The sequence below is a fragment of the Novosphingobium sp. genome, from assembly GCF_965229225.1.
In the GTDB taxonomy this organism is placed as follows: Bacteria; Pseudomonadota; Alphaproteobacteria; order Sphingomonadales; family Sphingomonadaceae; genus Novosphingobium.
In genome coordinates, this window is record NZ_OZ245867.1 from 1,919,480 (window position 1) to 1,975,966 (window position 56,487).

The 56,487-nt window shown below is 64.8% G+C and carries 51 protein-coding genes (1 of these 51 running past the window's edge); 22 read left to right on the forward strand and 29 right to left on the reverse strand.

The features are described from left to right. The 3 genes in view from ACO06X_RS08770 to ACO06X_RS08780 are tightly spaced (at most 11 nt apart) and all read right to left on the reverse strand, a layout consistent with a single transcriptional unit that may run on beyond the window. Positions 1–137 carry the start of a limonene-1,2-epoxide hydrolase family protein gene (locus tag ACO06X_RS08770; RefSeq protein WP_421839540.1) on the reverse strand. The gene continues 229 nt to the left of window position 1, outside the view, so 137 of the gene's 366 nt are visible here — the first part of the coding sequence; it begins with the start codon at positions 135–137; the stop codon falls past the left edge of the window. A gap of 11 nt (positions 138–148) precedes the next feature. Beyond that, a complete protein-coding gene (locus tag ACO06X_RS08775; protein WP_421839541.1) occupies positions 149–919 on the reverse strand; it encodes a ThuA domain-containing protein in 771 nt (256 codons plus the stop codon). A gap of 3 nt (positions 920–922) precedes the next feature. After that, positions 923–1,960, reverse strand: coding sequence for an NADP-dependent oxidoreductase (locus ACO06X_RS08780; RefSeq protein ID WP_421839542.1), 1,038 nt, complete (start codon positions 1,958–1,960; stop codon positions 923–925). A 194-nt stretch (positions 1,961–2,154) separates the two neighbouring features. Between ACO06X_RS08780 and ACO06X_RS08785 the strand changes: the two genes are divergently transcribed. Together ACO06X_RS08785 and ACO06X_RS08790 are read left to right on the forward strand one after the other, a co-directional pair. Further along, positions 2,155–3,603, forward strand: a complete 1,449-nt coding sequence (locus tag ACO06X_RS08785) for a carotenoid oxygenase family protein (protein WP_421839543.1) — start codon at positions 2,155–2,157, stop codon at positions 3,601–3,603. Between the two features lie 12 nt (positions 3,604–3,615). Further along, on the forward strand, positions 3,616–5,229 hold the full coding sequence (locus ACO06X_RS08790; RefSeq protein ID WP_421839544.1) for an AMP-binding protein: 1,614 nt from the start codon (positions 3,616–3,618) through the stop codon (positions 5,227–5,229). A 206-nt stretch (positions 5,230–5,435) separates the two neighbouring features. Here ACO06X_RS08790 and ACO06X_RS08795 read toward each other — a convergent pair whose 3' ends face one another. Genes ACO06X_RS08795 through ACO06X_RS08805 form a run of 3 tightly spaced genes read right to left on the reverse strand, consistent with a single transcriptional unit; the run spans position 5,436 to position 6,999 of the window. Beyond that, the gene (locus ACO06X_RS08795) at positions 5,436–6,239 is read right to left on the reverse strand and encodes an SDR family NAD(P)-dependent oxidoreductase (protein WP_298167296.1); all 804 of its coding nucleotides are present in this window, start codon (positions 6,237–6,239) and stop codon (positions 5,436–5,438) included. A 5-nt stretch (positions 6,240–6,244) separates the two neighbouring features. Beyond that, positions 6,245–6,595: a putative quinol monooxygenase gene (locus ACO06X_RS08800; protein ID WP_421839545.1), complete on the reverse strand. Its 351-nt coding sequence runs from the start codon at positions 6,593–6,595 to the stop codon at positions 6,245–6,247. Beyond that, positions 6,595–6,999, reverse strand: a complete 405-nt coding sequence (locus ACO06X_RS08805; protein ID WP_421839546.1) for a YybH family protein — start codon at positions 6,997–6,999, stop codon at positions 6,595–6,597. The genes ACO06X_RS08800 and ACO06X_RS08805 overlap by 1 nt, the downstream gene beginning before the upstream one ends. A 146-nt stretch (positions 7,000–7,145) precedes the next feature. Here ACO06X_RS08805 and ACO06X_RS08810 point away from each other — a divergent pair, with 146 nt between their 5' ends. The 8 genes from ACO06X_RS08810 to ACO06X_RS08845 all read left to right on the forward strand — a co-directional run bounded on the left by ACO06X_RS08810 (position 7,146) and on the right by ACO06X_RS08845 (position 14,297). Continuing rightward, on the forward strand, positions 7,146–7,907 hold the full coding sequence (locus tag ACO06X_RS08810; protein ID WP_298167287.1) for an SDR family NAD(P)-dependent oxidoreductase: 762 nt from the start codon (positions 7,146–7,148) through the stop codon (positions 7,905–7,907). 4 nt (positions 7,908–7,911) lie between these two features. After that, positions 7,912–8,337, forward strand: coding sequence for a nuclear transport factor 2 family protein (locus ACO06X_RS08815; protein WP_421839547.1), 426 nt, complete (start codon positions 7,912–7,914; stop codon positions 8,335–8,337). Positions 8,338–8,341: 4 nt separating this feature from the next. Then, positions 8,342–9,133, forward strand: coding sequence for an SDR family oxidoreductase (locus ACO06X_RS08820; RefSeq protein WP_421839548.1), 792 nt, complete (start codon positions 8,342–8,344; stop codon positions 9,131–9,133). 128 nt (positions 9,134–9,261) lie between these two features. After that, on the forward strand, positions 9,262–10,236 hold the full coding sequence (locus ACO06X_RS08825; protein WP_421839549.1) for a thiamine pyrophosphate-dependent dehydrogenase E1 component subunit alpha: 975 nt from the start codon (positions 9,262–9,264) through the stop codon (positions 10,234–10,236). 21 nt (positions 10,237–10,257) lie between these two features. Next, on the forward strand, positions 10,258–11,271 hold the full coding sequence (locus ACO06X_RS08830) for an alpha-ketoacid dehydrogenase subunit beta (protein WP_298167275.1): 1,014 nt from the start codon (positions 10,258–10,260) through the stop codon (positions 11,269–11,271). 11 nt (positions 11,272–11,282) lie between these two features. Beyond that, positions 11,283–12,728 (forward strand): 2-oxo acid dehydrogenase subunit E2, encoded by a 1,446-nt coding sequence (locus ACO06X_RS08835; RefSeq protein ID WP_421839550.1) that lies wholly within the window; start codon positions 11,283–11,285, stop codon positions 12,726–12,728. Positions 12,729–12,744: 16 nt separating this feature from the next. Then, on the forward strand, positions 12,745–13,275 hold the full coding sequence (locus tag ACO06X_RS08840) for a VOC family protein (protein WP_421839551.1): 531 nt from the start codon (positions 12,745–12,747) through the stop codon (positions 13,273–13,275). An 11-nt stretch (positions 13,276–13,286) separates the two neighbouring features. Further along, positions 13,287–14,297, forward strand: coding sequence for an NADP-dependent oxidoreductase (locus ACO06X_RS08845; RefSeq protein ID WP_421839552.1), 1,011 nt, complete (start codon positions 13,287–13,289; stop codon positions 14,295–14,297). 42 nt (positions 14,298–14,339) lie between these two features. Here ACO06X_RS08845 and ACO06X_RS08850 read toward each other — a convergent pair whose 3' ends face one another. From ACO06X_RS08850 to ACO06X_RS08910, 13 genes are all read right to left on the reverse strand, one after another. Beyond that, positions 14,340–15,695: an aromatic ring-hydroxylating oxygenase subunit alpha gene (locus ACO06X_RS08850; RefSeq protein WP_421839553.1), complete on the reverse strand. Its 1,356-nt coding sequence runs from the start codon at positions 15,693–15,695 to the stop codon at positions 14,340–14,342. A gap of 16 nt (positions 15,696–15,711) precedes the next feature. Then, entirely contained in the window at positions 15,712–16,236 is a 525-nt protein-coding gene (locus ACO06X_RS08855) for a nuclear transport factor 2 family protein (RefSeq protein WP_421839554.1), read from the reverse strand. Positions 16,237–16,240: 4 nt separating this feature from the next. Next, positions 16,241–16,750 carry a nuclear transport factor 2 family protein gene (locus tag ACO06X_RS08860; protein ID WP_421839555.1) on the reverse strand — a complete coding sequence of 170 codons (510 nt, stop codon included), beginning with the start codon at positions 16,748–16,750 and terminating at the stop codon, positions 16,241–16,243. After that, positions 16,747–17,262, reverse strand: coding sequence for a nuclear transport factor 2 family protein (locus ACO06X_RS08865; protein ID WP_421839556.1), 516 nt, complete (start codon positions 17,260–17,262; stop codon positions 16,747–16,749). The genes ACO06X_RS08860 and ACO06X_RS08865 overlap by 4 nt, the downstream gene beginning before the upstream one ends. A gap of 2 nt (positions 17,263–17,264) precedes the next feature. After that, positions 17,265–18,644 (reverse strand): aromatic ring-hydroxylating oxygenase subunit alpha, encoded by a 1,380-nt coding sequence (locus tag ACO06X_RS08870; RefSeq protein ID WP_421839557.1) that lies wholly within the window; start codon positions 18,642–18,644, stop codon positions 17,265–17,267. A 36-nt stretch (positions 18,645–18,680) separates the two neighbouring features. Further along, positions 18,681–21,179: a TonB-dependent receptor gene (locus ACO06X_RS08875; protein WP_421839558.1), complete on the reverse strand. Its 2,499-nt coding sequence runs from the start codon at positions 21,177–21,179 to the stop codon at positions 18,681–18,683. Between the two features lie 261 nt (positions 21,180–21,440). Beyond that, on the reverse strand, positions 21,441–22,121 hold the full coding sequence (locus ACO06X_RS08880; protein ID WP_421839559.1) for an SDR family NAD(P)-dependent oxidoreductase: 681 nt from the start codon (positions 22,119–22,121) through the stop codon (positions 21,441–21,443). A 20-nt stretch (positions 22,122–22,141) separates the two neighbouring features. Next, on the reverse strand, positions 22,142–23,140 hold the full coding sequence (locus ACO06X_RS08885) for an NADP-dependent oxidoreductase (RefSeq protein ID WP_421839560.1): 999 nt from the start codon (positions 23,138–23,140) through the stop codon (positions 22,142–22,144). A gap of 95 nt (positions 23,141–23,235) precedes the next feature. Next, the gene (locus ACO06X_RS08890) at positions 23,236–24,183 is read right to left on the reverse strand and encodes an SDR family oxidoreductase (RefSeq protein ID WP_421839561.1); all 948 of its coding nucleotides are present in this window, start codon (positions 24,181–24,183) and stop codon (positions 23,236–23,238) included. Between the two features lie 16 nt (positions 24,184–24,199). Next, a complete protein-coding gene (locus ACO06X_RS08895) occupies positions 24,200–25,816 on the reverse strand; it encodes an FAD-dependent oxidoreductase (RefSeq protein ID WP_421839562.1) in 1,617 nt (538 codons plus the stop codon). A gap of 1 nt (position 25,817) precedes the next feature. Further along, positions 25,818–26,591 (reverse strand): SDR family NAD(P)-dependent oxidoreductase, encoded by a 774-nt coding sequence (locus ACO06X_RS08900; protein WP_421839563.1) that lies wholly within the window; start codon positions 26,589–26,591, stop codon positions 25,818–25,820. Further along, the gene (locus tag ACO06X_RS08905; protein ID WP_421839564.1) at positions 26,588–27,877 is read right to left on the reverse strand and encodes an aromatic ring-hydroxylating oxygenase subunit alpha; all 1,290 of its coding nucleotides are present in this window, start codon (positions 27,875–27,877) and stop codon (positions 26,588–26,590) included. Before ACO06X_RS08905 ends, ACO06X_RS08900 begins: the two co-directional genes overlap by 4 nt. A 27-nt stretch (positions 27,878–27,904) precedes the next feature. After that, positions 27,905–28,675 carry an SDR family oxidoreductase gene (locus ACO06X_RS08910; protein ID WP_421839565.1) on the reverse strand — a complete coding sequence of 257 codons (771 nt, stop codon included), beginning with the start codon at positions 28,673–28,675 and terminating at the stop codon, positions 27,905–27,907. Positions 28,676–28,764: 89 nt separating this feature from the next. On the opposite strand from ACO06X_RS08910, the gene ACO06X_RS08915 reads away from it, so the two are divergent. The 3 genes from ACO06X_RS08915 (at position 28,765) to ACO06X_RS08925 (ending at position 30,901) form a co-directional block, all read left to right on the forward strand. Then, positions 28,765–29,229: a nuclear transport factor 2 family protein gene (locus ACO06X_RS08915; protein ID WP_421839566.1), complete on the forward strand. Its 465-nt coding sequence runs from the start codon at positions 28,765–28,767 to the stop codon at positions 29,227–29,229. Between the two features lie 137 nt (positions 29,230–29,366). Further along, positions 29,367–30,107, forward strand: coding sequence for a glucose 1-dehydrogenase (locus tag ACO06X_RS08920; RefSeq protein ID WP_421839567.1), 741 nt, complete (start codon positions 29,367–29,369; stop codon positions 30,105–30,107). Continuing rightward, positions 30,107–30,901: a sugar phosphate isomerase/epimerase family protein gene (locus ACO06X_RS08925; RefSeq protein WP_421839568.1), complete on the forward strand. Its 795-nt coding sequence runs from the start codon at positions 30,107–30,109 to the stop codon at positions 30,899–30,901. The genes ACO06X_RS08920 and ACO06X_RS08925 overlap by 1 nt, the downstream gene beginning before the upstream one ends. On the opposite strand, the gene ACO06X_RS08930 is transcribed toward ACO06X_RS08925, so the two are convergent. The 5 genes from ACO06X_RS08930 to ACO06X_RS08950 all read right to left on the reverse strand — a co-directional run bounded on the left by ACO06X_RS08930 (position 30,898) and on the right by ACO06X_RS08950 (position 36,001). Next, positions 30,898–32,502 carry a S10 family peptidase gene (locus ACO06X_RS08930; protein ID WP_421839569.1) on the reverse strand — a complete coding sequence of 535 codons (1,605 nt, stop codon included), beginning with the start codon at positions 32,500–32,502 and terminating at the stop codon, positions 30,898–30,900. The genes ACO06X_RS08925 and ACO06X_RS08930 overlap by 4 nt on opposite strands. 189 nt (positions 32,503–32,691) lie before the next feature. Next, positions 32,692–33,624, reverse strand: a complete 933-nt coding sequence (locus tag ACO06X_RS08935; RefSeq protein WP_421839570.1) for an SDR family oxidoreductase — start codon at positions 33,622–33,624, stop codon at positions 32,692–32,694. Positions 33,625–33,692: 68 nt separating this feature from the next. Continuing rightward, on the reverse strand, positions 33,693–34,463 hold the full coding sequence (locus tag ACO06X_RS08940) for an SDR family NAD(P)-dependent oxidoreductase (protein ID WP_421839571.1): 771 nt from the start codon (positions 34,461–34,463) through the stop codon (positions 33,693–33,695). Between the two features lie 3 nt (positions 34,464–34,466). Continuing rightward, a complete protein-coding gene (locus ACO06X_RS08945; protein WP_421839572.1) occupies positions 34,467–35,615 on the reverse strand; it encodes a thiolase family protein in 1,149 nt (382 codons plus the stop codon). Then, a complete protein-coding gene (locus tag ACO06X_RS08950) occupies positions 35,612–36,001 on the reverse strand; it encodes a Zn-ribbon domain-containing OB-fold protein (RefSeq protein ID WP_421839573.1) in 390 nt (129 codons plus the stop codon). The genes ACO06X_RS08945 and ACO06X_RS08950 overlap by 4 nt, the downstream gene beginning before the upstream one ends. Before the next feature lie 184 nt (positions 36,002–36,185). Between ACO06X_RS08950 and ACO06X_RS08955 the strand changes: the two genes are divergently transcribed. The 3 genes from ACO06X_RS08955 to ACO06X_RS08965 all read left to right on the forward strand — a co-directional run bounded on the left by ACO06X_RS08955 (position 36,186) and on the right by ACO06X_RS08965 (position 41,904). Beyond that, positions 36,186–37,475 (forward strand): spinster family MFS transporter, encoded by a 1,290-nt coding sequence (locus ACO06X_RS08955; RefSeq protein WP_421839574.1) that lies wholly within the window; start codon positions 36,186–36,188, stop codon positions 37,473–37,475. Positions 37,476–37,507: 32 nt separating this feature from the next. Beyond that, entirely contained in the window at positions 37,508–39,082 is a 1,575-nt protein-coding gene (locus ACO06X_RS08960) for an aromatic ring-hydroxylating oxygenase subunit alpha (protein WP_421839575.1), read from the forward strand. A gap of 281 nt (positions 39,083–39,363) precedes the next feature. Continuing rightward, the gene (locus ACO06X_RS08965) at positions 39,364–41,904 is read left to right on the forward strand and encodes a TonB-dependent receptor (RefSeq protein ID WP_421839576.1); all 2,541 of its coding nucleotides are present in this window, start codon (positions 39,364–39,366) and stop codon (positions 41,902–41,904) included. Between the two features lie 199 nt (positions 41,905–42,103). On the opposite strand, the gene ACO06X_RS08970 is transcribed toward ACO06X_RS08965, so the two are convergent. Further along, positions 42,104–44,257, reverse strand: a complete 2,154-nt coding sequence (locus tag ACO06X_RS08970; protein ID WP_421839577.1) for a molybdopterin-containing oxidoreductase family protein — start codon at positions 44,255–44,257, stop codon at positions 42,104–42,106. Between the two features lie 166 nt (positions 44,258–44,423). On the opposite strand from ACO06X_RS08970, the gene ACO06X_RS08975 reads away from it, so the two are divergent. Continuing rightward, a complete protein-coding gene (locus ACO06X_RS08975) occupies positions 44,424–45,434 on the forward strand; it encodes an NADP-dependent oxidoreductase (RefSeq protein ID WP_421839578.1) in 1,011 nt (336 codons plus the stop codon). A gap of 3 nt (positions 45,435–45,437) precedes the next feature. On the opposite strand, the gene ACO06X_RS08980 is transcribed toward ACO06X_RS08975, so the two are convergent. From ACO06X_RS08980 to ACO06X_RS08995, 4 genes are all read right to left on the reverse strand, one after another. Beyond that, on the reverse strand, positions 45,438–46,241 hold the full coding sequence (locus ACO06X_RS08980) for an SDR family NAD(P)-dependent oxidoreductase (RefSeq protein WP_421839579.1): 804 nt from the start codon (positions 46,239–46,241) through the stop codon (positions 45,438–45,440). After that, positions 46,241–47,668, reverse strand: a complete 1,428-nt coding sequence (locus tag ACO06X_RS08985; RefSeq protein ID WP_421839580.1) for an aromatic ring-hydroxylating oxygenase subunit alpha — start codon at positions 47,666–47,668, stop codon at positions 46,241–46,243. The genes ACO06X_RS08980 and ACO06X_RS08985 overlap by 1 nt, the downstream gene beginning before the upstream one ends. Positions 47,669–47,854: 186 nt before the next feature. Then, the gene (locus ACO06X_RS08990; RefSeq protein ID WP_421839581.1) at positions 47,855–48,283 is read right to left on the reverse strand and encodes a GFA family protein; all 429 of its coding nucleotides are present in this window, start codon (positions 48,281–48,283) and stop codon (positions 47,855–47,857) included. A 57-nt stretch (positions 48,284–48,340) separates the two neighbouring features. After that, the gene (locus ACO06X_RS08995) at positions 48,341–50,098 is read right to left on the reverse strand and encodes a class I adenylate-forming enzyme family protein (protein ID WP_421839582.1); all 1,758 of its coding nucleotides are present in this window, start codon (positions 50,096–50,098) and stop codon (positions 48,341–48,343) included. 230 nt (positions 50,099–50,328) lie between these two features. Between ACO06X_RS08995 and ACO06X_RS09000 the strand changes: the two genes are divergently transcribed. From ACO06X_RS09000 to ACO06X_RS09020, 5 genes are read left to right on the forward strand one after another with little or no spacing between them, the layout of a single operon-like run. Continuing rightward, entirely contained in the window at positions 50,329–51,162 is an 834-nt protein-coding gene (locus tag ACO06X_RS09000; protein WP_421839583.1) for a thioesterase family protein, read from the forward strand. Next, positions 51,162–52,385 carry a serine hydrolase domain-containing protein gene (locus tag ACO06X_RS09005; RefSeq protein ID WP_421839584.1) on the forward strand — a complete coding sequence of 408 codons (1,224 nt, stop codon included), beginning with the start codon at positions 51,162–51,164 and terminating at the stop codon, positions 52,383–52,385. The genes ACO06X_RS09000 and ACO06X_RS09005 overlap by 1 nt, the downstream gene beginning before the upstream one ends. 22 nt (positions 52,386–52,407) lie before the next feature. Next, positions 52,408–53,664: a 3-hydroxyacyl-CoA dehydrogenase NAD-binding domain-containing protein gene (locus ACO06X_RS09010; RefSeq protein WP_421839585.1), complete on the forward strand. Its 1,257-nt coding sequence runs from the start codon at positions 52,408–52,410 to the stop codon at positions 53,662–53,664. Between the two features lie 14 nt (positions 53,665–53,678). Next, positions 53,679–55,277, forward strand: coding sequence for a class I adenylate-forming enzyme family protein (locus ACO06X_RS09015; protein ID WP_421839586.1), 1,599 nt, complete (start codon positions 53,679–53,681; stop codon positions 55,275–55,277). Next, a complete protein-coding gene (locus ACO06X_RS09020) occupies positions 55,270–56,445 on the forward strand; it encodes an acetyl-CoA C-acyltransferase (RefSeq protein ID WP_421839587.1) in 1,176 nt (391 codons plus the stop codon). The genes ACO06X_RS09015 and ACO06X_RS09020 overlap by 8 nt, the downstream gene beginning before the upstream one ends. Positions 56,446–56,487 lie beyond the last annotated feature (42 nt).

The window sequence follows — 56,487 nt, forward strand, 5'->3', positions numbered from 1 at the left end:
ACCCCGGCGAGGCCGACGGCCGGCTCCATCGGGATGTTATGCCAGACGATATCCTCCGCCATCATGGCGAAGGCCGCGGGGGCATCGCCCCGGTTCCACGCGGCGATGAAGGCCTCGACGATCTCCTGCGGGCTCATGCGCTTCTCCCTTAGCTCTGCGCTGTCCATTCCAGCGCATTGGCAACCACGCGGCGGACGACGGGGTTCGCATAGGTGTGCGGCCCATCGCCGAACTGGCAGTAGACCATCTGCGCCGTGCCGATCGGCTTCGTCCACGCCACCAGATTGCTGCCCGGCGGGTGCGGCCAATCGCTGTTGTCGAACATCCGCCCGGCCACGGCATGCGCCGCCGAATAGAAGTTTGCCGCCACGTAATCATGCTGCGCGCGGATCAGCGGTGTCACTTCGCCCTCGAACACCTCGCCTAGATAGAGCTCGTCATTCACCGGGAATGTTGCCGGGACGCCGACCAGCACCGGATGTTCCGCCACCAGTTCGGCCGTGTAGTCCACGTCATGACGATAGCCCGAATCGAGCTTCATTTCCCCGCGCACCGGGCCGGGCTGATAGAGGAACCGTCCGCCCAGCCACTCGCTCCATTGCGGCCACTCGGCCCAGCCGGCAATCGCATGGTGCAGCATGACCGCGCCGCGCCCACTGGCGAACCGCCGCTCCAGCGCCGCCTTGAAGCCTGACGACGGCGCCGCCGTCTTCACCGTGCCATCGGCAAAGGTATAGCCCGGCATATCGTAGAACAGCATGGCGTCTGCGTTATCTGCGGCCCCGGCGGCCACCCGCTCCTCGGCTTCGGGATGGACGTAGTGGGTCACCTCCCAATCGCCGAGACTTTCCAGAAACGCCGCAAACGGACCTTCCTCGTAAGGATGGCCACCGGAAAGGACGAGGAGCGTCTTCGCCATGCCTTAGCTCAGCTTCAGGATCATCTTGCCGTCGTTCGAGCCGCTGAACAGCCGCAGGAACGCAGGCAAGGCATTGTCGATGCCTTCATCGACATGCTCGTCAAACACCAGCTTGCCCTCGGTCATCCAGCCCGCCATCGCGGCGATGCCTTCGCCGAAGCGCGGCACATAATCGGCCACGAGCAGGCCCGTCAGCGAAGCGCGCTTCACGATCAGCTGCCACACATTGCGTGCGCCAGTCTTTTCGCCCGCGTTGTTGTACTCGCTGATCAGGCCGCAGAGGCCGATGCGGGCATACATCGCGAGGTTGTTGAGCCCCGCATCAAGGATATCGCCGCCCACGTTCTCGAAGATCACGTTGACGCCCTGCGGCGCAGCCGCTGCGATCTCGGCCGAGAGCTGGTCCACGCTCTTGCCGCGATAGTCGATGGCGACATCGAAGCCGTAGCGCTCCACCAGCCGCTTGCACTTCTCCGACCCGCCCGCGATGCCAATGACTTTGCTTGCGCCCTTGAGCTTGGCGATCTGGCCAACCAGCGAGCCAACTGCGCCCGCCGCGCCGGTCACCATCACCACATCGCCCGGCTGCGGCTTGCACACTTCCAGGTAGCCGAAATAGGCAGTCATCCCCACCGCGCCGAGCACCGAGAGGAAGTTCGTCGGCGAAGGCACGATGGTCGGATCGATGGCCGCGCTGAAGCCGCCGGACTGCGAGACCGAGTATTCCTCGATCGCATTGAGCCCCGAAACCCACTGCCCCACCGGGAAATCGGCGGTCTTGCTCGCCACCACTTCGCCCACGGTCGAGGCGCGCACCGAGGTCCCCAGCGGGATCGGCGGCATGTAGCTCGGCGCATCGTCCATCCAGCCGCGCATGGCGGGATCGAGCGAGGCGTAGTGATTGCGGATCAGAAACTGGCCTTCCGCCAGCTCAGGCAGCGGTTCGGAAACCAGGCTGAAGTCTTCGGCCACCGGCGCGCCATTGGGGCGGCGGACCAGAAGGAAACGGCGATTTACATCGAGCAATTCTGGCACGGACAAGCTCCTGAACGGGGGACTCCCCGAAACGCTAGAGCCTAGACCCCGCCACAGCCAAGACGACTCTCATTTTTGCCCATTGGAGCGTGGCTCACTCCCCATTTTGTCAGGTGAACGTGCCCCCCATCCCACCCACAGTGCGGGCAGGCCGCCAGCCAGCGCGGCGATATGGGAACTTCACAAGGATTCTGGGGACCATGGCAGAACCGTTCTTCGATCACCCCTACCTTTCCGGCCACCACGCGCCGATCCGGTTCGAGGCCGATGCGCCCGATCTGATCGTTGTGGGCAAGCTGCCTGACGATCTCGCCGGCATGTTCTATCGCAACGGCCCCGATCCGCTCTATGCCCCGCGCGAGGGCGACTACCACTGGTTCGATGGCGACGGCATGGTCTTCGCGTTCGAGTTCGCGGATGGCCGCGTCTCGCTGCGCAACCGCTGGGTCAAGACCGAGAAGCTCGAACTCGAGAAAGCCGCCGGGCGCCGTCTGTTCGGCATTTTCGGCAATCCGATGACCTCGGACCCCAGCGTGCAGGGCAAGCGCTACAACACCGGCAACACCAACATCATCCTCCACGGCGGCCAGCTTCTCGCGCTGATGGAAGGCGCGCCCCCGGTGGCGCTTGATCCGCGAAAGCTGGATACGCTGCACGAGGAAACCTACGGCGGCCTCGTCACCTCCAGCTTCTCCGCCCATCCCAAGATCGACTACAAGACGCGCGAGATGATCAACACCGGCGCTGCCATCCACGGCATGATGGGCCCGGCGGAAATGCGCTATGACGTGGTTGCGGCGGACGGAACGATCCGCAAGACCGAGATCATCCCGATGCCGCACTTCAGCCTGATGCACACCTTCCTGCTGACGGAAAACTGGGCAATCTTCCCGTTCATCCCGATCGACACCGACCTCAAGCGCTTTGCCGCAGGCGGGCCGATGACGGCATGGGTCAACGACCGCCCGACCAAGTTCGCGGTCATGCCGCGCGAAGGCACGGCGGATCAGATCAAGTGGTTCGAGTTCGAGCCGCGGCACATGTTCCACGAACTCAACGTGTGGGAAGAGGACGGCAAGATCATTGCCGACGTCGCCGCCGCCAATGGCACGGCCTTGTTCCCGGACGAGACCGGCGCGCGCCGCACCCATCTCGATACCCAGCAGAGCCTGCGCCGCTGGACCATCGACCCCACCGGCAACACCGGCTGGATCAAGGAAGAGGTCCTCAACGGGCGCGACATCCAGTTCCCCCGCCCCGACGACCGCCTGATGACTCGCAAGAGCCGCCACAGCTTTGCCAACATCAACCTGAAATCGCGCGATGGGCGGGTCGAAGGCATGGACGCGGTGCTGCGCTATGACACTGAGACCGGCGAGGAGGACATCTGGCACTTCGGCGCGGGCGCCGCTGCGGGCGAGCTGGTCTTCGCGCCGCGCCTCGGCAGCACGGACGAGGCAGACGGCTATGCCATGACGCTCGTCCACCCCGCGAACAGCGGCACCAGCGAATTGGCGATCTTTGCCGCCAAGGACATTGCTGCCGGCCCCATCGCCCGCGTCCTCATTCCCTTCCGCGTGCCGAGCGGCTTCCACTGCAACTTCTACGCCGAGGACAACCCGCTCTACCAGCAAACTCTGGCGAACTGACAAAGGCCCCACATGACCAAGATCCCCGCGCACCTCGCGCAGTTTGCCGCCGACGGCAGCTGGACCAACATGACTATCGGCGATTACGCGCGCCGCTGGGCCGAGACCGATCCGGACAAGGTCGTATACCTCAATAATCCCGCCGCGCCGACTTACGCCAGCCTGCTGGCGGACGGCGAAGCGCTCGCCCGCGCGCTCCACGATCTGGGCCTGCGCACGGGCGACGTGATCGGCTTCCAGGTGCCCAACTGGGTCGAAGCCTCGGTGATCAACCTGGCGGCCAATCTCGGCGGCTTCGTTATCGCTCCGATCGTGCCGATCTACCGCGATGCCGAAGTGATCCAGATGCTGGGCGACAGCAAAGCCCGCGCGTTCTTCGTAGCTGAGAGCTTCCGGAACTACGACTTCGCCGGGATGGTGGACCGCGTGCGCCCGCACCTGCCGGACCTCAAGCACGTTATCTATGTGCGCCCCGCCGAACGGAGCCCTGATTTTGCCGCGCTGGTCGAGCATGGGCGGGGACTCAATACCCCGCTCGACAAGGTCGATCCCAACGCGCTGAAGCTCATCCTCTACACCTCGGGTACCACCGGCCGGCCCAAGGGTGTGCTCCATTCGCACAACACGCTGGATCGGGTCGCGCAGTTCGGCAGGCACTATAGCGGCGTACCGAACGACATCACGCTGATGCCTTCGCCCGTTACCCACATCAGCGGCTTCTCCGGCGGGCTCGAAAAGCCCTTCGCCTCGGGCAGCCAGGTCGTCCTCATGGAAGTGTGGAAGGCCAAGGACGCGGTCGAACTGATTGACCGCTACGGGATCACCTCCACCGTCGCTGCCACGCCCTTCCTGCAGGAACTATGCGACGCGGCGGAGGCAGTCGGCTCCAAGCTGCCCACCTTCCGCCGCTTCGCCTGCGGCGGCGCGGCCATCCCCTCGGAACTGGTCTACACCGCCAACAAGCGCCTCGCGCACCCCTGCGCCTACCGTGTCTACGGCAGCAGCGAAGTGCCGCTGGCGACCCCCGGCATCCTGCCGGAAAACAGCCTCGTGGAAGCGGCTGAAACCGATGGCGCCGCGCTCGATTACGAACTGCGGCTGGTGGACGACGACGGCAACGAAGTGCCCCATGGCACCGATGGCGAAATTCTCGTGCGCGGCCCCGCGATGTTCCTCGGCTATGCCGACCCGGAGCAGACCCGCGAATCGCTGACGGATGACGGCTTCTTCCGCACCGGCGATATCGGCAGGATCACCCCCTCGGGCGCACTCGTCATCACCGGGCGCAAGAAAGACCTCATCATCCGGGGCGGCGAGAACATCAGCGCCAAGGAAATCGAGGATGTGCTCCACCTGAACCCCGCGATCAAGGAAGCTGCCGTCGTCTCGATGCCGCACCCGCGCCTTGGTGAAGGCATCTGCGCCTATCTCATCCCGATGGGCGAAGATCGGCCGGACATGGCCGCGCTTTCAGCCTTCGTCAGCGAGGCTGGCCTCGCCAGGCAGAAGTGCCCCGAACGCATCGAATGGGTGGACACATTCCCCCGCACTGCCTCGGGCAAGATCCGCAAGGACCAGCTGCGCGCGATGATCAAGGCGCAGATGGAGGCAGAGAAGGCGGGGTAAGCGCTAGCCGCCTTCCGCGCCTTCCAAACCGCATAATCTCCACACCCGCCGTCACCCCGGGCTTGACCCGGGGCTGGGCTTTTCTTGGGGCGCAGCGCGTGACCCAAGAAGCCAAACCCCGGATCAAGTCCGGGGTGACGAAACAAGAAAAGCCCCCTCTCCAGCCGGAGAGAGGGCTTTCGGGAATGAATGGATCAGCGTTTGGCTCAGCTCTGCGCCTGCAACGCCGCCATCGCAGCACCGATCGCTGCGCTGATCTCGCCCGGCCGCGGATTGCGGCGCAAGGTCAGGCCGCCGTTGATCTGCAGGTTCTGGCCCGACATGAAGCAATCGTCGCTCACCACCCACAGCGCCGCCTTGGCGATATCCTCCGAAGTGCCAACGCGGCCCAGCGGATATTCCTTGGTGAAGGCATCGACGAGACCGGGCACCGCAAAGGACTGCTCGGTCATCGGGCTTTCGGTGAAGCCGGGCGAGAGCACATTGGCGCGGATGCCCTGCGGGCCATACTGGTTGGCGACGCAGCGGATCAGCGCCTCAGAACCTGCCTTGGTCGCGATATAGGCGGCATGATCGTCGATCACGCACTGCGTGGTGGCCGAGGAGATCTGGATCAGCGAACCGCCATGCGGCATTGCCCTGACGAACGCGCTCAAGAAATAGTGCACGCCCTTAAGCTGCAGCGCGATGATCTGGTCGAGCTCTTCCTCGGTGATCTCATGGAGGCCCTTGAGCAGGCCCCAACCGGTCGCGTTGATCGCGATGTCCACCTTGCCGTGGCGGTCCAGCACCGTGGTCGCCAGTGCCTCGACATCGGCCTTTTTCGACAAGTCGCACAGCGCCCAATCGCCTGCGATCACGCCGGCAAACTTCTTGAGCTCCTCCGCCTTGCGCCCCGCGACGACGACTTTGGCCCCCGCATCGGCAAGCGTTTGGGCGATGTGCTGGCCCATGTTGCCCGCACCCGCCGCGCCGATCACGACAGCCACCTTGCCCGAGAGATTGGTCATCGCAGTCAGTCCTTTGCGGTGAGGAAGTTCGCCGTCGCGACCCCGTCCGGGCCATAGACCGGTTCCGAAATGTCGCAGCGATACTTGCGTGTATTGGCACCCAGGATGGTGAACCCGGCGAGATGCGCGCCCATCTTGAAGTAGGATTCGGCGAGCAGGTGCACGGCAAGGTCCTCGGCGGTCTCCCACTCCTCGAACACGTGGATGCGGCCCGGATGGTGCGGATCGAGGCTCCACGCGTAATGGCGGCAGCCCTTCTCCGCGAGAGCCATGTCGATCAGCGGCTGGGCGTCCTTCAGAACCTCGTCACGGACTTCCGGCGCAAAATCGATCTCACCTGCGACAACCACGATCATCACGAATACCCCTTCAGAACTGAAAAACTGCGGCTCTGATAGAGCCAGGTTCCGCCGCGCTTGACGTACGTGTCCTCGTAGCGGCCGATGCTGCGGCGCAGGTTGCCTTCGAGGTCTTCGAGCGTCTCGTTGGTGTAGACGCGGCCCGTGGCGGTATCGCCCTCGATGACGATGGCGCCGGTCTGATAGAAGAAGCCGACGAAGGCGAAGGTGCCCATCGCGCCCTGCCACAGGCCGACGATGGATTCCTTGCCGTTCACGATGTGACCCGCCAGATCCCAGACGGCATCGTCCGCCCAGAGCGCGCCCCAATCGGTGGCGTCGCGCCGAAACACGGCGTCGGCATAGTTGTCGTGCAGCGCGCGGATGGCGAGCTGGTCCTCGATCGGTCCGGTGATAGCCATATTCTCTCCCAATTGGAGGGGAGCCTAAGGCGATTCAGATGGCTCAGAAACTATCAATTCCGCGCGCTGTCAGCGCCCTCGTTTTGGCTATTCTGGCGTCGCAAAGGCCCGGGTTCACCGGGCGAAAGCCATGGATGGAGAGCGCGATGGATCTGGGTCTCAAGGGCAAGAAAGTCATCATGAACGGCGGGGCCCGCGGCATCGGCCTCGAAATCCTCAAGATCCTCACCACCGAAGGCGCCGACGTCGCGTTCTTCTCGCGCGATCAGGCCAAGATCGACACGGCCCTCGCCGCACTCGCCGGCAACGAGGGCAAGGCGCATGGCGACGCCTTCGACATGACGAACAACATCGAGGGCTACGTCGCTTGGCTCAATGGCGCGGTGGAGAAGCTCGGCGGCTGCGACATCTTCATCAACATGGCCAGCGTTTCCGGCGCCGGTGCCACGCAGGATTGGCAAAAGTGCCTCGACGTGGACATCATGGCTGCCGTCAAGGGCATCGAAACGCTCACCCCGGCGCTGGAGGCCTCGGGCGCAGGCTCGATCATCGTGATGTCGTCCACCGCCGCGATCGAGACCTTCATCATGCCGCAGGCCTACAACGCGATCAAAGCCGCGCTGATCACTTATGCCTCGCAGCTTTCGCAGGCTCTCGCGCCCAAGGGCATCCGCGTCAACACAGTCTCGCCCGGTCCGATCGAGTTCCCCGGTGGCAGCTGGGAGATGATCCAGGGCGCGATGCCGGACTTCTACAAGAGCATCAAGGCGCAGATGCCGATGGGCCGCCTCGGCGCGCCGGACGAGGTTGCGCGCTCGGTCGTGTTCCTTGCCAGCCCCGCCTCGTCATACTCCACCGGAGTCAATCTCGTGATCGACGGCGGCTTCACCAAGCGCGTGCAGTTCTGATCTCATGAGCAAAACTCCGCTCGAGCTCGCCCACACCATGCTCGGCTGCATCGACAAGGGTGATTGGGCCGGCGTGATGGCGATCACCTCGCCCGATTATGTCGTCCACGAACCGCCGGAGCTTCCCTTCGGCGGCGACTGGAAGGGGCAGGACGCGCTGATCCGCCTGTTCCCCCACGTCTGGAGCTACTGGGACGACGTGGTGGTCGACCGCCTCGGCATCCTGACGGACGAGAACTTCTTCTGCCTGCAGCTGCGCATGACGATGACCTCGAAGCTCACCGGAAACCGCATCAGCACCTCGCTTGCGGAAACCACCCGCTGCGTCGATGGCCTGATGGTCGAATACACCATCCACTACCACGATTGTGCGCTGGTAGCCCGCGAAGCCGGCCCGCCGCGCCCCGGCGCGGTGAAGCTGGAGGGGTGAGGCGATGGACCGTCTGAAAGGCAAGGTCGCCATCATCACCGGCGCCGCCAAGGGCCTCGGCGCGGCAGACGCCCGCCTCTTCGTGGCCGAGGGCGCGCGCGTGATCCTGACCGACGTGGATGACGCCGCCGGGAGCGCGCTCGCCGCCGAACTGGGCGAGAGCGCGGAATACAAGCGCCTCGACGTGACGAGCGAGGCAGAGTGGGAAACGCTGATTGCGGACATCGTCGCCCGCCACGGCCGGCTCGACGTCCTCGTCAACAACGCTGGCATTGTCGAATTCGGCGATCCCGAAACGCTGACCGAAGTGAACTACCGCAAGATCATGGCCGTCAGCCTCGACGGCGTCGTCTTCGGCACCAAGCATGCCATCCCGGCGATGGCCGTGAACGGTGGCGGCTCGATCGTCAACATGGCCTCCATCGCCGCGATTCAGGGCGAGCCGACGTTTGCCGCCTATAGCGCCGCCAAGGGCGCGATCGATGCCTATACCCGCGCTACCGCCGCTTACTCGATCAAGAACGGACGCGGCGTGCGCTGCAATTCGGTGCTCCCCGCCGGGATCGACACGCCGATGGTGCAAAGCCTCGGCGGCAAGCTCGCCGCGCTTGGCGCTGCCGCGCCGGTGCACGACAACGCCACCGCGATGAACCGCCTCGGTGCCCCCGTCGATGTCGCCAATCTCGTGCTCTTCCTGGCCTCGGACGAAAGCCGCTTCATCACAGGTCAGAGCCACGTGATCGACGATGGCGCCTCGGTCATCGCCGGGAGCACGGTGCCCCGCACGGATCGCTGATTGCGCGGAACTCTGCGCTTACCTATCACTTTTATGGCTTCTCAAGCGGTGCGCCGGGTGGCCAAGTGAATCCATGATCCGAGCGCGGCCACCGCCGCCGTGCTGGCCAGCAAACCGGGAGATTGAAGGTGCAACTCAGCCGCGACGAATTGCTGCGAGCCTATCGCCAGATGAAGGTCATCCGCGAGTTCGAGGAACGTCTCCACGTCGATATCCAGACCGGCGAGATCGCGGGCTTCACCCACCTCTACTGCGGGCAGGAAGCCGTCGCGGTCGGCGTGTGCGAGCATCTTTCGCCGGACGACAAGATCGTCTCCACCCATCGCGGCCACGGCCACTGCCTTGCCAAGGGCTGCGACGTGAACGGCATGATGGCCGAGATCTGGGGCAGCCGCGACGGCCTGTGCAAGGGCAAGGGCGGCTCGATGCACATCGCAGATATCGACAAGGGCATGCTCGGCGCCAACGGCATCGTCGGCGCGGGCGCGCCGATTGCGGTGGGTGCGGGGATCGCCGCCAAGATCGATGGCAAGGGACATGTCTCCATCGCCTTCTCGGGCGACGGCGCGTGCAACCAGGGCACCACGTTCGAGGCGATGAACATGGCGGTGGTCACCAAGGCGGCCTGCATCTTCGTGTTCGAGAACAACCACTATTCCGAGCACACCGGCTTCGAATACGCGGTCGGCACGAACAAGGACATCGCCAGCCGCGCCGAAGCCTTTGGCATGAAGGTCTGGCGCGGTGACGGGACGGACTTCTTCTCGGTCTACGAAACCATGCGCGAAGTGCTCGATTACGTCCGCATCCCCGGCAATGGCCCGGCGGCGGTCGAGTTTGATACCGAGCGCTTCTTCGGCCACTTCGAAGGCGATCCGCAACGCTATCGCGGCCCGGGCGAGCTCGACCGCATCCGCGAGACGCGCGATTGCATCAAGAAGTTCCGTGCCAGTGTGACGGGCGCAGGCCTGCTCACCGACGCCGATATCGATGCCGTCGATGCCGATGTGATGGAGGCGATCGAAACCGCCGTCGCCAAGGCCAAGGCCGCCCCGCGGCCCACCCCCGAAGACGTCCTCGAAGACGTCTACATCTCGTACTGATCTCCCCGAGGAGCGCGACCAATGGCAAGAATGATGTATCGCGAGGCGGTCCTCTCCACGATCGCCGAGGAAATGGAGCGCGACGAAAACGTCGTCGTGCTGGGCGAAGACGTGGTGGGCGGCAACGGCACCGCCGGTGGCCCCGAAGCGATCGGCGGCATCTGGTCGACCTCGGCCGGGCTCTATGGCAAGTTTGGCGGCGACCGCGTGATCGACACCCCGATCTCGGAAAGCGCGATCATGGGCGCAGCTGCGGGCCTCGCGCTCGCGGGCAAGCGCCCGGTGGCCGAACTGATGTTCGCAGACTTCATCGGCGTCTCGCTTGATCAGATCTGGAACCAGCTCGCCAAGTTCCGCTACATGTTCGGCGGCAAGACCAAGTGCCCCGCCGTGATCCGCATGGCCTGGGGCGCGGGTTATAACGCCGCCGCGCAGCACAGCCAGGCGGTCCATCAGATCCTCACTGGCATGCCCGGCCTCAAGGTCGTGATGCCCAGCACCCCGGCCGACGTGAAGGGCCTTCTGCGCACCGCGATCCGCGATGATGATCCGGTGATCTTCCTTGAACACAAGGCGCTCTACGGCGTGAAGGGCGATGTGCCGGACGACAAGGATTTCATGATCCCGTTCGGCCACGCGCGCCTCACCCGCGCGGGCAATGATGTGACGATCGTCTCGACCGGCCTGCTGCTCGGCTTCTGCGAAGCTGTCGCCGACAAGCTGGCCGCCGAAGGCATCGGCTGCGACGTGATCGATCCGCGCACGACCAGCCCGCTCGACGAGGAAGCGATCCTCGATTCGGTCGAAGTCACGGGCCGCCTCGTGGTGGTGGACGAAACCAATCCGCGCTGCAGCTTTGCGGGCGATATCTGCGCGATGGTCGCTGAAAAGGCCTTCGCCAGCCTCAAGGCCCCACCGCTCAGCGTCACTCCGCCGCACACCCCCGTCCCGTTCGCGCGCGAGCTGGAATCCGCGTACCTGCCCTCGATCCCCAAGATCGAAGCGGCGGTGCGCAAGGTCCTCTCCTACCGCTAAGGATTGCCGTCATGGCTGATATTCGCCCCTTCTGCATGCCCAAGTGGGGCATCGAAATGACCGAGGGCACCATTGCCGAATGGATGGTCAAGGAAGGCCAGGCCTTCACGCGCGGCCAGGTCATCTGCCTCATCGAAACCGACAAGATCACCAACGAAGTCGAAGCGGAATACGACGCCGTGCTGAAGCGCGTGCTCGTCCCCGCGAGCGACCAGCCGCACCCAGTCGGCGCGCTGCTCGGCGTGTTCACCGATGCCGCCACCACCGATGCCGAAGTCGATGCCTTCATCGCTGCGTTCAAGCCGGCAGAAACCGGTGTCGCCGCCAAGGCCACGAGCGCCGAGCCGGCGCCGGCTGCGGCCGCCCCCGAACCTGCGCCGACCGCTGCGTCGGAACCCAAGAAGATCGTTACCAACCGCGCGATCAGCCCCGAAGCGCTCAAGCTTGCCGAAGCCCACGGCGTCGATATCGAACCCATCGCCGGTTCGGGCCGCGGTGGCCGCATCACCTATCAGGATGTCGTCCAGGCGATGCGCCCTGAGCGGGTCTACACGCCGCAGGGCCCCGCCGAACTCCCGGCAGAAACCCGCACGGCCTTCGCCTCGCCCCTCGCCGCGCGCCTTGCCGCGCAATATGGCATCGATCTCAGTACCCTCAAGGGCACCGGCCCGCGCGGCCGTATCTCGAAGGCCGACGTGCTCGGCGCGGTCAAGCCTGCCGTGCCCGAAGCCGCCCCCGCACCCGTGTTCGGCGCACCCTTCGTGGCGGTCGCCAACACGCCGGTTGTCCAGCCCTTCGACAAGGTGCGCAAGGTCGTCGCCCGCCGCCTGACCGAGGCGAAGCAGACCATCCCGCACTTCTACCTGCGCGTCTCGGCGCGGGTCGATGAACTCGTCGCGCTGCGCAAGACAGCCAATGTCGTGATGGGGACGAAAGCCTCGATCAACGACTACCTTGTCAAGGCCGTCGCCATGGCGCTGGTTCGCCACCCGGACGTCAACGTGCAGGTCGCTGCCGATGCGGTGCACAGCTTCCCGCATGCCGACGTCGCCATCGCAGTCGCGAGCCCCAAGGGCCTCGTCACGCCGATCGTGCGCCAGGCCGATCGCATGCACATCGCGCAGATCGCCACCACCACCCGCGCCCTCATCGACAAGGCGCAGGCTGGGCGCCTCAGCTTCGAGGACATGGATGGCGGCACTTTCAGCATCTCGAACCTCGGAATGTTCGGGATCGAGGAATTCGACGCGATCATCAACCCGCCGCAGGGGGCGATCCTTGCGGTCGGCGGCATCAACCGCGTGGCGACTGAAACGGCTGAGGGTGACATCGCCTTCGAAGGCCAGATCAAGCTCTCGCTCTCGGTCGATCACCGCGCGATCGATGGCGCGGCGGGTGCGGCCTTCCTGCAGACGCTGAAGGCACTGATCGAAACGCCGGAATCGCTGTTCGCCTGATGGCCAAAGTCAGCTAATGGGCCTGCCCATCCGGCAGGTCGCCTATTTCTGCGCAGATGTGCGTGCGGCGGCGGCTGCGCACCATGCAGCCTATGGCTCCGGCCCATTCTTCGTCGCGGACAATATCCCGGTGGCGCGGGCGGTTCACCGGGGCGTGGAGCGTCTGCACGATCACAGCTCCGCCTACGGGCAATGGGGCGAGGTAATGGTGGAGTTCGTGCAGCAGAACAATCCCGGTCCCTCACCGTTCCATGACATGTATCCGGAAGGTTCGGGCCGCTATGGGCTCCACCACGTTGCCGTGTTCGTCGATGATGTCGATGCAGCGCTGGCAGAGTTTGCCGCCCAAGGCGCCCCTTGCGCGATGCGCGCGGAAATGGCCGATGGCTTCGTCTATGCCTTTGCAGATACCAGCGCGAGCCTCGGCCACATGACCGAGCTCTATGCCCCGCGCGCCAGCCTGCTCGGCTTCTACGCGATGGTGGCGGACGCTGCCCGCGAAGGCGCGCCGGAGCGCGATCTCATCACCACCATCCGTTTGCGCTGAAAGCTGCTTCCATGACCACCAACCGCTTCTGGCAGCTCGATGCCCATCCCAAGGGCGACGACTTCGCCAGCGCCCTCTCGTTGCGCGAGGAACGGCTTCAGCCGCTCGCTGAAGGCGAAGTCCGCATTGCCGCTGAGTGGCTCTCGATGGACGCCGGCACGCGCATGTGGATGAGCCCGCGCACCGATGGTTATCAGCCGCCGCTGCCGCTCGGCTCGAAAATGTCCGGCCTCGTCATCGGCCGCATTGTCGAAAGCCGCGATCCCGCCTTTGCGCAAGGCACGCTTGTGCGGGGCTTCGGCCAGTGGGCGGATTATTCCGTTGTCACCCCAGCCATGGCCGGCCTCATGGTGCTCGACGAAAGCCTGCCCGACCTGCGCGAGCATTTCGGCGCGCTCGGCATGAACGGCTGGACGGCGCTGCTCGGCGTGCGTGATACCGCGCGCATCCAACCCGGCCAGTGGATCGCCGTCTCGGCCGCAGCTGGCTCCACCGGCAGCCTTGCTGTGCAAGTCGCGCGCAATCTCGGCGCGCATGTCGTCGGCATTGCGGGCGGACCGGCCAAGTGCGCCTATCTCACCGAGGAGCTGGGTGCCGATATCGCAATCGACTACAAGGCGGACGACATCGAAGCCCGCCTCGCCGCCGAAGTACCGGGCGGGCTGAACGCCTATTTCGACAATGTCGGCGGGCCGATCCTTGATGCCATCCTGCCCAGCATGGCGCTGTTCGGCTCTGTCGCGGTCTGCGGCCTCGTAGCCGCCTACGATGCCGACAAGCCGCTCCCCGGCCCCGCGCGTTACGATCAGGTGCTGATGAAGCGCCTGCGCATCGAAGGCTTCTTCGTCCCCGATCACTTCGGCCGTGCGGAGGAGTTCATCCCCCCCTTGCGCCAGTGGCACGACGAAGGCCGCCTCATCTCGCGCTTCGACGAAACGCATGGCCTCGAAAACACGCTCGCAGCCTATGCAAAGATGCTGGGCGGCGGAGCGATCGGTAAAGTGCTGGTGAAGGTGGCCTGACCATGTGACGCTCTCTCCCCTTCAGGGGAGAGAGCTATCGCATCAATCCGCCATCCACTTTTCCAGATTCTCATGGAAATACCGCACCCGGCGCTCCTGCCAGGCGAGATAATCGCGCTTGTACCCGCGCGAATGCAGGCCGCGCTGCTGGGCTTCCCATACCGAAACGTCCTGATCGATGCCGGGCCCGGCGGAAACATCGCCCCACTTGCCCTGCACGTGCGGCGCAGGCACCGAAACGTCGACCCATTCGGACATCGACTGTGAGTAGTAGCGCGTCGTCCCGGCGGGGAAGAGCGTCATGTACCACATGTCGAAGTAGCACTTCTCGGGATCAGTCTCGTGCGGCCGCGCGCGCAGCCAGATGTTGCCATCGGGCTTGAGGCTGAACGAGAGGTTCGGGAAGATCGTGTAGTGCCAGTGGTCGGTCAGCTGGTCATCGTGATAGGTCGAAAAGTCGAAGCCCTTCGATGCGCCCTTTTCGCGCTTGGCCTGCTGGAGCGCCTTGCGGATCTCGCCCGTCTTGCCGCCGCGGAACTGTTCGGGATCGAGATCCCAGAACACCAGCTCCTCGCGCAGCATTTCGAGCGTCTCGGCCTCGCCGCCGCGCAGCTGTTTCGTCGGCCCCGCGCCCGGCATGAACATGCGCGCATGGCCTTCGGGATAGAGATCGAACTGGCAGTGGTTGTAGCCATATTCCATCACGAACTTCGTCTGCGGGTGGACGAAGGGCACGTGATAGCTCTCGTTGAAGTTGTCCTGCACCAGCTTCCAGTTGAAGTTGCCCTCGATCGTCACCCAGTGCGTGCGCACCATCGCGTCCATCGGATAGGTATCGATCTGATCGGCGATCGGCCCCATGAACTGGCGCAGCGGGGCGGCGTCCTTGTCCATGTTGATCCACACGAAGCCGGCCCAGGTCTCGCACTTCACCTCGACGAGATTGAGCTTGCCGCAGGGCGAGCCCTGCACGAAATCAGCCTCGTCGGGCACGACCTTGAGCTTGCCGGTGAGGTCATAGGTCCAGCCGTGATAGGGGCACACGAGCCGCTTGGAATGGCCCTGCTCGCCCGTGACCACCGGCATCGCGCGGTGCTGGCACACGTTGTAGAACGCGCGCACCGCGCCATCATCACCGCGCACGCAGACGATGGTTTCTGGGCCGAAATCGGCGGTCAGCCAGTCGCCCGCATTGGGGATCTGTGCCTGCGTACCGGCGATCTGCCAGGTCTTGGTCCAGACCTTCTCCCATTCGCGGTCGGCCCATTCCTTGGAGAAGTAGCGGTCCGGCGTGATCGGCGCATTGCCGAGCGGCGGATCGGCAAGCGGCGAGATATCGGCCAGCGAAGTGGCGCGGGCACGGGCGAGTTCGGCCGAAGTCGTTGTCTCAGTCGTCATGACATGGTCTCCTTTATCAGGCACCGGCAAAGTGATTGTAGGATGGATCGGCGTGGCTGCGTGCGCCAAAGGCGTAGTCCGGCATGGCCCCGCGGTCCCACATGTCGGTCGATGGGGCGACTGTACTCCAGTCATAGACCGCATGGCGATGCGAAATGCGCCATTCGCCCTCGCGGCGCTCGAACCGGTCGAGATAGCGCCCGGCGGCAACCATGAAATTGTCCCCCTCTGCGCCCGGAACATGATGGTGCGCGATGAAATAGGCCTCGCCCTGCGCCCTGTCGCCTTCCACCTCGATCAGCACATTGCCGATCACATGCTGCGTGCGGCGCATGCCGGCGAGCACGTCCATCACCCACGGCACGAAAGCTTCGGCCGTGCCCTTGTACATCCCGTGGTCATCAGTTGCATCGGGGTGGAACACCGCGCGCACCAGATCGGCATCGCAGCGGTCGATCCCGCGTGCGAGGCGGTGGACGAGCTCGGTGCAGGCCATCTTGTCGAGCAGCAGCGCAACGCGCGGATCAAGGTCAGCGGCCATATGTTCAGTCTCCGGTATAGAGGGGATCGTCTGGCAGGCGCTTCCCGTGCCGCGTGAGCGCGCCATAGAGCGGCCCATCCCACTGCGCGGTCGATGGCCCATTGCGGCTCCAGTCGAGCACATAGCGCCGGTGCAGCAGCCGCCAGTCGTCGCCGCGCCGCTCGAGCCGGTCGAGGTAGCGGCCGCCGACTTCCATCTCGTAAGGGCCATCGGGGGAATCGACCTCATGCCACGCGCGGCAATAGGTCTCTGCTGTGGCATGCGCGCCGTCGATATCGATCAGCATGTTGCCCAGAAAATGCTGCGTCCGGCGCATTGCAGCAAGCGCGGGCACCACGCCGTCCGACCACGCCAGTGCATTGACCTCTCCGGTCCCGTAATCGGCCACGGCTTCCGGCCACCAGACCTCGCGCAGCACCGCCAGATCGCAGCGGTCGATCCCGCGCGCATAGCGGCTGAGCACATCCATGATCGCCACCTTGTCGGCCAGCTCTTCGGGGCAAACCTTGCTCATCGCAGGCTCATCTCCTCGCGGCGGCAACTGAGATCGTTCGGCGCTCTCGCACCCCACGGAAACATCGTCTCACCCCCCGGCAGATCAGCCGCCGGCTCATCGCGCACCCAGTCGACGAGTTCGCTGCGGTGCGCGATCTTCCACACACCTTCGCGCCGCTCGTAGCGATCGACATAGCGCCCTGCGACGAACATGTCCCGCTCGCCGCCTTCCGCAGCAATCCGGTGGTGCGCCTGAAAATAGACCTCGCCGAAGGCCATGTCAGCGCTCTCGAAATCGATGCGCACTTGCCCGATCATGTGGTGATTGGCCTTTTGCGGCGTCAGCACCCGCTGCGCAAATTCGACAAACCCGGGCGCATCGCCCTGCCAGCCGGCGCCGTAGTCGGTCGTCGCATCTTCGTGAAACACCGCGATATGCAGCGCCGGATCAAGCCGGTCCTGCGCGCGCATGTAGTCGCAGCTCAGGTCATAAATGGCCTGCCAGGATATCAATCGATCGATCGGGTCCATCATCAGTCCCTTGTTAGATAGTGATCGATCGTCTGGTGGAACTGTCGAATTCGCGCCTCCTGATAGTTCCCCAGCGTCTGCCCGCGCTTGGCCGAACCCAGAAAGCCTTGGTATTGCAGCGCCAGATTGTCGGTATCCTGATCATAGACCCCGCCCAGCCCCGGGTTCATCCCCGGCGCCTCGGCATAGGATTGCTCGACCGTCAGCCGCACCGGCTCGGGCGGATGCTCCACCGGCGTGCCCGGCGGCACCAGCTTCAGGAACATCAGATCGAACAGCGAGCGCGAGGGGTCGTTCCCGATCGGCCGGAACCGGTAGATCATCGGCAGCGAGACGCCGGGAAACAGGCACATATTCGGGAACAGGTGATATTCGATGGAATCGAGCATCTCGCTGTCCGAATACTGATCGAGCGGCACGCCCAGAGCCTCGGACATCTGTTCGCGCAGCAATTGTGCAGCATAAGAGCGCGCCGTTCGGCCTTCCGGAAGCGGGCCTCCGCCTACTCGCAGCTTGTCGAACAGTTCGGCCTCGGTCTGCGTGCCGGTATAATGCGGGCTCGCCACGCCGATGGTGTGCACAAACCGTGTCACGTGATCGCTGAACAGGTCATATTGCGCATTGGCATCCGCCGCCGTCGGCAGTGCTTGCGCGTGCGTTTCATAGACGTGGTAGGCCTCGAGAAACGCCTCCTGCGCGGCCTTCCAGTTGGTCGGCAATTCCTTCTGCAAGTGCAGCGAAATTCGCCGGTCGGAGAGGTCCCAGCGGCCCGAAAAGTGCTCGGCAAGCGGCCCCAGTTGCTCCTTGAGCGGACGCGCATTGTCATCGAGGTTGATGAAAATGAACCCGCCCCAGGTCTCCATCCGCACTTGCGGCAGCTGGAATTCCTCGTCCTTCACATGCGGGAAATCCCACCGGCACGGCAGGTGCGAAAGTTCCCCCTCCAAGGACCAGCGCCAGCCGTGGAACGGACAGCGGATCTCCACCGCATTGCCGCTGGTGTCGGACCGCTTGAGCTGTGTGCCGCGGTGCAGGCACACGTTGCGATAGGCGCGGATTTCCCCGTCATCACCGCGCACGATCAGGATCGACCACGGCCCGATATCGTAGGTGATGTAATCGCCCGCCTCGGGAACATGCTCCTCGCGCGCGGCCCATTGCCAGGTGCGCGCCCACAGATGGGTGAACTCGCGCGCCATGAAATCGGGCGAGGTATAGCGGTCGTAATCGATGTCGGCATCGCCGGCGAAGGCATAGGCCTCGGCTATCAACGCGGGCGGCACATCCTGCCCATCGGCGAGGATGATGTCGCGCGTGCTCGGCCCGGGGCAGCGTGCCGCGCCGGGCTCCGCAGGGAGAGGCAGACTGGTTTCAAGGTTCATGCCCGAAAAACTCCTTCATGCCCCTCCCTGTTCCGGTCAGTACCGGAAGGTGGCCTGCAGCCGCACCGTGCGCGGCATCGAACCATAGCCGATGATATCGCCCAGCGTGGCATTGTTGGTGCCGGTTCCCGCGCCCGTCAGCGGTGCGGTGCCGCCGCCGATGAAGTAGAACTTGTTGGTCAGGTTCTTGCCGATCACGGCAAACTGCCAGCGATCATTCTGCGCGCCGATCCTGATACCCGCATCGAGCACGGCATAGCCGTCCTGCCGGGTATAGGGATCGCCAAAGCTCGATCCGAGGTACGAGCTCGAGCTGCGCGTATCGATATTGCCGCCGATCTTCAGGCTCGATCCGATGTCGGTTTCATAGTAAACGCCCGCCGTCGCGGTCCATTCCGGTGCGGCCGAAGTCGGCGTGCCGCTCAGATCCTGCCGCTCGATGCCGGCCACGCGCAGCGAGCAGCCCGCCGCAATGCTCTGCCCAGACCAGCAAGGTGCGATGAAATCGATGTAGCGCGCCCGGTTGTAGTTCAGCGTGCCGTGGAGCGAGAGACCGGGAACCCCGCGCGGCGCATATTCCAGCTCCAGCTCGACACCCTTCGAACGCGCCGCACCCGCGTTGTAGGTCACATAGGCGAAGACCTGCGAGTTGAAGAAGTCGATCTGCAGGTTGGTGTACTTGTAGTTGTACAGCGTCAGGTTCGCACGCAGCTGGCGGTCGAACAGCGTGGTCTTGATGCCTGCCTCGAAGCCGCGGCCGCGTTCGGGGTTGAACGCAAGGTCAGCAGAAGGATTGTTCGTCACCAGCGCGGAGTTGATCGCGCTGTTCGAGAAACCGCCCGATTTGTAGGCAGTCTTGTACGCACCATAGACCATCACGTCCGAACTGGGCTTCCAGCTAATCGTCACGTCCGGCGACCAGTCCTCGAACGTCTGGTCCCCGGTCAAGGTGCCGTTGGTCGCCGCGCTCTGCGGCCGGAAAATGCCGGTCAGCGCGGGATTGACGTAAGGCTGGGTGAAGACGCTGTTTTTGGTCTCGTGCGTGTAGCGCACACCCGCCGTCGCCTCGAGCGTGGGCAGGATCTTCCAGATCGCCTGGCCATAGGCCGAAAGGGTCTCGCCGTCGGTTGCCGAATCCTTGGAATAAGCGACATAGCGCATGCCGGTCGGCGCCTTCGAGTTTTCGATATTGGCGAAGAGCACCGCCTGGAAGAACGTGCGCTTGGTCTTCTGGTAGAGCCCGCCGATCATCAGGTTGACCGGCGAATCGAACTTCGTCAGCGCCCGCAGTTCCTGGCTGAAGGCGTGATAACTGGCGTTCTCCGTCGCCCACACGCCGCCGCCGAGGAAGTCGCAGTCGCAGCCGAACTTGTTGTTGTTCCAGTTGTAGTTGGTGACCGAGTTCAGCGTGACGTTGTTCATGTCGTAGTTGACCGTGCCGGTCATCTGCCACGACTTGTAGGTGTTGTAGAGATCGCCGTTGCTGCGGCCATAAGGCGTCGCCTGCGCGATATCGACGGGGAAGTTGTTCTGGTAGAGCTTGAAGCCACCATCGCACTTGTAAGCCGGGTTCAGCGCCGTCGCACCGGTCGGGCAGCGCACCGCCGAATAGTTCCAGCCGTTGCCGATCGTGTCGTTCCACGAACCCGATGCCTTGAGCGTCGCGGTAAGGCCGCTGCCGCCGTCATACTTCAGGGTGGCACGGCCGATCAGTTCGCGCTCCTGCGGCTGGTCCGCCGCTGCCGCCGCAGCGGTATGCGGATTGACCGTGCCAGTCGCCACGTCGAACGTGTTGTAGGCCTGCGAGCCTGCAGCATTGCGGTAGTACCCGCCGAACATCTTCGAACCGCGCACGGCAAGGCGCAGGCCAAGCGCTTCGCTCAGCGGCGTCGAGTAGATCAGCTCGCCATAAAGCTGGCGGGCATTCACTTCATAGCCGACGCGCGCCAGGATCTCGCGGTCCTTGCCCGGATCGGCGGTGGTCAGGCTGATCACGCCGGCGGTCGCGTTCTTGCCATAGAACAGCGCCTGGGGTCCTTTCAGAATCTCGACACGGGCGAGATCGAAGAAGCCCTCGTTGATGACGCGGCCCTGGCCGTAATAGACACTGTCGACCACGATCGCGACCGACTGCTCGATGCCGATCGAGGTGGCGTTCGAACCGATGCCGCGCATGGTCAGCTGCGCGCCGGCGCCGTTCGAGGCGCGCGCAACGGTGAACTGCGGCGTGGCCGCAGCAATCTTCTCAAGGCTGGTGAGATCGCGCGCCTGCACGGTTGCGGCGCTGATCGCCTGCACCGAAACCGGAATGCTCTGCACGCTTTCCGAACGGCGACGGGCGGTGACGATGATGTCCTCGACACCGCTCGCGGCGGGTGTTTCAGCCGTGGCACCGGACTGCGGCGGTGCGGCCGCTTCAGCGGCGGCCAGCGCGGGGCTTGCCGCCAGCAGCGCGCCGGGCACGAGCATCGCAAGAACGGCGACGCGCGCCGTGCCCGCAAGAAATTCCTGTCGCACCGAATCAGTCTGGCGCATTTCACCTCTCCCGCTTGCTTATGCCGCCGCCCGGATTCTTGCGCGGGTCGGCGAACTGTAGCGAGGGTACCAATCCCGCCCGGCGGCTCAACTGTTTATGCGGCTTTTCAGTACTTTTGATAGGGAAACCGGCAGCTGTGCCGGATCGCAAAACCCCCCTGCCGCCCCGGTGCCGCGCGGGGCTTCCCCAGCAGAAAAGCCGGCCCTTTGGCGGGGCCGGCTTTTCGTGTTCAACTGCCTGTCAGTGGTCTCTGGCCGCGCTTACCACTCGTGCGGCTCGCCGTTCCATTTGCGGAACGCGCCGGTATCGGCGAGCGTCCATTCCGCGCCCAGCTTGCGCAGCCCTGCCGCGCTTTCGGTGGGTGTGATCTGCGCATGCGGACCGCCCATGTCGGTCTGCACCCAGCCGGGGTGGACCAGCCCGATCACGATTCCCTTGCCCTTGAGATCGATGGCCACCGAAGCCATGAGCCTGTTGAGCGCCGCCTTGGCAGAAGCATAGGCATACATGCCACCCATCGCCCACGACGAAGCGCCCAGCTGGCTGGTCACGTTGATCACCCGGCTGCCTTCGCCAAGCCGCGGCAGGAACGCCTGCAATACGCGCAGCGGCCCCTGCACCATGATTGCGAATGCCTCGTTCCACGCATCCCAGTCCGCGCCTTCCAGCTCATTGGCCATGGGCCCGGTCACGCCCGCAACGTTATAGAGAACGTCGATCGCGCCGTCCCCGCTCGATGCCGCTGCCGCGCGCACCGAAGCATCGCTCGCCACGTCGCAAGGATGGATCGTGAGCTTCCCGCCCGAGGACGCCGCAAGCGCCTCCAGCGCCGCACTGGCCTTGCGCGGCAGCGCGATCACGGTGTCGCCTGCTGCAACATGCTGCGCAGCAAGCTCAAGTCCGATGCCGCGCGCGGCCCCGGTAATCGCGACGGTTGCCATGGCGTTCTCTCCTTACAGTTTTACAGCTTGAGCAGCTGCTTGCCCTTGTTCGAACCAGAGAACAACCGCTGCAAGGTGGCAGGTGCATTCTCGAAGCCGTTCTGCACGTCCTCGCGGTAGGCCAGACGGCCTTCATTCACCCACTTCACCAGGCGGCGGCGGATGTCCGGGAATTCGCTGGCCCAATCGAGCACGATGAAGCCCTGCATCCGCGCCCGGCGGAACACGAGGTTGAAATAGTTCTCCGGCCCGGCCGGCAGGTTGCCCGTTTCATAGCGGCTGATGCCGCCGCAGATCACCACGCGTGCATTGGTCGCGATGCAGGCCAGCATGTCGTTGAGGATCTTGCCGCCGACATTGTCGAAGATCACGTTGATCCCGTTCGGCGCCAGTTCCTTCAGTTGCGCCCGGATCGGCCCGGCCTTGTAGTCGATGGCGTGGTCATAGCCCGCTTCCTTGACGAGCCATTCGCACTTCTCCGGCCCGCCCGCGATGCCGATCACGGTGCAGCCCGCGATCTTTGCCAGCTGGCCGACAATCGAACCGGTAGCACCCGCCGCGCCCGAGACGACCACCACGTCGCCAGCGACCGGCTCGCCCACCTTGAACAGGCCGCAATAGGCCGTCACGCCCGTGGTGCCGAGGATCGAGAGCATCGCCGTCGGCGGCAGATCGGGCATGCACGGGATGAGGCCCTCGCCATCATGAATAAGGTACTCGCTCCAGTTGATCGAGCCCGCGAGCGTGGTGCCCACCGGGAACTTGCCGCCGTTGCTTGCGACGACCTCGACGATGCCCGAGCCGCGCATCACATCGCCAATCGCCATTGGCGCGACGTAGTCCGCAATGTTCTCCATCCAGCCCTTCTGCGCCGGATCGAAGCCGAGGTAGTGCGTCTTCAGCAGCATCTGGCCCGGCCCCGGTTCGGGCAGCGAGGTCGTCACCAGCTTGAGGTCGTCATCGTTGATGGGGCGGCCGCGCGGGTGTCCATTTAGCAGCCATTGGCGGGTTTCAGTCACGCGGAATCTCCCAGAAGCGTTGTTTCGGAAATGAGACTAGCGGCACCGCCGCGCATCCGGACCTACCGAATTGGATGAGCCCCAAAGGGCAGGATCTAGCGCGACATCCCGGCCATACGCGTGGCGAGCGCCGGATCACGCGGATCGTTCCAGTCCTGCCGCGCCGCCCACCGCGCCAGACTCGCCGGCTTGTGCTGGAAATGCTTCGCCATCTCCTCAGGCGTCACCACCAGCGGCGACTGCGGCTGCGCGTTATACCACCGGTAAAACTGCGCCATCCCGTCATAGATCGAGGCCGGCTTCACGTCCGGCGAACCTGTCACCAGCAGGCTCATGGCCGAAGCGAAGTCATCCGGCGTCAGGCTCTTGAACACGATGTGCTTGCCAGAAACCTCGCTCAGGATCGCTGCCACTTGATCGCCCACCAGCGCCTCCGGCCCGCCGACGCGGTAGCGCCCGCTCGGCAGATCGGGATTGGCCAGCGCCTCGACCATGAAGGCCGCCACATCATCAAGGCAGATCCACGAGATCTTGAGATCGGGCTTGGCCGGATAGGCGAACACGCCCTTGCCCACGATGCCGGGCTTGTTCCAGCTGCGGATCATGTTGTCCATGAACACGCGCGATTCGATGATCGCCCATTCACAGCCGCTGCCCGCAATTGCCGCGATGATATCGCGCCGTCCGTCCATCGCCGGGCTGCCGATATCCTCGTCCGCGATGTGGCAGCTGGTGTGGAAGACAATGCGTTTCACGCCATTCGCGCGCCCCGCCGCGGCGATGTTCGCGCCCATCTTGCACGCAAGATCGCGGTCGAACACGAAGGGCAGATGCGCAGCGATCGCGTCCATGCCCCTCGCCGCTGCGATCATCGAAGCCTCATCGTAGATATCCGCCGCCACGGTTTCGACATCGGCGAACTCGGTCCCTGCAAGCGCGGCCGGATTGCGCAGCGCCGCCACCGGGGTCATCCCCGCCGCCTGCAGCCGGGTCAGCAGCGGATGCCCCTGGTCGCCCGTCGCGCCCAGCACCAGAATGCGCATGTTCGAAAATCCTTCCTTATTGGTTGGCAAGCCGCGCGGCCGTGCGGCCCGCGATGCAGCCGAAAGTCAGCGCCGGCCCCAAGGTGCCGCCCGCGCCCGCATAAACACTACCCGTCGGGCAAGCGATCACATTGCCTGCGCCATAAAGCCCCGGAATCGGCTCGCCCTCCACATCCAGCACTTGCGCCGCCGCATTGGTCCGCGCCCCGCCATTGGTGCCAAGCGCGCCAAGCTTGAGCTGCACCGCATGGAACGGCCCTTGGCTGAGTGGCCCCAGCGTTGCCGCCGCACCGGGCCGCGAACGGTCTCCATAGAAATGATCGTATGTGCTCACGCCGCGCCCGAAATCGGGGTCTTGAGCGTTGGCAGCATGCGCGTTGAAGCGCTCGACGGTTTGCAGCATGGCTGCAGCATCGACGTCGATCTTCGCTGCCAGCTCTTCCAGCGTATCCGCCGCAAAAACCCAGTCCGGCAGCGCATCGAAGGGCATCACCGGCCCGATCGGATAGCGCGCGCGGTACTGTGCATCGAACACGAGCCATGCCGGATTGTTGGGATAATCGTAGGTCGCGGGATCGAAGAGGTGGAAGGCCCCCGCAAGCGAGGAATAATTGATCGCCTCGTTGCAAAACCGCTTGCCCGCCCGGTTGACCAGCAGGCTGTGCGGCAGGGTCCGCTCGATCAGCACCGGGCTCGCCCGCTGCTCCCCGCCCGCCCAGTGTGCGCCGCCGATCGAAAGCGTCGGCACCCACCACGCGCTCGTCATGTTGCCCAGCCCCGCGCCGACCGACATCGCCAGCTTCAGCCCGTCGCCGGTGTTCCCCGGCGGGGAGGCAGGCATATCGAGCGGCCCGCGCAGAAACGTCTTCTTCAGCGCCTCGTTCCACTCGAACCCGCCAGTCGCCAGAATGACCCCGCGTGCCGCACGTATGCTGCGCCCGCCCGCAAACGCCACGCCGACCACCCGGCCCTCTTCCACGATCAGCCGGTCAGCCTTCATACCCAGCTGCGGCTCGATCCCGCGCGCCAGGCACGCTGCGAGCAATCGCCCGACCATCGCCTGCCCGAACCCGCGCAAGTCCGCGTCCGCGCGGCGCTTGAGCTCCGCCGGATCGACATAGCCGCTGCTGCCGCCCAGCGGCGTTTCGCGCAGCATCATCCGCTGGATCACGCCGTCGCTGAATACCTTCTCGGCCCAAGGCCCCAGCGTCGTGAAATCGAACAGCTCGTTATCCAGCGCGCGGCCGCCTTCCGGTTTCGCGCCGGGCCGGTCGAGGTAATAGTCCGGATAGCCCGGAAGAATGCTGACCGCGAGCGCACCCGCTTCTTCCAGAAAGGCCAGCGCGCCCGGCGCCTCGCGCACGAAGGCGCCGAGCACTTCGGGCTCCATCTCGCCGTGATCGAGGCTGCCGAAATAGGCGAGCGCGTCCGCCTCGCTGTCGGCCACTCCGGCGGCCTGCATCCGGGGGTTGTTCGCTGCCCAGATGATCCCGCCCGAAACCGCCGCCGTGCCGCCCAGCCGCTCGCCCTTTTCGACGAGCACAACCTCGGCGCCCGCCGCATGCGCCGAAAGCGCGGCTGCCATGCCCGCCGCGCCCGCGCCGATAATCAGGACGTCGGTCTGTTCGCTCACCTCACAGCCCCCCGGCGACATAGAGGCACTGCCCCGTCACCCAGCCTGAAGCGGGCGAAACGAAATAGAGCGCCGCCGCCGCGATATCCTCCTCGCGCCCGAAACGCTGCAGCGGGATGCCGATCATTTCGCGCAGCGCCTCGCGCTTGGCTTCGTCGTCGGTGCGCATGCAGTCGTTGAAGTTCTCGGTCGGGATCGGCCCGGGCGCGACGGCGTTGACACGGATCTTCGGCGCCAATTCGCGCGAAAGCGTCTGCGTCAGGCTGTTCACCCCGGCCTTGGCCGCCGCATAGGGACCGTTCTTCACTTGCGGCCCGAACGCGGCGCGTGAGGAGGTGTTGAGGATCACCCCGCCCGCTTCGCCCATGGCCTTGGCCGCGACCACGGCGCCCATCCACACGGCCTTGAGGTTGAGATCGACCTGCGCGTCCCAGCTCGCCTCGGTGGTCTTGGTGAGATAGCGCGGATTGCCATCGGGGATGCCGCCAGCATTGCTCACCCAGATGCTGACCGGCCCCAGCTCCTCCGCCGCCCGCGCGGCAAGGTTTTCGAGCGCGGCCATGCTGGTGGCATCGGTCGGTACGGCCAGCGCCCGCCGCCCGCGCGCGCGGATTTCGTCCGCTACCGCCTCGATATCTGCCGCGGTCCGCGCGCCGAGCGCGACATCCGCACCGGCCTCTGCCAGCGCAATGGCAATCGCCCGCCCGATGCCCTTGCCTGCGCCGGTGACGACCGCAATTTGCCCGTCGATGCGAAACCCGTCCAGAATGCTCATGCTGTTTCGACCTGCCGTTCCATCTGCGCCACCCGAGGATCATTCGGCCAGACCCATTCCTGACCAATGACCTGCTCCACCGCGAGTTGCGGCGGCACCCGATCCAGCCCGATCATCTTGTCGCAGGTCTGGTGGAAGCTGTAGATGCGCGCTTCCTGATAGCTCAGCGGCACGGACTTGAAGCCGTCGCTTTCCATCGACTTCTGGATCGCCTCACCAAACTGGGTGTCTTCCTCGATGATTGGGCTCAGTTGACGCCCGCCCATCCCGTCGGGGACGGTCCAGAGGTCTGGCACCGGGCCATCACCCCAGTCGAGCGCCATGGTGATGAGTTCGAGCCGGGTAGTATTCAGCGAAGCCGGCCAAAAGATCAGCGGCGGAATGAAAAAGTTGGAGAGCGGCGAGACCCAGTTGGGGAACATCGTGTAGCTCTGTGTGGTGGTGCGCCCGAGTTCGCCCACCGTCTCGATCGACTGCCATTCCGGCGGGTTATCGATCGCGCGCACATGTTCGCGGTCGGTGTTTCTCGGCGCGGGCGCGATCATCCGCGCGTGGCCATTGCGGTACATCGTGTTGACGTTGCGCTTGTGATCGACCAGCGGCGCCACTGTGCCGGGATGGATGAAGGGCACATGGTACACCTCCATGTTGGCCTCCATCGCCACCTTCCAGTTGCACTTGAGATCGAACGACTGGCGCGCGGCGAGCTTCACCTTGTCGAACGCGAACTCCTCCCATTCGTCCCAGATCGGCCCCATCCAGTCGCGCAGGGACATGGCCTGGTCATCGAGGTTGACGAAGATCAGCTTGCCATACATCTCGCAGCGCACCGAAATCAGGCTGCGGCAGGACTTGTCGAGGCCGGTGAAGTCCTGCGCTTCGGGGACGCCGACGAGTTCGCCGTCGGTCTTGTACGTCCAGTTGTGATAGCCACACATCAGCCGTGGGCTGCGCCCGCGCTGCTCGGTCACCACCGGCGCGCCGCGATGGCGGCAGGTGTTGTAGAACGCGCGGACTACGCCATCCATGCCGTGGACGATGATCAGCGGCTGACCGGCATTGTCCCACTGCATGAAGCAGCCCGGTTCGGGCACTTCATCGAGATGCGCGGCAAACAGCCAGCTCTTCTTCCAGATGTACTGCTGCTCGAGATCGTAATACTCCTGGCTCGTGTAGCGCCCGGCGGGCAGGTCCGGCAGATGCGGGAAGCCTTCGGGCGGGCGGTCACGCGCCCCTTCCCATTCCATCAGCCGCTTGATCGTATCGACCGTCTGCTGATCCATCATGGCCAGAACTCCCTTCCTGAGGCGATATCAGGCGTTGCCCGCGATCACCGATTTCGCGTCATCCACGCGGATCGCCGCGCCATTGATGAACTTGCTTTCGTCCGAGGCGAGAAACACCACCGTGTAGGCGATGTCGTCGGGCTCGCCGAGCTTGGTGATCGGTCCGCCATTGAGCGCTTCTTCCGCCCCGCGCATGAGCGCCGCCTGACGGCCTACTTCGATCACCATCGGCGTCAGGATGCCCGCCGGGTGGATTGAATTGCAGCGGATGTTGTAGCCTTGGCGCGCACAATGCACTGCCACCGCCCGCGTCAGCCCCTCTACCGCGCCCTTTGCTGCGCAATACGCCGCCACTGCGCTTTCGCCCTGGACCGATGCGATCGAGGCCATGTTGATGATCGAGCCGCCACCCGTCTCCTTCATCACGCGCACCGCGTGCTGGCAGCCGAACCAGGTGCCGTCCGCGCTCACCGCCATGATGAAACGGTAGTCCTTCTCGGTCTGCGTCTCGATATCGCCGAGTTCGACCACGCCGGCATTGTTCACCAGCACATCGAGCTTGCCGTGCCGCGCCACGACATCATCGACCAGCGCCTTCCATTCGGCATCGTGGCGCACGTCGAGGTAGCGGAACTCGGCCATCTCGCCGATCTCGGCCGCGACGCGCTCGCCATTCTCGCGGTCCACATCGGTCAGGATCACCCGCGCGCCTTCGCGCACGAACATGCGCGCGTCTGCCTCGCCGAGGCCCTTGGCCGCGCCCGTGATGATCGCAACTTTTCCAGCTAGCCTGCCCATAACGCTGCGTTCCTCTCAATTATGCAAGTTCCCACCAATTCACCCCGGATGCTAGGCAGACGTTACTAGCAAAAGAGAGGGGCGAGGCCGTGCCAGTGACGACAGAGGAACTGCTGGCACGCGAGGAAGTGCGCGATCTGCTGCACCGCTATTGCAAGGGAATCGACCGGAAAGACTGGGCTCTGGTCCGCTCGTGCTTCGCTGATGACCATGTCCATCGCCACTCCACCTTCATCGGATCGCCGGACGAGTTTATCGGTTTTGCCAGTGCCGTGCTGGGCACGATCCCCGCGACGCACCACACCATCGGCAACGTCCACTTCACCTTCGCGCCCGATGGCCTGAGCGTGGAGACCGAAGCCAACTTCGTCGCCTACCACTTCATCGAGGCCGGCCACATGGAAGGCACCCCCGTGCCGACCCACGGCAAGGCCACCGACTGGATCGTCGCAGGCCGCTACTGCGACCGCATGGAAAAGCGCGGCGGGCGCTGGATCATCGTGGCGCGGCAGGCATACCACGATTGGGAACGGGTCGAGCCGGCGAATGTGTGAAAACCCCCACCGATTCCCAGCCCCGCTCACCCTGAGCCTGTCGAAGGGTGCTGACGCGACGGTCGGGCATGATGCTTCGACAGGCTCAGCATGAGCGGTTTGGGGTTTGATCAGGTTTTTGAAAAGAGGATGAAACTATGCGACTGAACGGCAAGACCGCCCTCATCACCGGTGGCTCCTCAGGCCTCGGCGCCGCCATGGCCGCGCGCTTCGTCGCTGAAGGCGCTTCCGTCGTGATCGCCGATATCGATGACGCTGGCGGCGAAGCGCTCGCCGCGCAGCTCGGCGCAAACGCGCGCTACATCCACCTCGACGTGACGCAGGAAGCCGACTGGGCCGCGGCTGTCGACGGCATCCAGGCGCTGGACTGCGTGATCAACAACGCCGGCATAACCACCGCCGGCAATATCGAGCAGGTCACGCTCGAACAGTTCCGCCACGAATTCGAGATCGACGTCGTCGGCGTGTTCCTCGGCTGCAAGTATGCCGTCGCCAAGATGAAGCAGACAGGCGGCTCGATCATCAACATGTCCTCGCTCGCCGGGATCAAGGCGACCGCTGACCTTGTGGCCTACAACGGTGCAAAAGCGGCAGTCGCCATCATGACCAAATCCGTCGCCGCGCACTGCGGCAAGAGCGGCTACGGCATTCGCTGCAACTCGATCCACCCCGGCGTGATCCGCACCCCGATCCTCGACAAGGTGCTGGCGCAAGTGCCCAATCCGGAGGAAGTCTACGCCGGTTGGGTCGCCGTTCACCCGATCGGCCGCATCGGCACGCCCGAGGAGATCGCCGCCATCGCGGTCTACCTCGCTTCCGATGAATCCACCTTCACCACCGGCGCCGAATTCCGCATCGACGGGGGAAGCTCGATCTGATGAACCCTATCTCCTTCGCCTCGGGCATCGTACCCGAATTCGGCCCCGTCGATACGATCCGCGCCGCGGCTGCGGGCGGTTTCGACATGACAGGCCTCTGGGTCGAGCCCGGTGATTGGAGTTATACAAAGACGCGCGAGGCCCGCTCCGCATTGGCGGACACGGGCCTCCCGCTGCTCGACGTCGAGGTGATCTGGATCCAGCCCGGCAGCGACATGGCGCTCCACAAGAAGGTCATCGATGTCGGCGCGGAATTGGGCGCGCAGAACGTGCTGTGCGTATCCTCCGATCCCGACATGGCGCAAACCGCCGCGCGCCTCCACGAGCTTTGCGTCCATGCCGAGAGCTCCGGCATGCGTGTAGCGCTGGAATTCGGGATCTTCACGGAAGTGAAGACGCTCGCGATGGCCCTCAGCGTGCTGGATATGGTCGCACACCCCCTGCGCGCACTCCTTATCGATCCGATCCACGTCGACCGCTCGCAAAGCCCGGTCGCCGATCTCGCGAAAATTCCGCGCGAACTCCTGCCCTACGCCCAGTTCTGCGACGCACCCGCCCAGCGCCCCGATCCGGCAGACTTCGGCGCGATCATCACCGATGCCATCGACCTCAGGCAGCAATGCGGAGAAGGCGCGCTCCCGCTGGCCGCGATGTACCAGGCATTCCCATCCGGCATCCCGCTCAGCATCGAACTGCGCTCCAAGGCCCTGCGCGAAGCCTGCCCCGATCCTTTCGATCGGGCCAAGGCAGTGGCAGAGGCAACCCGGCGCTGGCTAGCCGCCAAAGCCGGCTAGTTCCCGCGCCCCTTCACAAACGCTGCCACATCATCGTGCAGCGCCTTCAGCGAATCCTCGTGCGCATAAACCATGTGGCCTGACGGGTAATACTTGTACGAAATGTTCGCGCGCAGGCTCTCCGGAACGGGCAAGTGCCGCATCTGGAAGCGGCCTTCGAAGTAAGGCGTTGCGGTGTCGTAATAGCCGCCCAGCACCAGCACCCGCAGCGATGGGTTGGTCTTCAGGGCGAAGGCCAGATCGGGGAGCACGTTCGCTGCGCCTTCCACCGCGTATCCGGCGCCCGGCGGGGTGTGCTTGAGGTCCCATTCGCCCACGTTGGCAAACAGCTTGAACGCCTTGCCCGCGCCGAAGCGCAGCGTGCCGCGCGCATAATCGTTGAAGGCCGAGACATAGGCTGAACTGATCGCGGTGGACTGCGGATCGTAGTCCGCTTCCTTGCTGAGCACATCGAGACTCGGCCCGGCGAAGCGTGTGTCGAGCCGGCCCACGGTCTGCCCGGTCTCGTCCATCAGATTGCGGTTGAACTGACCGAGATTGACCCTGAGATTGGAGCGCAGGATGTAGGCCGGGGTAAGGCCGGTGTAGCGCGCCAGCTTCTCGGCAATCTCCTGCTTGCGCGTCGCCGGAAGGTCGTTCCCCTCGATCAGAGCAGCAGCATAGTCTCCGGTCGCAAAACGCTCGGCCTCGGCAAGGAACGGTTCGAGCGCGGCGGGGCGGCCGCCGGGAACGCGGTTATGGTACCAGGCGGTTGCAGCGTACGTCGGCAAGGTCACGATATAGGGCAGGTCGTTGCCGGGGTTCCACTGCGGCGCATCTGCCCAGAAATCGAACGCCAGCGTCGTCGAAAGCAGCATGATCCCGTTGAGATCGACCGAATCCGCATTCTGCAACCGCGCCGCCAGCGCCACCGCGCGCGGCGTGCCGTAGCTTTCACCGAAAAGGTAGCGCGGGGAATTCCAGCGCTGGTACTTGGCCAGGAACTGCTTGATGAACTCGGCAAAGGCGTAAACGTCCTGATCGATGCCGTAGAACGCCTTCTCCTTGTCCTTGCCGGCGATCCGGCTGAACCCCGCCCCCGGCGCATCAATGAAGACAAGGTCCGCCACATCGAGCGGGCTCTCGCCGTTGTCGACCGCGCGGTAGGGCGCAGGCGGCGTATGGCTGCCGTCCGCCGTCACCACCCGGCGCGGGCCGAAGGCGCCCATGTGGAGCCATACGGTGGAGGAACCCGGCCCGCCGTTGAACACGAAGAGGAGCGGGCGATCCGCAGCGGGAGCGCCCTTCTTGAAATAGGCGGTGTAGAACATCGAGGCTTCGGCGGGTGCCTCGTCCCCAACCGCTTCGGCCTTGGGCTTTGCCGCATCGTCCCAGCCCTTGGCATGGACCACGAGCGTGCCTGCCACCGCCTTGTAGTCGATCCGCGCACCGTGAACGGTGACGGACCCTTCGCTCGACACTTCGTCCGGCTCAAACAATGCAGAAGGCGCGGCCTTCGCCGCCTCGGCAGGCTTGGCCGCATCCGCCGGCTTTTCCGCCGCCAGTGCCGCCGTGCTCAGACCCAATGCCAAAGCCAGCGCAGAAATCCCCAGCAACCGCATGAAACGCCTCATTCGCAAACAAAAAACCGGCGCAGGTGGTCGCACCGCGCCGGTTTCTTGTCCAGCCTCTACACCGGAATATCCCACCCCAAACCCGCTCATGCTGAGCTTGTCGAAGCATCATCCGCGGCGGCCGCGCCAGCACCCTTCGACAAGCTCAGGGCGAGCGGGTTTGGGAGTGGTGCGGAACTACCCCGCCGATGGCCGGTGCGCCGTGTCTGACCAGTCCTGCCGCGCCACCCACTGGGCCAGCGTTTCGAGCTCTACGCCCGGCAGGCGCTCCATCATCGCTTCGGTATTCACCTCGAAGGGCTTGGTCGGCGCGTTGTTGTTGTAGTTGTAGAAGGCCGCGATCCCTGCCGAGAAGGGTTTGCGCTCCGCTTCCGCCATTGAATCCCCCAGCGCGGCCACCAGCAGGTCGCCGAACTCCTCAGGGGTGCAGGGATCGTACTTCACCGTGTAGCCGAAGTGGTCCGAAAGGATCTGCGCGACCTGCGGCGGCAGCAGGCGCTCCGGCCCGCCGATGTTCATCCAGGTACCTTCCATGTCCGGCCGGTCCATCGCGTGGATCATGATCTTGGCCACATCATCGAGGCTGATCCAGTTCGCACCCAGCGTCGGCTTGTGCGGATAGACGTAGCGGCGCTCGTGCATGATGAAGGGCCGCGCCCAGTTGGTCAGCAGGTTGTCCATGAACAGCACCGAGCCGAACACTGTGGCCGGCACGCCAGAGCGGAAAAGCGCATTGATGCCCGCCGTGTTGCCGGCATAAGTGAAGGCATCGCCGGGCTTGTCCGGGATCCAGCTCGAGGTGTTCCACACGAAGCGCTTGGCATCGACTTCCTTGGCCGCCTCGCCGATCCAGCCGGCGAGTTCGGCGCGCGAATCGCGCAGCTGCAGCGGGTGGTTGTAGAACACCGCGTCCGAACCCTCGAGCGCCTTGGTGTAGGTCGACCGGTCATAGAGATCGATCACCCGCGTCTCGATATCGGCGTTGGTCGGCCCGAGATCGGGCTTCTCGTTGCGCGAAAGTGCGCGGACCTGATGACCTGCGGCGACAAGCTGACGCACTTGTGCCAGCCCCTGCCGGCCGGTTGCGCCCACGACGGATACCAGAGCCATTTCGCATCTCTCCTCTTTGGGTAGAAGCTGCCCGGCTCTCTGGCCCGGTGCAGCCGGAATTTCTGGACCTAGCTGCGGATCGCGCTGGCCCCGTCGACATTGAGGTCGGTCCCGCTGGTGAAACTCGAATCCTCGCAGGACAGGAACAGGATCGCGCGGGCCACTTCATCAGGCTCGCCCACGCGGCCCATCGGGTGCGCGGAGGCCATCACGGCCTCGATCTGCTCAGGGGTCGCACCGCCGGCGTTGAGATAGCGGTTGTACATCGGCGTGCGGATCGCACCGGGATGCACGGTGTTGGCGCGTATCTTCAACCCCCGCTCGGCGCAATCGAGCGCCACGGTCTTCGTAAGGTGCGTCACCCCCGCCTTGGACGCGCAATAGGCCGCCATGCCGCCAGCCGCGCGGTGCGCGAGCATCGAGCCGATGTTGACGATAGTGGCAGGTTCATCGGATGCCGCCAGCGCCGGGAGCGCGGCACGGCAGCCGTAGAAGCTGCCCGTGAGGTTGATATCGATATGCCGGTGCCAGCTGTCGAGATCGACATCGACAGTGTTCCCCGGCTCGGAAATCCCTGCGATGTTGCACAGCGTCGTCAGCTTGCCGAAGCGCGCCAAGGTTGCCGCCACGGCCGCTTCCCACTGCGCCAGATCACGCACGTCCAGCTGCACCGCATCGGCATTGGGGCCGAGCGTCGCGGCATGGGCCTTGGCCTTGTCGAGCTGCAGGTCGCCCAGCATCACGCTGCCGCCCTCGGCCACGAACAGCGCCGCAACCGTGCCGCCAATGCCTTCCGCGCCGCCCGAAATCAGGGCGACCTTGCCGGTCATTTTCCCCATGCGTCAGCGCTCCAGGATGCAGACGCCGGACAGGCCGGGTGCGCCATAGACATGGCTGTAGGCGGCCTTGGGATTGTTCGGCACCTGCCGCCCGCCGCCGCGTCCGCGAAGCTGCACGGTGTTTTCATAGACCTGACGCAGGCCCGAAGCGCCGATGGGTTCACCGCAGGCCAGGCAGCCGCCGTCGGTGTTGACCGGCAGGGTGCCGGTCACCTCGGTGCGGCCCTCACGCAGCCACTGCTCCTGATCGCCATCCTTGCAGAAGCCGTTCTCGGCCATGTGCATGATCTCGGCGCCGGATTCGGTATCCTGCAGCTGGGCGACCGAAATGTCCTCCGGCCCGATGCCCGCCTGCTCGAACGCCGCCTTGGACGCGAGGATCGTGGGCTTGCCGCCGTTCTCGATATCGACCGAGGGCGCAAACACCTCGAACGAACCCGGTGGGCGCGTGCGGACGGCCACGCTGGCAATCTTCACCGCATCGGCGCCCAGTTCGCGCACCTTCTTGCCGCTCGCGAGGATCAGCGCCACCGCGCCTTCTGCGGGCGCGCAGAACATGTATTTGGTCAGCGGGTCATTCACCATCGGCGAGTTAAGGATCGTCTCCAGATCGACCGGCGAACGGCGCCAGGCGTGATCGGCATGGACGCCGTTGCGGAACGCCTTTTCGGCCACGCGACCCAGCGTCTCGCGGCTGATCCCGTAGAGCTGCATGTAGCGCTGGATCTTCAGCGCGAAGAACTGGGTCGTCAGCATCATGCCGGTCTGGCCGTACCATTCGGGCAGGCCATAATCGCGCGGCTTGGCATTGAACGCGCCGCGGGGGTGCTTGTCGAAGCCGACCGCCAGCGCCACGTCGAACTCGCCCGCCGCAATCGCGTTGCGCGCCGAAGCCAGCGCGGAGCCGCCCGTTGCGCAGCCGTTGGCCACGTTGATGAAGGGCAGGCCGGTGAGGCCCAGTTCATTGACCATGATGTCCGCGCTGCCCGCCGCCGCCGAACCGCCATAGGCGCAGCCCACGTCTGTCCAGTCGATCCCGGCATCGGCCATGGCTTGCCGCACGGCAAACACGCCCTGATCGCGGCCCGAACGACCATCAGTGCGGCCGAAGGGGTGGATGCCCGCCCCGATGATATAGACGTCTTCCATCACGCTTTCTCCGGACGAAACGCATAAGTCGAACGGGTCGCGTCAAACGGCGCGACCACGAATTCCATCGGCATGCCGAGCTTCAGATCCTCGAGCACGCAATCGACGATGCGGGTCTCGACGATCACCTCGCCGGGCAGTTCGACATAGCCGAGGAGGTAGGGCTGGAAGGGCTCCGGGCCCTCGAAGGGTTCCTTGGGCTGGAAATCCTGCCGGGTCCACGACCAGAGCGTGCCCTTGCGCGAAAGGCGCCAGGGCTCGACGCCCTCCGCCGCATCGCCGCTGGGATAGGGAAACACGATCTTGCCCGAAGGCAGCCGCCCGCCGATCAGCGCCGGTTCCGCCTCGTTGGTCCACAAGTTTTCCGCAATGGGCTCAAGCTGCGTCATAAAACCTTTCCCGCAGGATCGGACCGATTGTCACAAGGTCCCGTTGTTGCGAGTATCGTGGCACCAAATCCCGGGACCGACGATCATTGAAAATGGTAGGCAGCCCCTACGCCCCTCCCCCTTTGTGTTAGTCGCCCCCGGCCCCGCGAATGCCTAGCCCTGTTGCAAAGAAGGAGCGGGCGTCTTGGGAGAGCATCGCCACTACCGCCATTTCGTGCTCGCCGTGATCACCTTCGGCGGCATGCTCAACATCGCCGACCGGCTGATCCTTTCGATCATGCTCGAAGACATCAAGCATGCCTTCACGCTGACGGACACGCAAATCGGCCTGATCACCGGCTTCGCCTTCACTGTGCTCTACGTCGTCTGCGGGCTCCCCATCGCCTGGCTGGCGGACCGGATGAGCCGGCCGCTGATCATCGCGGTGTCGATCGCCTCGTGGAGCCTGATGACCGCGCTGTGCGGCGCCGCTACCGGCTTCTGGACCTTCTTCCTCGCGCGGATGGGCGTGGGCATCGGCGAATCGGGCAGCGGCCCCGCCGGCACCTCGCTCCTCACGCAGACCTTCAAAGGCCATGAGCTTGGCCGCGCGATGGGTATCTATTTCCTCGGCCCCACGCTTGGCACAGCGGCGGGGCTGATCCTCGGCGGCGTGCTGGCTCATGCGGTCGGCTGGCGGATGACCTTCATGCTGCTCGGCATCCCCGGCATCCTGTTCGCGCTGTTCGTCTTCTTCACGGTCAAGGAGCCCGGCGGTCGCCCGATCCCGCCCAAGGTCAGCCTTGCCGAGGGGCTGGCCGCGTGGTCCACCGGAGTGCGCGAACTCCTTGCCAACCGCGTGTTCCTTGCCGCCTCGCTCGCCTTTGGCTGCATGATCGTGACGGGCTATGTCTTCGCCACCTGGCTCGCCGCGATCATGCTGCGGGGGTTTCCGGTCTCCACCGCCGATGTCGGGTTCTATCTTGGCCTTGCTTTCGTGCTGGGCGGCATTCCCGGCCCGGTGCTGGGCGGCTACCTGACCGACTGGCTGGTGCGGCGCGATGCCCGCTGGCGCGCATGGCTACCGGCGATCGCCACGCTGGGCTGCCTGCCGTTCTACCTCGCGGCGCTCATGAGCACGCAGTTCTGGGCCTTCCTCGGCCTGTTCTCGTGCGGCTATCTCGTGTTCCTCGTCGCCCAGGCACCCACCGTCTCGCTGATCCAGCTCGCCGTGCGCCCGGATGAGCGCGCGATGGCGATGGCGGTCGCGATGATCTTCAACAACCTCATCGGACAAGCGCTCGGCCTCTTCCTCGTCGGCTTTGCCAGCACCAGCCTCACCCCCATGTTCGGCACCAAGGCACTGACCTGGGCGGTGATCGGCGTGAGCACGGCCTTCGCCATCCCTGCCGTGCTGTTCTATCTCATCGCCGCTGGCGGCATTGCGCGGGGTCCCCTCAAAATGATCAATGGCCCCGACTCCCCGCAAGCGTAGACTGACGCCCAAGTCCAAGGGAGAGCGGACAAATGGTTGAAACCAAGACCGGACACGACCGCACCGCCGGCGTGACCTACAACGATGTGATCAAGGCGGACACCGTTCCGCCGCCAGCCGTCTACCTGGAAGATTCGCCCTATCCCGGCGGCGTGACCAAGGTCCCCACGCACCGCTACTGGACGAAGGAAGAGCACGAGCGCGAAGTCGAGCGGCTGTGGAAGCGCGTGTGGCAGATGGCCTGCCATGAGGACGACATCCCCAATGTCGGCGATACCTATGTCTACGAGATCGCCGGGCTATCCTTCATCATCGTGCGCAATGCCCCCGGTGATGGCCCGGGCGCGGTCAAGGCCTTCCCCAACGCCTGCCTCCACCGCGGCCGGCAATTGTGTGAGGCGCACAAAAAGGGCCTCAAGGTCCTGCGCTGCCCGTTCCACGGCTGGTCGTGGCATCTCGATGGCCAGCTCAAGGAAGTGCCCAGCCACTGGGATTTCCCCTCGGTCACCGAAGAGGAATACTCGCTCCCTGCCATCTCGGTCGGCCACTGGGGCGGCTTCGTGTTCATCAATCCGGACCCGAATGCCGAACCGCTCGCCGATTTCCTCGGCGATATCGACCGCCACTTCTCGCTGCCGTTCAAGCGCCGCTACAAGGCCGCGCACATGGTCAAGCGCCTGCCGTGCAACTGGAAGGTGGCGCAGGAAGCCTTCATGGAATCCTACCATGTCGTCGGCACGCACCCGGAACTGCTGCCGATGTTCCTCGATACCGGCTCGAAGTACGATGTGTGGCCCAATATCTCGCGCGCCATGTCTGCCTCGGGCCCGCCGAGCGCGCACACCGATCTCGATGCGCCCGATCCATCCGCCTTCCCCGAGGGCCAAGCGTTCACCAGCTTCCGCCATCCCCTCAGCGGCCACGTCTACCGCCGCATCGAGGAAAACCGCGTCGAGGTGACCCGCCCGGATGGCAAGACCGGCCTGTTCGACATGACCGGCGCTCACGTCGACGGCGAAGTCGTCAGCGCCGACGCGCACATGTGCAACTGGATCGGCGGCAAGATCGCGCCGGGTGACGAAAACATGCCCACCCGCTTCGCCTCGGCCTCGACCGAGGACTTCCGCGCCGATGCCGCGCGCGACCGGCGCGAGCTGATGCGCCCGCAATGGGGCGATGCGATCGACCAGTTCAGCGATGCCGACATGATCGACGCGATCTTCTATTCGGTCTTCCCCAACCTCCACCCCTGGGCAGATTTCAACCCGATCTTTTACCGCTTCCGGCCGGACGGCGACAATCCCGAGCAGTCGCTGCACGAGGTGATGTACATGGTGCAGGTGCCCGAAGGCGCCGAGCGACCGGCGCCCGCCAAATGCACCTTCCTCGATCTGGAGGACGACTACACCAAGGCCACCGAGTTCGGCAGCTACCTCAACAAGATCTTCAACCAGGACGGGCTCAACCATGCTGCGGTGCAGAAGGGCCTGCACAATCATCCCAAGGGCGAGGTGATTTTCGCGAGCTATCAGGAAAGCAAGATCCGCGATTTCCACAACAAGCTCAATCTCTGGCTCGACAGCGAAATTCCGCCCAAGAGCCGATAAATCGGACAAAACGGGGTCTCCTCTTTTTGCACGGAGGAGACCCAATTGTGCGCCAAGTCTGAGCGCCGAATAAACGGTTCGCCGAGGTCTTTCACACCCGGCCTGACCCTACGGAATCCCTGCGTTTTTGCGGTCACACGGCGCACAAAATGCGCCCATCCGTCACCCTTTTTGATAGTTGCTGTTCGCCCCCTGCGCCCTAGCCTAGCATTTGGGATTGTGGGCGCAAAATCACGCAATAACAGCACGATAAACGCCTACTGAAAGTTGGGAGGATTGCTATGGGGTTGAGGACAAACGCGTCGCTGTTTCGCGTCGCGCTTTTTGCAGGTGTTGCGGCAACGTCGCTGGCGCTGCCAGGACTGGCGCACGCCGCGGATGCTGCGGCGGCAGAAGCAACGGGCGGTGCCACTGTCGATGATGGCAACGCGATCACGGTTATCGCGCGCAAGTCCACGGAAACGCTGCAGAACGTGCCGGTGACGATCACCGCGATTACCGCCGATGCGATCAACCGCGATCAGGCGACCAAGGCCGAAGCGCTCGGCACGCACGTTCCCACGCTCAACATCTACTCGGGCGGCTCGGGTTCGGGCGGCTCGATCGCGCTGCGCGGCGTCGGCTCCTCGGCAATTTCCGCCGCGTTCGACTCTGCCGTCGCGCTCGATATGGACGGCATCCAGCTCTCCTCGATGCGCCTCCTCCAGGCCGGCTTCTTCGACATCAAGCAGGTCGACGTGATGAAGGGCCCGCAGACGCTCTACTTCGGCAAGAGCGCCACCGCAGGCGTGCTCGGCCTGCGCTCGAACGATCCCACCAAGCAGTGGGAAGTGGGCGGCAAGGCCAGCTATGAATTCGTCGAGGACGGCTATGTCATCGGTGGGTACATTTCCGGTCCGATCACCCCGACGCTCGGCATCCGCGTCGCTGCGCAGTACAACGATATCTCGAAGTACACCCAGATCCAGCCGGGCATTCCGGCCAAGATCCGCAATCGCGGCATGCGCGATTTCAACAGCCGGCTGACCCTGCAATGGGATCCCTCGAGCGCGTTCACCGCGAACCTCAAGGTGAACTACATCACCAACCGCAACGATGGCGCCATCGGCCACCAGGATATCGACTGCGGCAAGAATGGCCGTGCTGACGAAGTCGTGCTGCTGGGCGGCGCTGTCGCAATCCCATCGGGCGCAAACTGCAACATCGGCGACCGCTACTATGCGATCAGCGATCCCTCGCCCACGCAGGCCGGCGGCTATCCCACCGGCAGCGCTGCGGGTGACGGCCGGTATCCGGGCCACCCGTTTGGCCAGACCGATATCTGGCTCACGCGCCTGCGCATGGACCTTGATGTGACCGACAACCTCAAGCTGAGCTCGGTGACCGGCTACTTCAATATCAACTCGGTCGATTCCGATACCTACAGCTCGGTCGGCGTCGGTCCTGCGTTCAATCCGAACGGCGTTCCGCTCAATCTGATCGCGCCGCGCCTTGCCGCCGTGAACACCCCGGGCTCGGCCCAGGGCTTCGGTTCGAGCGACCCGCTCAACGCCACCAAGCAGTGGACCCAGGAAATCCGCCTGACCAGCAGCTTCGATGGTCCGTTCAACTTCATGGTCGGCGGCTTCTACGAACACCGCAACATCGATTTCAACACCTCGCAGCAGGGTGTGAACATCTCGATCATCGCGGCTGATCCGATCACCGGCAGCTCGTTTGACTGGTACAAGAAGCACCACACCACCACGAAGGCTTACTCGCTCTTCGCCAGCGGCAACTACAAGCTGACCGAACAGCTCGAACTTTCGGGCGGCGTGCGCTGGACCAAGGAAGACAAGGTCAACACGATCTCCGTGCCCTACGTCCATGCCTTCCTCTCGGCGACCCCGGCGTTCATCAGCAGCGGCTTCTTCTCGGGCCCGATCCCGTTCAAGGATCACAACGTCTCGCCGGAAGTCACGCTGCGCTACAAGGCGAGCGACGATCTCAACATCTATGCCGCCTACAAGACCGGCTACAAGTCGGGCGGTATCGACAACAGCGCGCTGCCTTCGAACAGCCTGCTCGGCTTCAACAACCCGGCCACGCGTGATGCCGTGGCCCAGGGCCTGATCTTCAGGTCGGAGCGCGCCAAGGGCGGCGAGCTTGGTGTGAAGTCGCAGATGGCGGGCCGCACGATCACCCTCAACGGCTCGCTGTTCTACTATGTGTTCAGCGATATCCAGCTGCAGGTGTTCGATGCGACCAAGGTCCAGTTCAAGACCTTCAACGCCTCGGAACTGACCACCAAGGGTGTCGATATCGACTTCTCGTGGCGGACCCCGGTCGAGGGCCTGCGTCTCAACGGTGCGCTCGCCTATACCAAGGCGACCTTCACCAAGCCGCTGGCTTCGGCGATCGACGGATCGCCGCTCCAGGGCCGTGCAGCTTCGCGCGCGCCGGAATGGGCAGGCAACGTCGGGTTCGACTATAACGTGCCGGTCAGCGACTCGCTCCAGATCGGCACCCACTCGAACCTCGCGTTCTCGAGCAGCTACTACACCGACACGACGAGCGTGAACGATCCGATCCAGAAGGGCTGGGCAACCATCGACGGCAGCCTCTCGATTGGCGATCCCACGGGCAAGTGGAAGCTCTCGCTGGTGGGCATCAACATCACCGACAAGCGCTTCGTCCAGTCGAGCGGCGCGCGTCCGTTCCTCGCCGGCCCCGGCGGGCTCGGCACTCCGGGTTCGGCGACTTACGTGCCGCAGGGCGACGACCGCAACGTGCTGCTTAACCGCGGCCGCCAGGTCTTCGTGGAAGCCAGCTTCAAGTTCTGATTTCCACACATCGGAACGAAAAGAGGAAAGGCCGTCCCGGGAAACCGGGGCGGCCTTTTTCTGTTTGGGGTTGGCCGGGTCAGCGCGATGGGGCTCTGGATTCCCGCCTGCGCGGGAATGACGAGAATTATGTCAAAGACAGTTCGTCATCCCCGCGCAGGCGGGAATCCAGAGCGGCAAACGCGGCGTTAAAATGCCGTCAGGCAGCCACCACCCGCACCGGGATCGCACTCTGCAGCACCATGCCGGTGATCGGATCGGCATCCTCGGCATCATCGATCAGGCGGTTGGTCGAAGCGCCAACCGTCATCACGTCGTCCTTGCCGGAATCATCGTTGCCCCAGGCGTGCGACATAGAGATCACCCCGCGCCGCACCTTGTCGCTGGCGCTGGCTACCGCATGGATCGAGGCGACGCGCGAGGCAATCTCGATCACCGCACCATCCTCCACACCAAGCTCGGCCAAGTCCTCCGGATTGAAGTAGGCCGGGTTGGTCGGCATCTTCTTCTTGAGGAATTCGGAGATGTGCCCGTTGCTGTTGTAGCGGTGCTTGGAGCGGCGCGAGATCAGGCGGAAATCGAAGCCGTCCGCTTCAGGCCGCTGCGCCGCATAACCCGCAAACGCCGCCGGCATTTCGCCAGCCCCCAGCTGGAACCGGTTCGCCGCATCGGGATCGGCCGGTTCGATCACCGCATGCGCCTCGGGATAGAACATCGCCCCGCCCGGGGTTGCGCTTGCCAGCGAATCCGCGCGCGCCTTGCTTGGCTTGACGAGGCAGCCGTGCGAGATGAGGTCGAGCATGGTCATCTTGTCGGGCACCGCGTCCATCGGGCAGGGCCCGCCGGGTAGCTTGAGTTCCAGCCCCAGATGCTTGGCGAGCCACCACAGCATCTCGTACTCGTCCATCGTGTCGCCCGGCGCCGGCACCATAGCCTCGCCGTAATGCGCATAAGGCTCCTCGCAGAACGGCTGCGAGACGTTGTTGATGTCCTCACGCTCAAGGCACATCGAAGGCGCGAGGATCACGTCGGCGCGCTTGGCGCTGGCCGACATATAGGGATCGACCTGAACAAACATTTCCAGCGTTTCGAGCGCTTTCCTCACCTTGCGCTGGTTGGGGAAGGCGATCTCTGGGTTGCCGCCGATCGAGATCAGCACCTTGATCTGGCCTTCGCCGGGAGTGAGGATCTCGTCCGCCAGCACCGGGCAGGGCATTTCCTGCCCCAGCTTGCCGATCCCGCGAATGCGCGACTGGGCAAAGCCATCGCCGAACATCGGCATCGGCGGCGCGACTTGCGCCTTCTTCGGCCCCGCCGCAAACGGCATGAACACCATCGGGTTCGCCACTTTGTCCCCCGCCTGGTTGAACCGCGCGCAAACCACATTGAGCGCAGTCACGAGGTATTCGGTCAGCGTGCCGCGCCCGGCCATCTCCGGCCCCGTCCCCGTCACCACCCGGCCCTTCGCGGCGCGGGCGAACATGCGGGCGGCCGCCACGATCTGCTCCGCCGGAACCCCAGCGCGCGTTTCGGCGAGTTCGGGCGTGAAGTCCTTCACCGCATCGGCCAGCGCGTCGAATCCGTCGACGTGCGCCGCCACGAAGTTGCGGTCGAAGAGCCCTTCCTTGATGATCACGTGCAGCATGCCGCCCAGCAGCGCCGGGTCTTCGCCCGGCTTCACCTGCAGGTAGAGGTCGGCCAGGTTGCCGGTGTCGCTCTGGCGCGGATCGGCCACGATCACCTTCATCCCCCGCGCCTTGGCATCGCGCAGGCGCCGCGAGGGCGAGAACGGGGGCACCCCGCCGCTCGGCGTGTAGTGCGAGACGAGCGGATTGTTGCCGACGAACATGACGACGTCGGATTCCTCGAAGTTGTTCGGCCCGCCCATCCACTGGCCGTAGCGCGCCGTGGTGAACACCTTCGCGGGCTGGTCCACCGTCACGCTGGTATAGTAATTGCGCGTGCCCAGCGCCTCGGCCAGCGCGAAGGACGTGCCCAGTACCGCGCTGTTCTGGAACGCGTTGGTGCCGCAATAGAGCGCCACGGAATGTGGCCCATGCTCGGCGATCACGGCGCGGATCTTGTCGGCCACCAGCTTGAGCGCCTCGGCGGTCGAAGTCTCCACGAACTCCCCGCCCTTGACGCCGTCCTTGCGCACCAATGGCCGCAGGTGCCGCTCTGGCAAGTTGTGCATCTCGGGCATCTGGCGGCCCTTCACGCACGTATAGCCATTGAACAGCGGGTTCTCGGGATCGCCCCGCACCGCCGTGACCTTGTCGCCTTCGACATCGACCAGCATGGCGCAGCTGGCATGGCAGAAGCGGCAGAAGGTACGCAGGGTCTTATCGGCCAAGACACGTCTCCCAGTATTTTGAGTGCGGAGGCTATCGGCATTCCTGCCCCCGGCCCACTGATGAAAGAGAGGGGGCCAAAGAACAGAGGCGCCGCTCATTTCCGCCAGTGGCCTTGGGGGCGAAAGGCGGGCTTGATGCACGGCAGCCCCAGCCGAAGGACACCGAATGAGCACCGCAAACCGCCACTGGATCCTCGCCCACCGCCCTGTCGGTAATGCTTATGCCGAAGCCTTCGCGCTGGAGACCGAAACGCTGCCCGCGCTTGGCGAGGGTCAGATTCTCGTCGCGAACAAGGTGCTCTCGATGGACAGCGGCACCCGCATGTACATGACCGACCGCGAGGACAGCTACCAGCCCGGCACGCCGCTGGGCGCGAAGCTGATCGGCACGGTGCTGGGCGTGGTCGTGGACAGCCGCCACCCCGAGTACAAGGCGGGAGACCGCGTGCGCTGCTACGGCCAGTGGGCGGACTTTTCGGTGGTCGAGCCCGATGCGACCTATTGCACCACACTGGACGACACGCACGACGACCTGAAAGAGTATGTCGGCATCTACGGCGCCAACGGCTGGACAGCCTGGGTCGGCGTCGTCGAAACTGGCGCAGTGAAGGCGGGCGAAACCTTCGTCGTGTCCGCTGCGGCGGGCTGCACCGGGCTCATGGCCGGCCAGATCGCCAAGGCGCAAGGCTGCCGCGTAATCGGCATCGCCGGGGGCGCGGCCAAGTGCGACCTGCTGACGAGCGAATACGGCTTCGATGGCGCGATCGACTACAAGTCGGCCGATGTCGAAGCCGAACTCGCGCGGCTCTGCCCCGATGGCATCGACGTCTATTTCGACAATGTCGGCGGCGCAATCCTCGATGCTGCGCTGGCCAATATGGCGCTGTTCGGTCGCGTCGCGGTCTGCGGGCTCATCACCAACTATATCGCCCAAGGCCCCGTGCCCGGTCCCTACCGCTTCGATCAGGTACTGATGAAGCGCCTGCGCATCGAAGGCTTCTTCTCGCCGGACTTCTACGCCCGCGAGCCCGAATTCAATCCGCAGCTCGCCCACCTCGCCGCCGCCGGCCAGCTGCGCCTGCCCTTCGAAGTCAGCCACGGCCTCGAAGCGACGCCCGAGGCCTTCACCAAGCTCTTCACCGGCGCGAACATCGGCAAGGTGGTGGTGGAGCTTTAAGCACTACTGCGCGGTCCACCCGCCATCGACGACAAGTTCCGCACCCGTCACGTAGCTCGCATCGTCCGACGCGAGAAAGGCGATGGCGGGCGCGATCTCGTCCGGTTCGGCGATGCGGCCCATCGGTGTGCTCGCGCCCAGACCCTCCATCAGCGCCTCGACCGAGGTGCCCATGCCTTTTTCCACCCACCCCGCCATGCCTTCCTCAAGCAGCCGCGTGCGCACGAAGCCGGGGTGCACGGAGTTGACGCGGATCGGCATGCGCTTCTGCGCAAACTCGATCGCCACCGCCTTGCAGAACAAGCGCACCGCGCCCTTGGAGGTGTTGTAGGCCGAGGCATCGGCAATGCCGACGATCCCCATGATCGAACTGATCGCAATGACCGAAGCGCCGCCGCGCGTGGTCCGTCCGGTCTCTTCCATCAGCGGCGCGCAGTGCTTCACGCCGAGGAACAGGCCATCGACATTGACCGCCATGACGCGGTGCCAATCGGCAAGGCTGATCTCCTCGACCCGCGAAGTGCAGTCGGTCCCGGCATTGGCGACCAGCACATCGAGCCGGCCATGGTCGGCACGAACCTGCGCCGCGACCGCCTGCCAATCAGCCTCCTGCGTCACATTGAGCGGCAGATAATGCGCAGATGGCCCCAACCGGCCGAGCACTGCGACAACTTCCGTCGCGCCGGGATCGGGAAGGTCGGTGAGAACCACCGACGCGCCTTCGGCCAGCAACCGCTCCACCGCCGCAAGGCCAATGCCGCGCAGCGCGCCCGTCACGAGCGCGACGCGCCCTTCCAGCCTTTGCATCACGCCGTCTTGGGCAGTTCGCCGGAAATGTACTTGTCCATCGTCTTGTGGAACTGGCGGATGCGGGTTTCCTGATAGTGGCCGAGTTCCAGCCGCTTGTTCTTGCTTGCCTTCATGCCCGCCTGCACATGCGGCAGGTTTTCCATGTCCTGATCGAACACCCCGGCCAGCGCCGCACCGATAAGGTGCGAGGCATAGGTGAACGGTTCGCCATCCGGGATCATGAACATCTCGGGTCCGCGCGCCGGCTTCTCGCCCTTCTGCGCGCGCATCAGTATGCGCACTTCCATCAGGCAGTGATCGGCATCCTGCCACGGCCGCCAGCGATAGACGATGTTCGGCACGAAGCCGCCCCACGGCGACCAGTTGGGGAAGATATTATAAGTCAGGTTGTCGAGCATCTCGCTGTCCGAGGCCTGCGAGTAATCATGCCCGTTCATCGCCGCGAAGCCTTCGCGGTTGGCCTGCGCCAACACCTTGCGCGCCAGCAGAGGATCATCCGCATTGAAGCCCATGAGGTCGGTCGGTTCGGCTGCATTGCGGCGGCCGCGCCCATCGCCTGCGCCAAGGAACTCGGCCAGCTTGTTGATCACATAGAGCTGATCCTTGCCCTTGAGGTGGGGCGAAAGCGTCCCATTGGGCGTGATAGCCCGGTTCATGTGATCGCCGTAGAGATCGTAGCGCGTGTTGGCGTCCGCTGTGAACGGCAGGATCTGCGGATGCGTGACGACCGAGTGCCAGGCTTCCATGAACGCCTCTGAGACGGCCTTCCAGTTGGCTGGCACCACCTTCGCCACCCACGCGCCGGTGGTGCATTCATCCAGCCGCCAGTTGTCGTAGTGCTCGACACCGGGGCCGATCCACTCGCGGAAACCGGGCAGATCGTGGTTCTCGGTGATGAGGATGAAGCCCTGCCAGCGCTCGACTTTCAGTTCGGGGAGCGAGAGGTCCTTGTCCTCAAGGTGCTTGAAATCCCACGCGCAGGGGATTTCCTTGAGGCTGCCATCGTTGTTCCAGGTGAAGCCGTGGAACGGGCAGCGCAGGTTGATCGCGCGCCCGCTTTCCAGCCGCAACTTGCGCCCACGGTGGAGGCACACGTTGTAGAACGCGCGCACGCCGCCGTCAGGCTGCCGGATCAGCAGGAACGACTTGTCGCCGATCTCGTAGACCACCGTGTCGCCGGGATCGGGCATGTCCTCCTCGCGCGCGGCGAACTGCCACACGTTGGGCCACATCTTCTCGTCTTCCAGCGCCATGAAGGCGGGGCTGGTGTAGCGATCCGGATCGAGCGGTTCGTCGCCCAGTTCCTGCGTCGATTCCATCACGAGGTAATCGGGCGCGGGCCGCGTATCGACTGCCAGCATGTCGGTATAAGTGATCCCCGGGCAGCGGTCGGAGCGGTCGATCTGGGGGTCAATATCAGCCATGACGTGTCCTGGTTTTGAAGCGCGTCAAGTGGGCAGGTCGAGCTTCACCAGACGCAGAGATCTTGCACGACAAACATATTGCCATGCTGGCGCCCTCCAACAAGCTGGCGCATTGAATAGGAGCGCAAAAAAGCCCCCATCCGCCGCGTGTTTGCGCGGGGTGGATGGGAAATCGGCGCGCCCGATCTACTGCTTTTCGAGCAGCGCCGCGCCTTCGGGCAGCGTCACCCAGTTCTGCTTGCTCGCCGTCCAGAAATGGACGGTGGGTGCCAGCTCGTCGGGATTGTCCAGCGTGCCCGCCTTGATGAAGATCATCCCCTGCGCCATCCCGTCCGGCGTTTCGCTGAATACGGGCGAGCCGCATGTGCCGCAAAACTTGCGCATCACCGGGTTGCCGGATTCGCTGCCGTCCTCATAGGTGGTAAGCTCGCCCGAACGCTCCAGCGCGGCGAACGGCACGGCGACGAGGACCGAAAACGCCGTGCCCGCCTGCTTCTGGCAATGGCGGCAGTGGCACACGCCCGTCAGCAGTGGCGGCCAGGCGGTTTCATAGCGCACCGCCCCGCACAGGCATCCGCCCGAACGCCGTTCGCCTGTCGTTTCTGCCTCGCTCATCATCCCGTCTCCCCAATTCCTGTCACACCCATCGCACAGCCCTCAGCCCGCGCCATCTCACGTTTCTGCCAGCCCGGAAGCCGTCAGCATCGCCTTGAGCTCCTTCTTCAGGATCTTGCCGTTGGCATTGCGCGGCAGGGTCTCAGCCGTGAAGGCGATCCGCACCGGCACCTTGAACCCGGCCAGCCGTGCTGCCACGAAAGCCTTGAGTTCGTCCTCGCTCGCTGCCGCTCCCGGCGCGAGATAGACGACCGCCGCCGGTTCCTCCCCCAAGGTGCGGTGCGGAATGCCCACCAGCGCCGCATCGGTCACGGCGGGATGCTCGTAGAGCACGTTTTCGACCTCGATCGAGTAGATGTTCTCGCCGCCCCGGATGATCACGTCCTTGGCGCGGTCGACGATCGTGCAGAAGCCCTCATCATCCAGCTTCGCAAGGTCGCCAGTGCGCACCCAGCCATCAACGAAGGTCTGCGCTGTCGCCTCTGGCCGGTTCCAGTAGCCCGCCACGATCATCGGCCCGCTCGCCCAAAGTTCACCCACGCTGTTCGGCGGGAGGACCGTCACCCCATCGTCGGCGCGGATTTCGAGGCTGGCGACCGGCGCCGGCGGGCCGCAGCTGGAGGGCCGGTTGAGGTAGTCCTCAGCCATGTGATGGGTCACCGTGGCGGAGGTCTCGGTCATGCCCCAGCCGTTGCCGGGGAGCGCGCCGAAGTTCTGCCAGATCGCGGAGACAAGCTCGGGAGCGGAAGGCGCGCCGCCATAGGAAATCGCCTCGAGCGTGGAGAGATCGAACTTGTGTCGTTCTGGATGCTCGATCAGCTGCCAGGCGATGAACGGCACGCCGCCGGTCATCGAAACGCGCTCCGTTTCGATCAGGCGCATCGCCTCCAGCGTATCCCACTTGTGGAGCAGCACGAGGCGGCTGCCGCCCGCGAGCGAGCCCATCAAGGTCGCCGAAAAGGCCGTGGCATGGAAGAAGGGCACCGCCAGCAGGATTACGCGTGAGCGCGGTTCGGGCAATCCCTCGCCGCGCCGCCTTGCCGATTGCGCGGCGCTCCACGCGCTCGTCATGATATTGGTCGTGAGGTTGCGATGCGTTCCGAGCGCGCCCTTGGGCCGGCCGGTCGTGCCGCTGGTATAGAAGATGCCGGCGGGATCATCGCTGGCGATCTCAGCCGGGGGCAGTTCCGCATCGGGCAGCGCGGACCAACTGCCCGGTGCGCCAATCATATCCTCGAGCCGCTCGGCACCTTCGCCAGCCCCGCGCGATACGACCACGTGCTGCAGCGGCAAACCCGCCGCATGCGGCGCGATCCGCGTCCAGCGATCGGCATCGGCGATCAGCAACCGAGAGCCGCTGTCTTCCAGTGCAAAGGCCAGTTCCTCGCCCGTCCACCACGCATTAAGCGGCACGATGATCGCCCCGAGCGCGCAGACGGCCATGAACGCCACCGGCCATTCCGGCAGATTGCGCATGGCCAGCGCCACCCGGTCGCCCTTGCCCACGCCGCGTGCGGCCAGCGCCGACATGAGCGCCGCGACTGCGCGGTGAAAGCCATCGAAGCTCACGCGTTCTTCGCCGTAGACAAGGAAATCGGCCGGGCCATGCGTGCGTGCCGCCGCTAGCACGCCGCGCAGATCGGGCAGCGCATTCTTCCACACCCGCGTCGGCACGCCCCGGATCGTGACGGTTTCCATCTCGAACGGCATGCCCGGCGCGCAGAGTTCGGCGCGGATTTCCGGCAGCGTATGCACGGGCCAACCGGCGGGAATCGTGGGAAGTGCGCCTGTTGGTTCTGGGCTCGGTTCGGTCATGGCATCCTCATGGGCATCGCTCGTATCGGCGGCACCTGCTTGCGGCGAGACTAGAGCCGCGCCCGGTTTGCAGCAAGGGGCCCGAAAGGCCCGGATGCCGTAGCGGAAGGCACCGAATCCGGCGGAATTGCTGCATTTTTTCGCCTACGGGCCTCGCGCAAAGCGCTTCCCTGATCTCTCTCGATGACCTAATCCCGCTGCATAAGAAGATTCGTGGGAAGGACGCAGATTTGCCGGAAGCCGAGCACCCGGATGCTGTCACCAATGGCTCTGCCGAAGCGGATATGAGCTTCGGCGCGCTGGCCGCACGGCTCGAACCGCTGGGCAGCGGGCGCTTCAAGCTGGATGGCGCTGCAGGCTGGATGCAGGGCCGCACGATGTATGGCGGCACGGCCGCGTTCATTGCCTATTCCGCCGCGAAGCTGGCATTCCCCGACCTGCCACCGCTGCGCGCCGCGCAAGTCGGCTTCGTCGCGCCGGTTGGCGAGCATCTCGAAGTCGAAGTCGTGATGCTCCGGCAGGGGAAGAGCGTCGCGCAGGTGGAAACCTCGCTCACCTGCGAAGGCGCATTGGCGCAGCGCACGCTCTGGCTGTTTGGCGCAGGCCGGGCAAGCAACGGGACCGTAGCAGCCGCCGTCTTGCCGAACCTGATCCAGCCCGAGGACTCACCCCGGCTCACCTCCAGCGACTATGCCCCCGCCTTCACCGCGCGAATGGACATGCGCCGCGCCGATCCGGCTGGCGGTTCCCCTCCGGGCACGATCCGCCGTTGGGTGCGTCTCAAGGATCGCTCCGGGCTCGATCCGGTCGCCGAACTCGTCGGCATCGGCGATGCGCTGCCGCCCGGTTCGGCGCGCGCGATGGAACGGATGGGGCCGATCAGTTCGATCACCTGGGCGCTGACGATCCTCGGCGAAGTGCCGAAAACGCGCGATGGCTGGTGGCTGCTTGAAACCAGCTCGAACCACATGGGCGAGGGTTTCAGCAGCGAAACACTGCGCCTGTGGAACAGCGAAGGCGTGGAAGTGATGCACGGCCTGCAATCTGTTGCGGTGTTCGGCTGATGGATATTGACGATCCCACCGCCCATGGCTTCGATGCCAGTCGCCTCGCCCGCATCGGTGCGTTTCTGGAGGAGCGCTATGTCGCCCCCGGCCTGCTGCCAAATGCCGATCTGCTGATCGCGCGGGATGGCCAGCCCTTCCACCGCGTGACACTCGGCAAAGCCCGCGCCGATGGCACGCCGCTGCCGGACGACGCAATCTTCCGCATCGCCTCGATGACCAAGCCGCTCACCAGCATCGCTTTCATGATGCTGCTGGAGGAAGGCAAAGTCGCGCTCGACGATCCTGTCACCAAGGTGATCCCGGAATTCGCCGGACTCGGCATCTACAACGGCGGCGGCGGCGATGCGCCGTTCTTTCCGACCCGTGCCACCACCAATCCGATGCGCATGGTCGACCTGCTCACCCACATGTCGGGCCTCACCTACGGCATCCAGAACCGCACCAATGTCGATGCCGCCTATCGCAAGGGCCGGCTTGACGGGCATGCCTCGCTGCCCGGCAACGACCATTTCATTGCCGAACTCGCCAAGCTGCCGCTCGAATTCGATCCGGGGACGAGCTGGAACTACTCGGTCAGCACCGATGTCCTCGGCGTGATCGTGGCGCGCCTCTCCGGCATGAGCCTCGGCGAGTTCTTCGCGAGCCGCATCTTCGCCCCGCTCGGCATGGTCGATACCGGTTTCCACTGCCCGCCCGCGAAGGCGCACCGCCTCACCGATAGCTGGGCGTGGAACCCGATGGGCGCGCCCACGCTGATCGATCACGCGGAAAAATCAAACACGCTGCGCCCGCCGCGCTTCGAAAGCGGCGGCGGCGGGCTGCTTTCGACGACTGCCGATTACCACCGCTTCTGTGCCGCTCTCGCCAAGGGCGGTGCGCCGCTCATCTCGCCCAAGACGCTGGCGCTCATGGCGAGCAACCACCTCCCTGGCGGTGCGGACCTCACCACACTTTCCAAGGCGTTGTTCAGCGAATCCGGCAACGCGGGCGTCGGCTTCGGCCTCGGCTTTGGCGTCGTGATCGATCCCGCCAAGACGCTCATTCCCGGCACCAATGGCGAATTCCACTGGGGCGGCATCCATTCCACCGCCTTCTTCATCGATCCGGTGGAAAAGCTCCACATGGTCTTCATGACCCAGCTCTTTCCGTCCTCCAGCTATCCCATCCGCCGCCAGCTCAAGACACTGGCCTATTCGGCGATGACGCACAGTTACGCCTGATCGCATCCAAGGAGACAACGAAATGTCCGATCCCATCCCCGGCGCCAAGGACCACATCGACGCCGCGCGCAAACTCGCCGCGACGATCGACGATATCCCCGCAGACACCGCTCTGCTGCCCATCAACAAGGTCGGCGTGATCGGCGCCGGCACGATGGGCGGCGGAATCACGATGAACTTCCTGACGGCGGGCATCCCCGTCACCATCGTGGAGATGACGCAGGAAGCGCTCGATCGCGGCGTCGCCACGATGCGCAAGAACTACGAGAACACCGTCAAGCGCGGCAAGATGGACGCCGCGCTGGCCGAAGCCGCGATGGGGCGCCTCACCCCCTCGCTCGATTTCGGTGCGCTGGCCGATGCCGATCTGGTGATCGAGGCTGTCTATGAAAGCATGGACGTCAAGAAAGAGGTCTTCGGCAAGCTTGACGGTATCGTAAAGCAGGGTGCGATCCTCGCCAGCAACACCAGCTACCTTGACGTGAACGAGATCGCCGCCAGCACGAAGCGCCCCGAAGCCGTGCTCGGCATGCACTTCTTCTCGCCCGCCAACGTGATGAAGCTGCTCGAAGTGGTGCGCGGTTCCGCCACTGCCAAGGATGTGCTCGGCACGGTGATGGCGCTCTCGGTGAAGATCGGGAAGGTCCCGGTGGTCTCGGGCGTGTGCCACGGCTTTATCGGCAATCGCATGCTCGGCAAGCGGCAGGAACAGGCCAACGCCCTCATCATGGAAGGCGCAGACTTCGCCGAGGTCGATAACGCCCTCCTCGAATTCGGCTTCCCGATGGGCCCGTTCCAGATGGCGGACCTTGCGGGCCTCGACATCGGCTGGCACCGCGACCCGAACCGCATCGAAACCCTGCGCGAGGCGCTCTGTGCGCTTGGCCGCTGGGGCCAGAAGACCGGCAAGGGCTTCTACGACTACGACGCCAACCGCCAGCGCACCCCCAGCGACGTTACGCGCGGCCTGATCGCCGAATGGGCGGCCAAGGCCGGCAAGCCCCAGCGCAGCATTGATGCGCAGGAGATCCTTGAACGCCTGCTCTATCCCATGATCAGCGAAGGTGCCCTCATCCTCGAAGAAGGCATTTCGCAGCGCGCGTCCGATATCGATACCGTCTGGCTCAACGGCTATGGCTGGCCCGCATGGACCGGCGGCCCGATGTATTGGGCGAGCCATATCGGCCTTGCCACTGTCGTCGCAGGTCTTGAAAAGCACGGCCTCCCTGTTGCTCCGCTGCTGGCAAGGAAAGCCGCTGCGGGCGAAGCCTTCGACTAAGGGCAGCACCGGCCATGCGCATCGAGGATATCGTCGAAGCCCCGTTCATCCCGCTGAGCGTGATCCTGCACGCCCATGCGGCCCGGCGGGGAGAGGCCATCGCGCTGGCGGATGAAACTTCGCGCCTGTCATGGGCCGAACTCGATACGATGCTCGACCGCGTGGCCGCTGCGCTCCAGCGCGAAGGGGTGCAGGCGAACGAGCCTGTCGCCATTGCGGCGAGCAATTCGGTGAACACCGCGCTCGCCTTCCTCGGCGCGCTGCGCGCCGGGGCCGTCGCCGCGCCGCTCACCTCCACCGCCGCGCCGCCAACAGTGCTCGCCATGCTGGCAGACAGCACCAGCCGCGTGCTGCTGCTCGACAAGGCCATGGCCGAGGGGCTCGCAGACCTGCCCTTCCCGGATCACGTCAAGCGCATCGCGCTCGATGATAGCGATGCGGGCACCCCCTTTTCGGAGTGGATCGCCCCGAACGGCGCGAAGCCGGAAGAGCGCCTCCCCGCGCCCGAAGACCCCTTCAACATCATCTATTCCTCGGGCACCACGGGCGTGCCCAAGGGCATCGTCCAATCACACCAGATGCGCTACGAGTATGCCCGGCGCACGATCATCGGCGGTTATGACGACGATACGGTAACGATCAACTCGACCCCGCTCTATTCAAACACCACGCTCGTCAGCTTCCTCCCTACGCTGACGGCGGCGGGCAAGGTCGTGCTGATGAAGAAGTTCGATGCGCGCACGTTCCTTGCCCTCAGCGAGCGTGAGCGCGTCACCAACGCCATGCTCGTGCCGGTGCAGTACCGCCGGATCATGGAACTGCCGGACTTCGACAGCTTCGATCTATCGGCCTACCGGCTGAAGGGCTGCACCTCCGCGCCCTTCCCGGCCTGGCTCAAGGCCGATGTGCTGAAGCGCTGGCCGGGCGGCCTCGTCGAAGGCTACGGCCTCACCGAAGGCGGGGCTACGACCACGCTCCTCGCGCACAAGTTCCCGGACAAGCTCCACACCGTCGGTCAGCCCTCGCCCGGCCACGTGATGAAGATCATCGACGAGGACGGCAACGAGCTGCCACAGGGCGAAACTGGCGAGATCGTCGGCCGTTCCCCCATCATGATGAACGGCTACCACGGCCAGCCCGCCAAGACGCGCGAGATGGAGTGGTTCGACAAGGATGGGGTGCGCTACATCCGCCACGGCGATATCGGCAAGTTCGACGAGGACGGCTTCCTGATCCTGATGGACCGCGCCAAGGACATGATCATCTCGGGCGGGTTCAACATCTTCCCGACCGATCTTGAAGCCGAACTCACCCGCCAGCCTGCCGTGAAGGAAGCCGCCGTTGTAGGAGTGCCCAGCGATCAGTGGGGCGAAACGCCGCTTGCGGTGATCGTGCTCGCCGATACTTCCGCCGATCCCGAAGCAATCCGGCTTGAAGCCAACCGCGCGCTCGGCAAGACGCAGCGCATCGCCCGCATCGAAGTGGTCGACGAACTGCCGCGCAGCCCCATCGGCAAAGTATTGAAGCGCGAACTGCGCGATCACTTCGGCGGTAACCCGATAGCCCAGAACCCCGTACTTACCCCGGATTCCAAGGAGACCAACCATGCGTGATGCCGTCATCGTTTCCGCCGCCCGCACCCCCATCGGGCGCGCTTACAAGGGCGCGTTCAACGCCACTGCCGGCGCCACGCTCGGCGCGCTTTCATTGGAGGCCGCCGTCGCGCGCGCCGGGATCGAGGGCGGCGAGATTGACGACGTGCTGTGGGGCTCTGCGCTCCAGCAGGGCGCGCAGGCCGGCAATATCGCCCGCCAGGTCGCGCTGCGTGCGGGGCTTCCCGTCACCGTTTCGGGCATGAGCATGGACCGCCAGTGCTCGTCGGGCCTGATGACCATCGCCACCGCCGCCAAGCAGATCATCGTCGACCGCATGGATGTGGTCGCCGCGGGCGGTCAGGAATCGATCAGCCTCGTCCAGACCAAGGACATGCGCGTCGCGCCCGACCGCAGCCTCGTTGCCATGCACAACGCGGTCTACATGCCGATGCTGCAGACCGCCGAGATCGTCGGCAAGCGCTATGGCATCAGCCGCGAGGCCTGCGACGAATACGCGCTGCAATCGCAGCAGCGCACCGCCGCCGCGCAGGCTGCGGGCAAGTTCGATGCCGAAATCGTGCCGACCACCAGCTCGATGGGCGTGCAGAACAAGGAAACCGGCGAGATCACGATGCACGACGTGACGCTCACCAAGGACGAGGGCAACCGCCCCTCGACCACCTTGGAGAACCTGCAGGCGCTCAAGCCCGTGATCGAGGGCGGCATCGTGACGGCAGGCAACGCCAGCCAGCTTTCCGACGGTTCCGCCGCTGTCGTGCTGATGGAAGCTGCCGTCGCCGCGAAGAAGGGCCTCGCGCCGCTGGGCCGCTATGTCGGCATGGCGGCTGCGGGCACCGAGCCTGACGAAATGGGCATCGGCCCGGTCTTCGCCGTCCCCGCGCTGCTGAAGCGCTTCGGCCTCAAGATGGATGACATCGGCCTGTGGGAGCTGAACGAAGCTTTCGCGGTGCAGGTGCTCTATTGCCGCGACAAGCTGGGCATTCCGAACGAGCTGCTCAACGTCAACGGCGGCGCGATCTCCATCGGCCATCCCTATGGCATGACCGGCGCGCGCGGGGTCATGCATGCCCTGATCGAAGGCAAGCGCCGGGGCGCGAAGCATGTCGTCGTGACGATGTGCGTCGGCGGCGGCATGGGCGCGGCGGGGCTGTTCGAGGTTCTCTGACCAATCGGCGCGGCGCTTGCCCAGTGGCAGCGCCGCGCCTAC

What these genes read in the sequence shown, in the direction of transcription:
- ACO06X_RS08805 (WP_421839546.1), bottom strand. Translation starts at nt 6,999, where the DNA reads ATGGCTATCACCGGACCGATCGAGGACCAGCTCGCCATCCGCGCGCTG.
- ACO06X_RS08820 (WP_421839548.1), top strand. Translation starts at nt 8,342, where the DNA reads ATGGACCGTCTGAAAGGCAAGGTCGCCATCATCACCGGCGCCGCCAAG.
- ACO06X_RS08795 (WP_298167296.1), bottom strand. Translation starts at nt 6,239, where the DNA reads ATGACCAATCTCTCGGGCAAGGTGGCTGTCGTGATCGGCGCGGCGGGT.
- ACO06X_RS08995 (WP_421839582.1), bottom strand. Translation starts at nt 50,098, where the DNA reads ATGACCGAACCGAGCCCAGAACCAACAGGCGCACTTCCCACGATTCCC.
- ACO06X_RS08890 (WP_421839561.1), bottom strand. Translation starts at nt 24,183, where the DNA reads ATGCGCATTCTGGTGCTGGGCGCGACGGGCGACCAGGGGCATCCGCTG.
- ACO06X_RS09005 (WP_421839584.1), top strand. Translation starts at nt 51,162, where the DNA reads ATGGATATTGACGATCCCACCGCCCATGGCTTCGATGCCAGTCGCCTC.
- ACO06X_RS08920 (WP_421839567.1), top strand. Translation starts at nt 29,367, where the DNA reads ATGCGACTGAACGGCAAGACCGCCCTCATCACCGGTGGCTCCTCAGGC.
- ACO06X_RS08785 (WP_421839543.1), top strand. Translation starts at nt 2,155, where the DNA reads ATGGCAGAACCGTTCTTCGATCACCCCTACCTTTCCGGCCACCACGCG.
- ACO06X_RS08930 (WP_421839569.1), bottom strand. Translation starts at nt 32,502, where the DNA reads ATGCGGTTGCTGGGGATTTCTGCGCTGGCTTTGGCATTGGGTCTGAGC.
- ACO06X_RS08965 (WP_421839576.1), top strand. Translation starts at nt 39,364, where the DNA reads ATGGGGTTGAGGACAAACGCGTCGCTGTTTCGCGTCGCGCTTTTTGCA.
- ACO06X_RS09020 (WP_421839587.1), top strand. Translation starts at nt 55,270, where the DNA reads ATGCGTGATGCCGTCATCGTTTCCGCCGCCCGCACCCCCATCGGGCGC.
- ACO06X_RS08835 (WP_421839550.1), top strand. Translation starts at nt 11,283, where the DNA reads ATGGCTGATATTCGCCCCTTCTGCATGCCCAAGTGGGGCATCGAAATG.
- ACO06X_RS08960 (WP_421839575.1), top strand. Translation starts at nt 37,508, where the DNA reads ATGGTTGAAACCAAGACCGGACACGACCGCACCGCCGGCGTGACCTAC.
- ACO06X_RS08875 (WP_421839558.1), bottom strand. Translation starts at nt 21,179, where the DNA reads ATGCGCCAGACTGATTCGGTGCGACAGGAATTTCTTGCGGGCACGGCG.
- ACO06X_RS08865 (WP_421839556.1), bottom strand. Translation starts at nt 17,262, where the DNA reads ATGGACCCGATCGATCGATTGATATCCTGGCAGGCCATTTATGACCTG.
- ACO06X_RS08990 (WP_421839581.1), bottom strand. Translation starts at nt 48,283, where the DNA reads ATGAGCGAGGCAGAAACGACAGGCGAACGGCGTTCGGGCGGATGCCTG.
- ACO06X_RS08950 (WP_421839573.1), bottom strand. Translation starts at nt 36,001, where the DNA reads ATGACGCAGCTTGAGCCCATTGCGGAAAACTTGTGGACCAACGAGGCG.
- ACO06X_RS08975 (WP_421839578.1), top strand. Translation starts at nt 44,424, where the DNA reads ATGAGCACCGCAAACCGCCACTGGATCCTCGCCCACCGCCCTGTCGGT.
- ACO06X_RS09010 (WP_421839585.1), top strand. Translation starts at nt 52,408, where the DNA reads ATGTCCGATCCCATCCCCGGCGCCAAGGACCACATCGACGCCGCGCGC.
- ACO06X_RS08980 (WP_421839579.1), bottom strand. Translation starts at nt 46,241, where the DNA reads ATGCAAAGGCTGGAAGGGCGCGTCGCGCTCGTGACGGGCGCGCTGCGC.
- ACO06X_RS08925 (WP_421839568.1), top strand. Translation starts at nt 30,107, where the DNA reads ATGAACCCTATCTCCTTCGCCTCGGGCATCGTACCCGAATTCGGCCCC.
- ACO06X_RS08800 (WP_421839545.1), bottom strand. Translation starts at nt 6,595, where the DNA reads ATGATCGTGGTTGTCGCAGGTGAGATCGATTTTGCGCCGGAAGTCCGT.
- ACO06X_RS08940 (WP_421839571.1), bottom strand. Translation starts at nt 34,463, where the DNA reads ATGGGGAAAATGACCGGCAAGGTCGCCCTGATTTCGGGCGGCGCGGAA.
- ACO06X_RS08790 (WP_421839544.1), top strand. Translation starts at nt 3,616, where the DNA reads ATGACCAAGATCCCCGCGCACCTCGCGCAGTTTGCCGCCGACGGCAGC.
- ACO06X_RS08870 (WP_421839557.1), bottom strand. Translation starts at nt 18,644, where the DNA reads ATGAACCTTGAAACCAGTCTGCCTCTCCCTGCGGAGCCCGGCGCGGCA.
- ACO06X_RS08880 (WP_421839559.1), bottom strand. Translation starts at nt 22,121, where the DNA reads ATGGCAACCGTCGCGATTACCGGGGCCGCGCGCGGCATCGGACTTGAG.
- ACO06X_RS08910 (WP_421839565.1), bottom strand. Translation starts at nt 28,675, where the DNA reads ATGGGCAGGCTAGCTGGAAAAGTTGCGATCATCACGGGCGCGGCCAAG.
- ACO06X_RS08830 (WP_298167275.1), top strand. Translation starts at nt 10,258, where the DNA reads ATGGCAAGAATGATGTATCGCGAGGCGGTCCTCTCCACGATCGCCGAG.
- ACO06X_RS08855 (WP_421839554.1), bottom strand. Translation starts at nt 16,236, where the DNA reads ATGGCCGCTGACCTTGATCCGCGCGTTGCGCTGCTGCTCGACAAGATG.
- ACO06X_RS08775 (WP_421839541.1), bottom strand. Translation starts at nt 919, where the DNA reads ATGGCGAAGACGCTCCTCGTCCTTTCCGGTGGCCATCCTTACGAGGAA.
- ACO06X_RS08815 (WP_421839547.1), top strand. Translation starts at nt 7,912, where the DNA reads ATGAGCAAAACTCCGCTCGAGCTCGCCCACACCATGCTCGGCTGCATC.
- ACO06X_RS08905 (WP_421839564.1), bottom strand. Translation starts at nt 27,877, where the DNA reads ATGATGGATCAGCAGACGGTCGATACGATCAAGCGGCTGATGGAATGG.
- ACO06X_RS08935 (WP_421839570.1), bottom strand. Translation starts at nt 33,624, where the DNA reads ATGGCTCTGGTATCCGTCGTGGGCGCAACCGGCCGGCAGGGGCTGGCA.
- ACO06X_RS08900 (WP_421839563.1), bottom strand. Translation starts at nt 26,591, where the DNA reads ATGAGCATTCTGGACGGGTTTCGCATCGACGGGCAAATTGCGGTCGTC.
- ACO06X_RS08840 (WP_421839551.1), top strand. Translation starts at nt 12,745, where the DNA reads ATGGGCCTGCCCATCCGGCAGGTCGCCTATTTCTGCGCAGATGTGCGT.
- ACO06X_RS08985 (WP_421839580.1), bottom strand. Translation starts at nt 47,668, where the DNA reads ATGGCTGATATTGACCCCCAGATCGACCGCTCCGACCGCTGCCCGGGG.
- ACO06X_RS08850 (WP_421839553.1), bottom strand. Translation starts at nt 15,695, where the DNA reads ATGACGACTGAGACAACGACTTCGGCCGAACTCGCCCGTGCCCGCGCC.
- ACO06X_RS08860 (WP_421839555.1), bottom strand. Translation starts at nt 16,750, where the DNA reads ATGAGCAAGGTTTGCCCCGAAGAGCTGGCCGACAAGGTGGCGATCATG.
- ACO06X_RS09015 (WP_421839586.1), top strand. Translation starts at nt 53,679, where the DNA reads ATGCGCATCGAGGATATCGTCGAAGCCCCGTTCATCCCGCTGAGCGTG.
- ACO06X_RS08845 (WP_421839552.1), top strand. Translation starts at nt 13,287, where the DNA reads ATGACCACCAACCGCTTCTGGCAGCTCGATGCCCATCCCAAGGGCGAC.
- ACO06X_RS08810 (WP_298167287.1), top strand. Translation starts at nt 7,146, where the DNA reads ATGGATCTGGGTCTCAAGGGCAAGAAAGTCATCATGAACGGCGGGGCC.